Here is a 51,009-nt window from a genome sequence, read left to right on the forward strand (position 1 = left end):
ACCCCATGTCCGGGTGGATCACTTTTCAATCGGCGAAATTAGCCAGAGTGGATCAGTTTTCGGTCGGCGTTGACACATAATGGTAGGTTGACTGGATCACGCTCTGGTTCGGCTAATGGTAATGCCTGCAAAAGTTCTTCTGCTTCGGTTTGTTCGAGAATTATTTCTCGGGCATTGTCGCTCAAGAAGGCTATGTGATTTTCTAGGCAGATGCGTGTCGAGTATCTTCCGACCTCCAAACTGGCATGCGTCTGATGGCCGTGAATCAGTTCAAGCAAGACGGTGTGATCAAGTCTCGGATGGCAGGAAAGCATTTGCTGAATCTTTGGGATTAATTCAAACAAACGAATTTCTCGCACACCGATATATTTGATTTCCTGTGAGAGGCTGGTTCGACTTTTGAGTCCAATGGTTGATAGTCGCAACCGCCAGTGTGCTGCTCCTTGGGCTGACATCAATATGGCTCTGCATCCGACCAGCTCTCCAATGGTCAATACCTGGTTGTTTTCAAGTGGCGTGTTATTACGCAATAGCGTGACGCCATAAGCAGGGAAAGGCAGTGTCAGTTTTTGTTCCCCCCCCGGCCACTGCAAACTGAGTGGCACAGAGGTAACTGGGCGGGCAGAGTTGCTCTTCAAGTCCAAAATCAAGTCTGAACCATCGTGCTTTGTTTTTAGTTCTATCTCCTCGGTTTCAGAGCGGACCGGCAGATTAGGCCAGTTTACAAGTCGAATTATTCCCTCGAGGGGGCTTATGCCCGGTTTGTAAGTAATCCCTGCATCAGGCGGAAGAATCACAGCACGAGTACTGAGCAATCGTTGCTGATCTTTTCTCCAGATCAACCGACATAAACCAGGCGCCTTCGTTTGCTCAAGCCGCTGTTCGCTATTTTGTACGCTGGCAAAAAGTTCATGGGACGGAACATCACTGGCATAACCACTCTCCTGAACAACCCGTAGACGCGGCGTACCACAGAACAGTAATCCAGGCGTGGAGGTTGCCTCGATGGTATTACCCGTCCAATGGCTATCAGGGAGTGCAGGCACACAGGAAGAAATGTGTACCCTGAATGTCTGACGTTGGTAAACGAGCCGAGTGTCGCCAGCAGGCAGTTCCATCAACTTCATGCCATTCGATAGATTATTGCAGAGCTCTTGTGCTTCACCTTCCTCGGAAAAGACAATTGTCTTGGGGGGAATGGCAACCAGTGCAGAGGATCCTTTGAGCCGAGCATCACCCTGTGCAATCAGGCGAGCAAATGGCGGCGTGTTCTCAAAGATCAACGGCTCATCATGACTTAATTCTTCCCCACCAGGCAGGTTGGCAATATGTAGTGTGGCCCCCCAACGACTGACAATCAGCTGAGCTGAGTCATGTAAGGCTTGAATCAATGGTAGGGGTTTGGCTATCAGCTGATATTTGTCTCCTCGGAGTAAGGCTTCACCTGCCATGTACTCTTGCTCCCCAACACGCAAGACCAGTTGAAAATGTGGTGGTAGCTGCTCGCAGGGAAAGCCAAGCGCGTTGGCAACATGCTCACGATTGGCTTGAGCTTGCATAATAAAAGAAAGTTCATACTGGGGCGGGGAACCATCGGTACTAAGGCGCAGCCCTTTCAGGATCTGAAAAGGTGTCTGCCGCGACAGGGGGGGGATGCTGACTACACTTCTCACAAGTCCCTTGATCAGGCTGGCCGCAGCTTGACTATCAAGCGTTATTGGAAATATATCCTCCCAGTCTGGACACTCTTTCTGTAACTTGCCTATGGGGTCGGACACATCATGAAGCTCATACGTGGCTCGGATATGCAGCACTGCTTTGATGAGGTTATCCAAAAGTTCATAGACGGGCGACTGTTGATAACACACTGGCAAGAGCGCGGCTTGTGCTTCAACAGCTTGACGCAGTTGTTCATCGTGTAGGTTGTAGTGCAACGCCTGCTCGGTGACCATTCTAAGGAGTCTGGCCAGTCCGCCTTGGGCCGATTCCACCAAACGCATCGGTAGGCCACCACTCATGGCGACCAGGCCGATAAAACGTTTGCCTTCGGTTTTGATCGAAGTTTGCAGGCACCATTGTTGATGCCCGTCAATGACCAGATTCCGGATTTTATCGTGGGATAGACTCTTTAGTCCTGCTGCTTCGCAAAGCGGTCCCCAGCGCCATGCTCCACCAGCATAATCACGTTTCCACCATTCAGCCGCGAAGAGGAGCCAAGCAGCAGGGTAGTGCCGAGACAAATGGAACTTGTCTGCATAATTTTGTAAGAGGCGTTTTAATGACTCGAATTCATCCGTCGAAGTTTTGTACGCGAAAAGTGGACGCTCATCAGGATGTTTTAACCCACGTCTTGCTAAAAATTCCGAAATCCATTGGTTAATTTGCACTTTGATTTCCCTTTTCCCGATTCATCATGACGCGCCACAAAACGGCAATCCAAGAGTCATTTCATCTAAAAAAATTACGACGATTTACATCCCCACCATTCTTTGGGCGCTTTGCATCCATGAGGCTTTGAAGGCGAGGTCGTTGGCGAACAGCTTATAGAGCTCCAGTTCGTCTTTGCGGCGTGCCAGCATGACCTCTTTCATGATTTTCTCGAAGGCCAGTTCCCGGTTGATCGGGTCCGGGTTGTTCTGATACTTGGCCTCGAAATCGGGGTGCTTTTTCACGCTATCGATGATGTTCACGAACTTCACCTTCTGCTCTTCCGGGGTCGAGCTCCAACCCTGGAACCACTTCTCGTTAAAGCTCTTGATGATCTCGTCCAGCGGGTCGGTCTCTTTTTCTGTGCCGTGAGCGCCGCGTGGATTGGGGTTTTGTGGATCGAGCTCTGAATCGTCGGCGTCCAGGGTGATGGTGTGATTGAGCTTCACACGCTGCAGGCCGTAGGAGGAGAGATCTACCGATTCGAGCAACTCATCGAGCAGGTCGGCATCCGGATCTTCCACCTTGAGCTTGGGGATCAGGAACTTGAGGAACCAGAACAGTTTTTCCCACGTCAGCATGTCATAGGGCATGATGGCGGCCATCTGGCCGTAGATTTTCACGAACTGCTTGGCCTTGATCTTGATGTCGGCCTTCTCTTCGTTACTTAGCTCCAGCTCATGATTGAAGCGCTCAGCGGCCTTATCGATGATGACGCTAAGCTGCTGGGCGTCTTCGTTGTTGAAATAACGCGCCACAAAATCCTCGACCTCGAACCACTCGTAGACAGCGCTATCGTCCAGCGCGTCCTTGAGCTCATGCAGCACATTGATGTCGGTGGCGCCGGAGAGCGAGGTGGCGGTGTAGAAGGGATCGAACGCTGCCTTCATGTCGTCTACCGAGTTGAAGAAATCGAGGACAAACAGATCTTCGGTCTTCTTGCCCCACTTGGGCGCGGCGCGGTTCAGGCGGGAGAGGGCCTGCACGCACAACACGCTAGCCAGCTTCTTGTCGACGTACATGGTGCAGAGCTTGGGTTGATCGAAACCGGTCAGGTATTTGTTGGCCACAATCAGCAGCCGATACTCATCGGTATCGAATTTGTCACGGGTATCGTTCTCGGGGAACCCGTTCAGATCAGCCTCTGTGTATTCAATGCCATCCACCTCCTTGCTGCCGGAGAAGGCAATCAGCGCCTTGAACGGATTACCCAGCGCCTCCAGCTGGCGGGTAATGGCCTTGTAATAGCGGATAGCCGAGATGATGTTCTGCGTCACCACCATGCCCTTGCCTTTGCCCTTGAGCTTCTTGGCATTCACCACATGGGGAATAAAGTGCTCGAGCATGATCTCGGCCTTAACGTCGATCGTCTCCTGGCTGCCTTCCACATAAGCGCGCAGTTTCTTCTGTGCCTTCTTGCTGTCAAACAGCGGGTTATCTTCGATGGATTTGCTGATCTCGTAATAGCTGCGGTAGGTGGTGTAGTTGGCCACCACATCGAGGATGAAGCTCTCCTCAATCGCCTGCTTCATCGAATAGAGGTGAAAGGGCTGGTAGGTGCCATCGGCCTGTTTCTGGCCGAACTTCTCCAGCGTGGTGTTCTTCGGCGTGGCGGTGAAGGCAAAGTAGGAGGCGTTGCCGCGCATCTTGCGCGCGCGCATGGCCTGCAGGATCAGATCCTGGGTGTCCTCCATCTCCTCCTCGGTGTGTATCTTGCCCATCGCCGCGTTCATCTTGCCGTGGGCATCCCCGGATTGAGAGCTGTGTGCCTCATCGATGATCACCGCAAAGCGCTTGTCGCTCAGATCGCTGATGCCATCGACGATAAACGGGAACTTCTGGATGGTGGTGATGATGATCTTCTTGCCGTTCTCCAGGGCTGACTTGAGTTCGGATGACTTGTTGGCGGGCGCTATGATGTTTTTGACCTCGGAGAACTCCTTGATGTTCTCGCGCAGCTGTTTGTCCAGCAGTCGCCGGTCGGTGACGACGATGACCGAATCAAACAACGGCTGATCGACGGCCTTGGCTCCATGCACATTGACGCTTGCCGGGTAAACCTCGATCAGCTGGTAGGCGGCCCAGGTGATGGAGTTGGATTTGCCAGAACCTGCCGAGTGCTGAATAAGATAGGTCTGACCTACGCCGTGGTGGCTGGCATGGTCTATCAGCCTGCGCACCACATCCAGCTGATGGTAGCGGGGGAAGTACAGGGTGCGTTTGCTCAGCAACTCTTTGGCTGACCCATCCAGACGCACAAAGTGCTGGATGATGTTAGCCAGGCTCTCCTTGGTGAAGACCTCTTGCCACAGATAGGCGCTCTTATGGCCGGTTGGGTTCGGCGGGTTCCCCTTGCCATGGTGATGCCCCTTGTTAAAGGGCAGGAAGAAGGTCGCATTCCCGGCCAGCTTGGTGGTCATATAGACTTCGTCGGTATCGACTGCCATATGCACCAAGCAGCGGCCAAAGTTGAGTAGCGGCTGATTGATATCGCGATCTTCCCGGTACTGCTTCTGGCCGTGGTAACGGGCATTCTGGTTGGTCCAGGGGTTTTTCAGCTCCAGGGTGATGAGCGGGATGCCGTTGATAAACAGCACCATGTCGATCTCTTGCTTGGGGTTCTGCGCCGAGTAGGCCACCTGGCGGGTACAGCTAAAGAGGTTGGCGGCAAAGTGTTGGTGCACAGCCGTACTGCTGCTGGCCAGCGGGGCCGGGTACATCAAGGTCAGGTGGGCATCGTCAAGGCTCAACCCTTTTTTCAGCAGATGCAGTACCCCCTGTTTTTGCATGATGCGGTCGAAACGCTCCAGCACCTTGCGTTGCCAGTCATGGGGGTGATGCTGCTTGAGCTTGGCCAGCTCCGAGGCTTGGGTGGTCTCGAGAAATTGCCAGAACAGCCGGGTATCGATGGCGTACTGCTTGTCAAAATCGCTAGCCAGCCCCAGCACAAAGCCATGATGGGGCTTGGCATAGACAGCGGCCGCTTCGCCGATGCCACTGCCGAGCGTTTCCAGACACTGGCCGGTCAGGGCCTGCTCGATGGCCGCTTCAAGGGCCTGTTCTTTGGTATTGCTGACCATGCATACTCCCTGCTCGTTATTTCTTGTTAACCTGCCAGTGGCCGTTTTTCTTGGGCCCGATAAATGTCAGTGCCCCTTGGGCTTTAAGCTTGGCGACGGCGCGTTCCACGGTGGAAAGCGCCTTACCCAGCCGCTGTGCTACCTCGGCTAGCGTGATCTGCGGATGCTGTTGCAGCAGACTCAGGATCTGTTCCGGGGTTTTTAGTGGTGTTTGTACCCGCATTTCTACCTGCGTTTCTACCCGCGTTTTTTCACTATCCGCTTGGGTATGGATGGCTTCTTGCAGGCTGTCTTCAATGGCTTGCAGTAAAAACTCGATAAAGGCGGAACAATGGCTTTTCTGATCCGATTCAGTCAGTAACTGGTAATAGGTTTGCTGGCGATGTTTGATGACGGTTTCCACCGGCAGGAACGCGAGCATGGGTTGCCAGTGGCTTAAAATCAGGGTTTGCCACAAGCGCCCGATACGGCCATTGCCATCACCAAACGGGTGAATAAATTCAAACTCGTAATGAAAGGCGGCCGAGGCGATGAGCGGGTGGGCGTCGGTGTGCGCTAACCAGTCGAACAGATCGGCCATCAGGCGCGGGATCTGGCTGGCCGGTGGGGCCATATGCACCAGCTGTTCACCGCGATAGATGCCAGCTCCTTTACTGCGCCAGTGGCCAGCATCATCAATCAGGCCATGCAGCAATAAGGCATGTGCGGCCAGTAAGTCGTCGATCTGATGCGGGTGCCACTGCTCCATTGCTTCATAAGCGGCAAAGGCATTGCGCACCTCCTGGATCTCTTTGGGTAGACCCAGCACGGTTTTGCCCGCTAACACGGCGGTGACCTGTTCCAGCGTCAGGGTGTTTTGCTCCACGGCCAGCGAGGCCTGAATAGTTTTAATGCGGTTGCCACGGCGCAGCTCAGGCACCAGCCGGTTTTGGTTGGCCGCCTTCCATGTGCCAATCAGCTCGCCGATGCGGGCCACATGGCGCATCATGGTGTGGGTGAGCTGAAACGGTGGTTGATAGCCCATGGCTAGACCACCTTAATCTTACCGGTCACGGCGCTATTAATCAGAGTGGTTTTGTATTCTTTTAAAGCTTCAATCTGCTGTTCTTGCAGAGACAGAGCCTTGTCGATAACGTCCGATTCTTTTTGAACGTGTTCAATTATGTAGTTTTGCTCTTCGAATGAGGGGAAGCCCATCTCCATGTCGAAGAACATATGGCCATAAAATCTCAGTCGAGATGAATGCAGACCAGTAGAAACCTTATTGTAATGCTCAATGTAGTTTGTTGATTTTAAGAGATACTCTAAGAAAATAGGATTAAACGTACTTTCTGCTTTCGCCCTGAAAACCCCATATGACGGACTTACAATGCCTCTTCTATCTGAGACACCCAGAGCTCCCATCCACGCCCACATAATGTTAAATACGAGGTCATTTTTTTCACAGGTTTTAGAGCCGGAATAATCCTCAGCCATAAACATATTGACGTTCTTTTCAGAACGGGGTGTAACGCCTGTGATGTGCGACACGGAAAGTAATTCCTCATCGCCATTCACAGAGCGCTCATCTATTTCATTGAACAAATATTTAGCTCGTTTAACGATCCAATGCTCCGGGATCTTGCCAATCCACTCCACACCGGAATCTTTCATCGGCACAGTCGGGTCGAGACCTTGGGTCACAGCCTGCTGGATCAGGATCTGCTTGCGCTCGTTAAGCAGCGCGATCTGCTGCTCCTTGATGGCAATCGCTTCGTCAATCTGGTTGGTTTTCGTATCCAGAAAATTGGCGATGGCGGTTTGTTCAATATACGAAGGTAAAGCAACAATTGTTCTCCTCAAATGAGGCCAATATAAATTTCTCTGGATAGTTCCAACACCTTTTGAACAGATAAGATATTGCGACACCATGCTTCCATCACGGAAAAGATAATTGGCATATTTAGGGTTTATCTCTTTAGATAGAGATAAGACTAGGTAGGCGGGACTAACTATTCCAATATGGTTGGATACGCCAACAGAACCTCTCCATGCTTGCTGGTTGTTTAATACGAAATCCCCTTTTTCCACAAATTGATATTTTGATAGATCAAGGCTGGTGACGTTTGTGCGCTTTTCGTCCACATCGCTGAATTTAATTACCCCTCTATCTAGATAGACGGAGAGTAATTCCTCATCTTGCTTGTTGATGATGGATTTTATTTTTGCGATTTTGAATAAAGGGTAGATATCCCAGCAAGATGGGATATCTCCAAAGAATGGATTGCCACTCCATTTATAAGTTTTATATTTTTGCATAGCAGTCAGCGTCATCATTATCGTCTCCTGCTTATGCCTGGGGTAGGGATGTGGTGAGACCCAAAATCTGGGCAATCAGGCCATCGGCTTGTTTTTCCAGCGTCAAGATCTCCTGAGCGACGGTCTCGAGTGAGCGCAGCGGTTTATGGCAGTAGAAGTACTTGTTAAAGCTGATTTCATAGCCGATCTTCACCGATTCCATATTCAGCCAGGCTTCCCCGACATGGGGTTTGACCTCATCGAGGAAGTACTGGTAGATGCTCTGGCTCAGTGGCACCGACTCGCTGTCGCGCAAGTCGCTGCTGCTCTCGTAAGTCACGAATTCGCCTTTTTTGCCAGTGGGGTAGTAACCGAAATCCGGCAGATCGGCCTCTTCACAGCTATAGCGCTCCAGCAGTTCGGCCAGCTTATCGGCGTTGAGTTTGACCACCTTTTTCACCACCTTGGCGGCGGTGTCGTCATACCAGCTGACGGCATTGAGGATGGCGTTTTTATCGGTCGCCGAGAGTTTGAGTTGGTTGGCCTTGAGTGCGGCATCGACCTCGTCTTTAAACTGGTTGAAGTCGTTGAACTCCTGGTCACCGATGCTCTGCATCAGGGTCTGGGCCACAAACAGCAACTGCCGGGCGTCGAGCCAGAAGCCGGTATCGAGCAGTTTGCCCTTGGCCTTGGTATTGAGGCTGATCTCGTTCTGTTCGCACCACTCGAGGATGGCGTTGCTGTGTTCCTGCAAGAAGCCGGGGGTATAGACCTTTTCCTGATAGCGGTCGTAGCAGTAGGCCATCACCTCGGCCAGCGACTTGTCAAAGCGCAGGCTTGCGATGCGCTCGGCGCTAAATTGGGCCTTGCGGCGGTCCGGCCGCTCGACGGTGACCTTGTAGTAACCAAAATCCTCGTTTTTGAACACCTTGCTGGCGATGCCGATCGGGTCACCATTAGCGTCCAGCTGGCGTTCTACATTGCTACAGGCGAGATAGGTGTTGGTGATTTCTTCAATATGCTTGGGGACAAATTCGCAGTTCTTGTTTCCCAGGTTCTTGCGCAGTTTGCGATAGAGCAGGCTGGCATCGATCAGCTGTACCTTGCCTTGACGTGAGTGCGGCTTGTTGTTGTTCAGCAGCCAGATATAGGTGGTAATGCCGGTGTTATAGAACAGGTTGTTCGGCAACTGGACGATAGCCTCGAGCATGTCGTTTTCAATCAGATAGCGACGGATATTGCTCTCGCCACCGCCCGCATCACCGGTAAACAGGCTAGAGCCGTTATGCACCGAGGCAATGCGGCTACCCAAGGGGCTGGTGATGGGGGACTTCATCTTGCTGACCATTTCCATCAAAAACAGCAGCTGACCATCGCTGGAGCGTGGCGTGGCATCACAGCCCTTGGGATCCACTTCTCCCCAGTAATCGGCCAGCTGCACTTTGAAGCGGCTATCGATGACCTCAGTCCCTTCCTTGATGTATTTCTGCTCCGAGGCCCAGCTCTTGCCGTAGGGCGGGTTGGAGAGCATAAAGTCAAAGCGCATCTGGGAGAACTCATCGGTCGACAGGGTCGAGCCGACCTTGATGTTGGCCGGGTCATTGCCCTTGATCATCATGTCGGACTTACAAATGGCGTAGGTCTCGTCGTTGATCTCTTTGCCGTAGAGGTGAATATCGCGACTGGCACCCTGGGCCGGGTATTTTTCTTCGATAAAGTTCTGGGACTCGGTCAGCATGCCGCCGCTGCCGCAGGCCGGATCATAGATGGTGAGGGTAAGCGGCAGTTGATCCTGGATCGGGTCAAACACCAGGTGGGTCATCAGCTCGATCACCTCACGCGGGGTGAAGTGTTCCCCGGCCTCTTCGTTATTCTCTTCGTTGAATTTGCGGATCAGCTCTTCGAACACATAGCCCATGCCGAGGTTGGTCAGGGCGGGCAGTTTATTGCCCTCCGGATCTTCACCGTCCTCTGGCGTCAGGTTGATATAGGGGGAGATAAATTTCTCGACCACATCCAGCAATACCTGTTTGTCGGCCATATGGCGGATCTGCGCCTTGAGATTAAAGCGGCTGATGATCTCTTTGACGTTATCGCTGAAGCCATTGAGGTATTCATTGAAGTTTTCCAGCAGGATCTGCTGGTTATTGGTGGCCGCATTGAACAGGGAGTTGAGCGTCCATTTGGAGATGTTGTAGAAGACATAACCGGAGGCGGCTTTGAGCGGCTCTTCGTCCAGCTCGACGGCATTCATCTCCTGTTGCTGGAAATGGACGTCGTCCAGTACCGCTTGCTTGGTGGGTTCAAGCAGGGTGTCCAAGCGACGCAACACCACCATTGGCAGGATCACATCACGATACTTGCCGCGCACATAGACATCGCGCAGGCAGTCATCGGCAATACTCCAGATAAAAGAAACCAGTTTGTTGTGTACACTGTGATCCATCTTGTTGTCCTGTCTTTCCGGGCTCGCCCGGTAAAAAATAAAAAATTAAGTTCGACCCGGTGCCAACGTCGCATTGCTGACGTTATCGAGGCAGTCCGGATTTGCCAGCCAGAGCTGATATTCGGGGCCGTCGAGATGATGGTCGGCGGAACAGTCCACATTCCACAGGCGCAGCAGATAACCCGCCGTGGCGGCCCGCACTGTGACGTGTCTGACACCGTCTGTCATGGCGTAGTCGAGGGCGATGGCCTCGGGGTACTGACGGGCAGGGTGGGGCCTAAGCGCCAGCGTTACCTGCGTTGTCCATTGAGCATCTACGTCTGGGAGCTCTTCTGCTCGGGCCTTCTCTTCGGCCAGCAGTTGCGCGTGAGCGATGCGCGTCAGTACGAAATCCCGGAACTCGCTATGCGTGCGGTCATAGGCGCGGACATGCCAGCGCAAGCCGCTGTCGACCAGCGTGTGCGGCACTATGTCCCGCACCGTTTCCCCGCTACTGAGCGAGACATAGCGGATGCGTAGGGCACAGCGACGGTAAATCGCTGCGGTCAGTTGGGCGACAATCGCCAGTGCCGGTTGATTGAGGTGGTGCGGCGCCTCACAGGCAAAGGGCAGCATGCCTTTGCCAGAGAAGCCGTCGCCAAAGCCCTGACTCAAGGTGGCGAGGGTACGCAGCGGGTCATACTCAAACAGTGACGCAAACGCCGCGCCGCGGATGTGCACTCGTCGCTTGGCATCGTATTCGATGTTTTGCGGTGCCAGCTCGCGATAGAGCATGAAGTCTTTGGTGACCTGAGCGGGCGCCATGTTAAAGCGAGTAATCAGATCGGCCCGCACCGCTTCACCTTTGAACATCAAGGTGAAGTCGATATGGGCGATCCGCTCTCGAGTCGCCTGTGGCAGGGCCTCGAGACGTTTCTGGATGACGCTGGCTAACATCAATACTTGCACCTGATAAAAAAGATTAGGTTCATCGTAAAACAATCCAATGCGCTTGGAAACCATTAGTTGAGTAAAAAAACTAGATGCAGATGGCACTTCTTCACATCTACATCTGTTCACGCCAGCTGTATGGTCAAAAGTCGATTTGCGCGTCAGTGGTAGTGAGACTTGGCGGCAAGACGGGCATAGAACACCAGTTCAGCGAGAATTTTGAGACGCGCCTCCGCGTAGGCGTCTCTTTTGGCGTTTATTAGCCGCATATACGCCGCGAAAATCAGCTGGGGGGCATCAAAATCGATCCGTTCCCCTCGATACAGGACATACATAGGCCGGGTCGACTCACCTTGCGCTTTGCCAGCAAAAAAACAGAAGGCAGCGGTGACGACCTGTTGCGCCGTCTTCTTTCGTCCCAAGTTCAGCTTCTTATCGCCGTGAGTCACGAAATAGAACACAAAGTCATCCATCAAGCGCTTGGATATCTGAATATCCTTATGGCCAGGTGAAAGTCGATAGTCACTCGTTGGCTCTTGTTGTGGCGGCTTAGCCCAAGGTGAAACACCTTGATGGGCTTGGTAGTGAACCGTCACGTTAAGTGATACCTCTGTATTTTTCATATTTACCTCCGGTTGATGGATGATGAATTACCTCTTCTTTATTACTGGATCGGGCGGTCTGCTTATCGTTATTTAAAACTGTTTAATAACCTGGTCAGTTGCTTTTGTGATGCATCAAATCGCTGCTGCTTTTCGGCCAATAAGGCCATCTCTTTGTCGATATCGAGCCCTTCGACCTGCACCTCTTTTTCAAAGTAGCGACTGGGGCTGAGGTTGTACTCCTGAGTGCGCAGTTCGCTTAGATTGATCATTCGGCTATGTTCTGATGTCTCAGAGCCCTGCACCCAATCGGCAATCAGTTTGGCCTCATCTTGATTGAGGGTACGGCCTTGTCGGCTAGGGGAACCCAAGCCACTGGCGTCAACCAACCGAACCGGTGCACCTTGTGGGCGGGATTTCTTGAGAATGGCCAGCACTGAGGGGATACCGGTTCCCGAGATCAAACCGGCTGGAAGGCTAATCAAGGCCTCGAGATATTCACTTTCCAGCAGCGTTTGCCGGACCTGTGCATCGTAGCCTGGCCGGAATGTCCAGCCTTGTGGCATCAGTAGTAGTGCCGTTCCCTGGTCGGTCAGCTTTTGCATCGCCAATTGTAACCAGAGCCCATCGGCCGCCATGGCCGAGACCGCATCACCGGCAGGAACTTGCAGATAATCGACCCTTGCCAATTCGCGGCGTTGATCGGCTGCCAGTTTGATGCCTAATGGCGGCTCAAGGATTACTACATCCGCTGAGCTTTTACCTATGTCGGCCACCAGCAGTGCATCGGCACGATGGAACTCCATGCTCTGCGCTTCAAGGAGTAGCAAGCGGTATGAGATCAGCCAGGTGGTATGATTAATCTCCATCAAGATGGCATGTTGTGGTCGTAATGCCGAAGTCACTGCGGCCATTCCAGCTGCACCATCAAACAACGTCTTTTGTGAACAATCACCCAACAGGGCTTGATAGAGGCTAATCAAACTCGGATTGGAGCTTTCCATGCTTCTTGAGCGAGTAAAGCCGAGGCAATAGAGCTCCCGGATGGCACGAGCGAAGGCCGTAAAATCGGTAACCTGCTCCAGCCAGCTCATCAACTCAGCTAGCACCTTGTCATCGAACCGATGTGCTTCGGGACTACAAAATACGGCTTCAGGAAGCTGAAGCTGCGTTGCCAGCTTCTTTCCCAGCTCACGCATGGCTTCATATTGGTGTTTGCTGCCGGTGTTGACGATAGCGCTAAATCCATCAGGATCCTGCTTGGCCAATAGACCAAGAAACGAGAGCAGTTCGATGGCGTGCAATGGCTCCATTGCGCCACGGGCAGACTCAATAATCTGAGTCATTTTCAGCAGCATGTCTTGCATCAGGCATCTCCTTTCAGCAATTGCTCAATACAGGCATCTGCCGCTTTTTTCTGTTGTTCGGCCAGTGCGAGCGTATCCATATAGGCCAGGTTACGAGCATGGAACAGCTCGGCTAGGCGTTGCTGATCATGCAAAGATGGCAAGGGGATTTCGGTTTTTTTCAGACTCGAGGCACTGATGTTCTGGATGACTGCGCCAGTATTCATCCGTTCCAGCATGGCTATCCCCAATTGGCTGTTCAAAAAGGCAACTAGGGTTTCACCGAGCAGCAGTTCCTTCTTGGGTCGCAACAGCAGGAAGTTGGCAGAGGCCAGCACACCTAGTTGAGCGGTTGTTTCATCCACATAGGCCGCACGAATGGTACTGCCCCTTGCCAGCAGCACGACGTCACCTGTCTGGAGAGAAAAGCGCGCAATGCTTTTTTCATCCTTAACGCAGATGGGGGTCAACTGGTCGGCCTCGATCTGCCCTTGTTGATTGAGGCAACTTCCGGTTAGCAGAAAGTGTTGTGCGTCCGCAGCATCAGCTTTTTCATAGACACTATTGGTTGCACCAGTGACGATGCAATGACACAGATCTTCGATCGTATAGCTGGTCATTTTAATTTCGTTTCCTTTGTACGATTAAGCGATGAAGTTATCATTCCACGGGTGATGATATTCTGTCAATGATTTATTTCGTACGATTAAAACGATTTTAGGGGCGTTGTGTCATGCTTATGTCGCGGGCCATTGCCAGCTCATGGGTCACGTAGTAGTGCTGTTTCAGCCAAGCCAGATCGGCCTCCCAGTCTGCGATCGCTTGGCGCATGTTGGCCGACTGGCGCCTCTTGGCACTACGGATAAAGGCTGCGATTGTTTTGCCATCTTCTCTAACCGTTCGGGCTCTGCTGGGTTTCCCCATTCCGCCATATAGGCCTGATCTTCAACGAGCGGTAACTCTTGCTCAAAGACCCATTGCAATAATTTCAGGCGCTGGTTGCGATACAGGCGCTTTTCTCCGACCCGGTAGCCCACTGATTGAAAGATACCGACCTTGGGCCATTTGCTTTCGGGCAAACCGGCGTGGGAGGCTGAGATCACTGTGCTTGGCCAACTGAATAGTTTTTCTGGGCGTAGTGGTAATTCAGACTGGGGTTTTAAAGACAAGATGCGTCGGGTTGATGTCGGTCGGGGTCTAACGGCTGAGAATGCGCGAAGTGGACGAGTATGGAGCTTGCGATACATCAGATCCCGTTTGATATCGATGCGGTAGAACAGCTCCCAGTCAGGGTGCTTGCCTGAGTAATGGCGAAGTTCTGAACTGAGAGAAAAAAAAGCAGCGTCATCATACTCTTCCTCATCAACGTGGACATGACGTTGCCAAGTATGATGAATTTTTGCCACCACTTTTATTATCTGATTGAGTGAGCGAGCTGCATGTCTTGGACGCCATGTTGTAGTCGTGTACATGACTGGCGACCTATGACGATGTCGTCGTTTTTTCCCCATCGAATCGATCTCTTTGAACCACGTCAAAGGCATGATATCAGTTCTGGTTAATTCCTTAATTAATTGATATTTCGGTATTTTTACCAGCTATTCTGCGGTTTTTGTTGTGTTGTATTGAATCCGTTATAGCCACCCTCGCTCCGCCATGGATACACGGCCTAGTAGCTATGCTTTGATGGATTCAGGGGATCTTGTAAATCGCCAAACAGAAGTACCGCATGGATACCGCTAAAAGCATCCTGCAGGCGTAGGGCCTGCCGACTGACTCTTCTCGTTCGCTTGATGTTATGGGGTAGGGGCCATCAAGCTGCACTGCAACACTTCATTGTGCCTAGTGAATTGGGCACGGGATCAAATTTGTTAGGCACGAGATAAAGAATGGCCACCAATGAGCAACGATTTTGGGGCTGCGCCCGATAGGATAGGGGTCTGGCTTGGGTTTGATGAGATCAGGCGGTGCCTATGACATTGGGCACGGAAGTGCCTTTTCTAGGCACGAGGCAAAAAATAGTGTCGGATGACGCCTGATTTTTGAATCGAAAAAACTAATGCGACAAAAAGCAAAAATCCCGCTCGAAAGCGGGTTTTTTTTGAATTTGGTGCGTCCTAGTGGACTCGAACCACCGACCCCCACCATGTCAAGGTGGTGCTCTAACCAGCTGAGCTAAGGACGCAATTTGTTGTTTTTATTGATGAACTGTTTTCGAATGGTGCGTCCTAGTGGACTCGAACCACCGACCCCCACCATGTCAAGGTGATGCTCTAACCAGCTGAGCTAAGGACGCATCGTATTCGAAAATCTAATCATCAATCATGGTGCGTCCTAGTGGACTCGAACCACCGACCCCCACCATGTCAAGGTAGTGCTCTAACCAACTGAGCTATAAACCCACATCTGTGTTCAACTGGATTCGAACCAACGACATCGCCTACGCCATGTCAAAGTACTGTTCTAACCAACTGAGCTATAAACCCACATCAAATTTGCATCTGCAATTTATTCAAACTGTTATGGTGCGTCCTAGTGGATTCGAACCACCGACCCCCACCATGTCAAGGTGATGCTCTAACCAGCTGAGCTAAGGACGCATAACAGTGTCGTGATGGTGCGTCCTAGTGGATTCGAACCACCGACCCCCACCATGTCAAGGTGGTGCTCTAACCAGCTGAGCTAAGGACGCATCGCGAAAAGTGGTGGGTTTAATTGGATTCGAACCAACGACCCCTACCATGTCAAGGTAGTGCTCTAACCAACTGAGCTATAAACCCGCTTTTCATCACGCAAGCGAACACGACGTCGCTTGCGTGGTCGGCATACTACCCATGCCCCCAAAGGCTGTCAACAAGGGACATGCACAAAGGAGACTGTTTGCCCAGTTCTTGCGCAGCCTGTTGATTTTGCAGGCGAGCCGCGCCATTGAGCGGCGTCGTGGCGCCCTTTATTGGGCCCGGGAAAGCGCGGTGCAGGCCTCGGGGCTCGCGAAGCGGCCATAGATGAGACGCAGCCGTGCCCCCAGCATCAGGGCGGCGCCGGTCAACCCGACGATGAAGCCGACCCAGAAGCCCTGGGGCCCCATGCGCGGCACCACCCAGTCGGTCAGCCCCAGGATCATGCCGGTGGGCAGCCCCATGCCCCAGTAGGCGACTATGGTGATGTAGAAGATCGCCTGGGTGTCCTTGTAGCCACGCAGGGCGGCGGCGGCCACCACCTGCACCGAGTCGGAGATCTGGTAGATGGCGGCGAAGAACAACAAGGTAGCCGCGAGGGTGATCACCTGGAGATCATCGGTGTAGATCCCCGCGATGGGCTCGCGCAGCAACACCGTCAGGGCGGCGGTGGCGGCGGCCACCCCCATGCCCAGCATCAGGCCGGTGCGGGCGGCGATCCGGGCCTGATCCGGCTGACCTTCCCCTATGCTGTGGCCGACTCTGATGGTCACGCCGACGCCAATGGAGAGGGGCAGCATAAACACCAGGCTGGAGAAGTTGAGCGCTATCTGGTGGCTCGCCACCGTCTCGGCGCCGAAGGGGGCCAGCATCAGGGCCACCACGGTGAACAGGGTCACCTCGCAGAAGATGGCCATGGCGATGGGGAAGCCCAGGCGGAACAGCCGCCAGATCCGGCTGCCGTTGGGGCGCGCGAGCTGGGCGAACAGGTTGATCTTCTTGAAGTGGGGGGAGAGCTTCACGTAGGCGATCATCGCCAGCAGCATGGCCCAGAGCACGATGGCGGTGGCCACGCCGCAGCCGACGCCGCCGAGTTTCGGCATGCCGAAGTGGCCGTGGATGAAGATGTAGTTCGCGGGGATGTTGACCGCCAGCCCCACGAAGCCGATCACCATGGTGGGCATGGTGTGGGAGAGTCCCTCGCTGAAGTTGCGCAGCACCTGGAACAGCACGAAGGCGGGCAGGCCCCACAGGATGGCGTGCAGGTAACCGGCGGTCTTCTCCGCCATCACGGGATCCACGTCCATGAACTGCAGCGCCAGCGGGCTGAAGTAGAGTGCCAGCATGGCGATGGGAGTCACCATGAGCGCCAGCCAGAAGCCCTGGTGCACGGCCGGGCGGATCTCGTCCCGTTTGCGGGCCCCGTTGAGCTGGGACACGATGGGGGTGAGCGCCATGATGATGCCCTGCACCAGCAAGATGATCGGCAGCCAGAAGCTGGAGGCCACCGACACGGCGGCGAGATCCACGGCGCTGACCTGACCCGCCATCACGGTATCGACGAAGTTCATGGCGATCTGGGCCACCTGGGCCACCAGTATGGGGCTGGCTAGACGAACGAGCTGCTTCGCCTCGGTCCAATAACGTTGCACTGACACCTCCGAGTGGATCAGATAAAAGAGAAAAGAACGGGTAAATGAGAGGGGCTTTTATCTCCTGCCGGGAGGAGACAAAACGCGGGGGTGTCATTCTAGCCTGAAAATCCGCCAACGGGGAAGGTTGGCGGCGCATTTCTACCCGGGATCAGGCGTCCTCGTGATCGCTGATCAGCAGGTTGGCGGCGGCGTAGGCGGCCTGCTCGCGCAGATCCGCGGGCACCCTGTCGTCGCTCGCCACGGCGTTGAGCGCCCGTATGCTGGCGGCGATGGCCTGGGGCACATAGCCCTGTTCGCCGGAGCCTATCTGGTTGTAGGCGATGCGAATGGCTTCACAGCACTGATATACCTGCATTTTTGTTTCCTCGTTAAGCCTGGATTGAATGGGGTCACTATAACGATCGGGGCCCGCCTTGTCAGCCGGCACCCTTGTCTTGCACTGTGGCCGGGGGTAACCTGCCGACAATTTTATTACAGCGTGGAGACGAGACATGTTCACCGGCATAGTACAGGGAACCGCCGAACTGGTGGCCATCGAAGAGTTGCCCAACTTTCGCACCCATGTGATCCGCATGCCGAGCCCGGCCTGGGGCGAGGGGCTGGCGCTCGGCGCCTCCGTGGCCCACAACGGTTGCTGCCTGACGGTCACCCGCATCGAGGGGGAGCTGGTCAGCTTCGATCTGATGCAGGAGACCCTGCGCCTGACCAACCTCGGTGCCCTTGCGGTCGGGGACAAGGTCAACGTGGAGCGGGCCGCCCGCTTTGGCGACGAGATCGGCGGTCATGCCATGTCCGGCCACATCATGGGCACGGCCGAGGTGATCTCCGTCATCGACACCCCCAACAATCGCCAGGTGTGGTATCGCCTCGCCCCCGAGCTCATGAAATATGTGCTGACCAAGGGCTACATCGGCATCGACGGCATCAGCCTGACCATAGGCGAGGTGCGCGGCAGCGAGTTTTGCGTCAACCTCATTCCCGAAACCCTGGCCCGCACCAACCTGGGCTGGGTCAAGGCGGGCTGGCAGACCAACATCGAGATCGATCCCCAGACCCAGGCCATCGTCGACACCGTGGAGCGGGTGCTGGCGGCGCGCCAGCCGGCCTGATCCATCCAGGCCCGTCATCTCAAGCCAGGCCCGCAGCTGTGGGCCCTGTTTTCTCCCGTGAATACAAGGCGGGGCTTAGGGCAAGAGCCCATGCCGTCATGGGCCAGTGCCCCGCATCTTCCTGCGGCTGAGCCAAAAAGACGCCCGTCGAGATGACGGGCTCAACGGCATGCGAGGATAAACGCCTTCCCCAGTGTGGCAGCCAACTCCTTGGCCTGCCGCGGCTGAAGGAGCCCGAGCGTCAGAGGTTCGCCGAAGGATGAAACCGGGCCTACACTTCCTGTGTCTGGCACATCCATGAGCCGACAACCATCACATAAGCGACAAGGCCCCTTGGCGAACTTCAGGATGATTTGAGGTTCTCCGAGGGGCTTTTCTTTATGGGGGAATGGGGCGCGCAGTTAAGGGACTCAGGCATCTGGGAAGAGGCAAGCAGGGAGGGGCGGCATGGTGTCGCTCCAGTCCCCCTCGCTTGCCTGGTCAGCGAAAGGCAATCAAAACATCTGCTCGTCGTCCGCATCCACAAACAGCTGCAGACAGTCGCGAGCTTCGTCCCTATGCAGCCTCAGGTGAATGGGGTTGCAACAGGCCATGCAGTCCTCGTAGAACTCCTGATCCCCCTGGCTGGCATCCAGCTCGACCCGGGTATGGTGGCCGCAGTGGGGGCAGACGATGCGCTTGCTGGTGTACTCGATCATGGTGACCTCCTCGGGCCCTTGGGCCGCCTCTGTTCCCTGATTCTAGTCGGCAAGAGGCGGCGCAACCGCGAGCGGGCGCACGTTTATGACAGGGATCGGGGGGATGCGCCGAGCCCTGAAGGTCTGACCCTGCGTACCCCCGGCCCCTGTGGAATCATGCCACCCAGCGGGCCAGCATGTCGGCATCCAGCTCGGCGAGCGAGGATAGCTGGTGATCGGCGATGGCCAGACGGGGGTCACCGACCAGGGCCGGGCGCATGGAACGATAAGCGCCCCTTGGTAGACTACTTGACCCAGCGGGCCAGCATGTCGGCATCCAGCTCGGCGAGTGACGATAGCTGGTGATCTGCGATGGCGAGACGAGGGTCGCCGACCAGGGCCGGGTCCGGCACTATCAGTGCCTGCATGGACGCCGCCTTGGCTGCCAGCAGGCCGGTGAAGCTGTCCTCGATGGCCAGACAGTGCACAGGTTCGACGCCTAGCTTCTCGGCGGCGTGGATATAGACATCCGGGTGGGGCTTGCCAAAGCGCTCCACCTCGGCAGAGTGGACCGCCATGAAGCGATCCTGGATGCCGAGCTTGCCGAGCACCGCCTCCACCATGGTGAAGGGGGAAGAGGTAGCGAGCCCGATCTTGAGCCCCTGCGCCTCGATGAGGTCGAGGGCTTCCAGCACGCCGGCCTTGGCCTGACCCTCCTGCAGGATGAGCGCTATCACCTGATCCAGGATGCGCTGCACCACCTCTTCCTGGGTCGGGCCGCTCCAGGGACGCAGGCGATACCAGTGGGCCACCAGCTGATCGATGCGCACTCCTATGGTGGAGTTGCAGTCTTCCTCGGTGTGGAAGTGGCCCAGCTCGGAGAAGACGGCCATCTGGGCCCGTTGCCAAAAGGGTTCCGAGTCGATCAGAACACCATCCATATCGAAGATCACGGCAGTTAACATCTTGTACTCCTGACATAGGTGAAGGGGGGATTATAAGCCCGACGCTTCAATGGAAAAGGGGCAGAAGCCTGCCCCTTGCGCCGGATCACGCAGATAAACGTTTGTTTTGACGTGACAAAGAGAGCGCTCTAGAGGAGCACCTCGACCTGGGCGGCGACTGCCTTGGCCTTCTCTACCGCCTCTTCGCACCCTTGCCCACGGGCCAGCGCCACCCCGAGACGGCGGCGACCGGCGATCTCGGGCTTGCCGAAGAGCCGCAGCTGGGCGCCCGGCACCAGGGCCAGCGCCTCGCCAATCCCCTGATAGCGGATGTTCTGGCTGTGGCCTTCCCGCAGCACCACGGCGGAGGCGCTCGGCCCGTACTGGGTGATGGTGCCGATCGGCAGCCCCAGGATGGCGCGCACGTGCAGGGCGAACTCGGAGAGATCCTGGGAGATCAGGGTCACCATGCCGGTGTCGTGGGGGCGGGGAGAGACCTCGCTGAACCACACCTCGTCACCCCTGATGAAGAGCTCGACCCCGAACAGGCCATGGCCACCCAGGGCCTCGACCACCTTGGCCGCCACCTCTCTGGCGCGGGCCAGGGCCAGCTCGCTCATGGCTTGGGGCTGCCAGGATTCGCGGTAGTCACCCTCTTCCTGACGATGGCCTATGGGATCGCAGAAGTGGATGCCGTCCACGGCGCGCACAGTGAGCAGCGTTATCTCGTACTCGAAGGGGACGAAGCCTTCGACGATCACCTTGCCACGGCCGGCGCGGCCCCCCTCCTGGGCATAGGTCCAGCTCTCGTCCAGCCTGGCAAGATCGCGCAACAGGCTCTGGCCCTTGCCGGAGGAGCTCATCACCGGTTTCACCACGCAGGGCAGGCCGATGGCCTCGACGGCGGCGACGAACTCCTCCTTGCTCTGGGCGAAGCGGTAGGAGGAGGTGGGGAGGCCCAGCTCTTCGGCGGCGAGGCGGCGGATCCCCTCCCGGTTCATGGTGAGCTGGGTGGCGCGGGCGTTGGGCACGACCCTGACCCCTTCCAGCTCAAGCTCTGCCAGGGTATCGGTGGCGATGGCTTCGATCTCGGGGATGATGAGGTCGGGTTTGACCTCGGCCACCAGGGCGCGCAGGGCGGCCCCGTCGAGCATGTCCAGCACGTGGGCTTTGTGGGCGACCTGCATGGCGGGGGCATTGGCGTAGCGGTCGGCGGCGATCACTTCGATGCCAAGGCGTTGCAGCTCGATGGCGACTTCCTTGCCGAGTTCGCCTGAGCCGAGCAGCAGGGCACGGGTGGCAGCGGGGCGGGTGGCGGTTCCAAACATCTGATCTCTCCTGATGTCCATGGTCAGGGTTGCTGACCCGAGTGAGTAAAAAAAGAGGCACGCATGGCGTACCTCAGGAAACGGATTTGTGGGCGCGCTGCTCCAGATGGGTCAGCAGCGTGATGGCGCCTATGATGATGGCGGCGCCGAGCCACAATCGGCCGGGAGGCGCCCAGCCAAACACCAGCCAGCCCGCGAGCACGTTCATGGGCAGCTTGGCAAAATCGAAAGGTTGCACGAAGGAGGCCTCGGCCACGCTGTAGGCGCGGGCGATGGACATCTGGGCCAGGGCCGACAGCACCCCGGAGGCCGCCACCAGCAGCCACTGGGTCTCGCTTGGCCACTGCCATTCCGGCAGGGCCAGCATGGCGTTGAAGGGGGTGCTGAAGATGAGCAGGTAGACCACTATGGTGTGGGGCGATTCGCTCGCCGCCTGATAGCGCACCAGCAGGGAGTAACCGGCCCAGAACAGGGCGGCCGCCACCGGCAGCAGGGAGGCCCAGCTGAAGTCATCGGTCCAGGGGGCCAGGATCAGCATGGCCCCGACAAAGCCCGCCAGGGTGGCCAGGATGCGCGCCCGGCTCACCTGCTCCTTGAGCAGCAAGGCGGAGCCGAGGGTGGCGAACAGGGGGGAGGTCATCAGCAGCGCTATGCCCTGCCAGATGGGCACGGGCACCGCCAGCGCCCAGAGCCAGAACTGGATGCCGATGACCGCCAGGGCGACGCGCAGCAGGTGCAGCCGCAGCTGGTTGGTCATCAGGGATTGGCGCAGGCCGTGGCGAATGAGCCAGGGCAGCAGGCAGATCAGGGCGACCAGATACTGGTGAAAGGCGACCTGGGTCGAGGGGAGGCCGAGCTTGAAGCTGACAAACTGGCTCAGGCTGTTGACGGCGGCAAAGCAGAGGCCTGCCACCATCATCCAGACTGCACCGGCAAAGGGGGAGTGCCTGCGGGAGGGTGCCATGGGATCCGGGTCACTTAAAAAAAGTGCGGCGGATCATAACGGCAATCGTTTGTTCTGCCAAGGCCTGGGTGCTTGGTGAGTACCTCGCTGGCGACTAAGTACGCAAGCATCAAAATATTTGAATAACTTGAGCATCTATTTTCGCTATCCGCCTTGAACCTCAATCTTTATAGTGACCTCCATCGACAGCACAGCTGTTCAACCGACAACCAAATGGAGTTTCACCATGGCCAATATCCTCGTTCTCAAGTCCAGCATCCTGGGCCAGTATTCCCAATCCAACGCCCTGATCGACGGCTACCTGGCCGAGCGCCAGGGTGACAGCGTCACTGTGCGTGATCTGGCAACCCTGAACCTGCCGGTGCTCGACGGCGAGCTGGCCATGGGCCTGCGCGGCGGTGAAAACCTCAACGAGCGTCAGCTGGCCGTGCTGGCCCAGTCCGACGAGCTGGTGGCCGAACTCAAGGGGAGCGATCTGGTGATCATCGCGGCCCCCATGTACAACTTCAACATCCCGACCCAGCTGAAGAACTGGATCGATCTGGTGGCCCGTGCCGGCGTCACCTTCCGCTACACCGAGACCGGCCCGGTCGGTCTGGTGGAGAACACCCGTGCCCTGGTGGTCAGCCCCCGCGGCGGCCTGCACCTGGGCAACCCCACCGATCTGGTGACCCCCTACATGCGCACCGTGCTGGGCTTCATCGGCATCAATGAGGTGGACTTCATCTACGCCGAGGGCATGGGCATGGGGCCCGAGGCGCAGGCCAAGGGCATAGAGCAGGCCAAGGAGCAGCTGGAAACCCTGGCATACTGATGCCGTGACGCCTGCCTGCTCAGGCAGCGCCAGAAACAACAACGCAGCCCGATGGCTGCGTTGTTGTTTTCAGAGGGTGGGCGCCACTCTTCAATTCAATCCCAGATGAAGCGGCGACAGCCGCTGCCGACCAGCAGGCAGACCACCACCAGGGATCCCAGCAGCAGGCTGCTGAGCCACTGCTCGGTACTCTGGGGCAGATGGGGGGAGAAGAGGCTGATCGTGAAGAGGGCGCTGATGATGATCAGGCTGGTCTGTCGGGTCAGGATCATGGTGTCGTCCTTGGCTGATGGTGAGCAAATTAAGGCTAACCGCCCTCTGTGACAGCCTGATGTATCCATACCTCAGGCTCATGGTCCAGCGCGGTTGCCTCTCACCTTAGCAGTTTTTGCCGCCACGGCCAGCGCCACGAGACAGCTTGTGATCCGGATCCCTATCTGAACTGCTTTTGATCAGGTTGGTAGTGGAAATCGCCGCCGGCCAGCCGCGCGATCAGGGCCTCCTTGTCGAGATCCTGCGCCCGGCAGAGATCGTCCAGATCAGCGTAATGATCACGCAGCTGCATGTTGACCAGGCTCAGCAGCATGTTGACGTCCATGGTGGCAAAGCGGGTGAGTGTCATGATTGTTGCTCGCTGTCCAGCAGGTGGAGTTGTTCGATGGCGTCGCTCACGCTTTGCAGGTGCAGCCGTATGCTCTGGCGTGCCTCGGCGGGCAGATAGTCGGTGAGGGTGTGCTGCCAGCTGCCCGCTTCGGTCTTGAGCTGCTGGAACAGGGTGAGCCCCGCCGGGGTGAAGGAGACCAGACTGATGCGCTTGTCCTGGGCGCTGCTCTCGGTGAACAGGATGCCCTTCTCCACCAGACGGTGGATCTCGCGGGAGATCCGCACCTTGTCCATCCCGCTTGCCTCCACCAGCTCTTTCTGGCTGATGGGGTAGTGGGGGCCAAGCACCATCATCAGGCGCCATTGAGGCACCGTCAGCTGGTACCGCTGCTGGTAAAACTGTTCAAAGGTATCGCGCACCATTTCAGCGGCATGGACCAGCTGATAGGGGGGATAGTGCGCGAGCAGCTCTATGATCTTCGACATATGACATCCTGCTGTGGCGGCTGCATCGGGTGCAGTTTCTCTTGATACTTTGACCTTGATGATACGTAACACAAGGGCATTTGTCTGAACGGGCACCAGAAAAATGTGCGTTTGCGCACGTGTTGCGTCACGGATCCGGCAGCCAGGGTCTCAACTGGCCTTGTTGTTTACACTTTTACGCAGCCAGATCAAGGCATTATGAGCAAGCCAGGCCTCGCGACTCTGGAGCGCATAGAGCGCGGCCTCGTCGCGACTTCCCCCCTGCCAGTGACGGGGCTCCTGCTTGGGCAGTCTGCGCTGACCCAGCAGGGTGGCGGGCACATGGGGGTTGGCGTCAAGGGCGGCGGCCAGATGGGGCTGCGCCGCCTGCTCGCCTTGGGTGGCAAACACCATCAGCGCCTTGTTGTAGCGCAGCCAGCAGGAGGCTTCATTGAAGCGCACCAGCAGGCCCTGCAGGGCGGCCCAATCCCCTTGCCAGGCATAGAGGCTGGAGAGGGGATGACGACAACCGGGCTCGTCGGCCTGACAAAGCTCGAGCAGGGCCAGGTATGCGTGGCGCGCCTGCTCCTGCTGCCCCAGTCGCAGCAGGCAATCGGCCCGGCCCGCCTGGGCCGCGATCAGGGGGCGGGCCTCGGGGGCGCGCCAGCCGCGGCCTGCGTGCTGCTGCCAGAAGGCCTCGTCGAACAGGGCGCTGGCATCGGCAATGATGCGGTCAAACCAGGAGAGACGGGCGAGGGGATCGCGGCACTGCGCCGCCTGCTCGAACCACTGCTGCCACTGGCGGGTCTGTTCGTTGTCGAGAAGCGGTTCTTCTTCATGCTGCGCCCCATCCTGATCCAGGGTCAGCAGGAGGTTGAGGGCCGTCTTCATCTGCTGGCGCTGCCGCTTGCAAAAATCGAGGAAGGGCAGCTCGCTGGCCGCGGCCTGGTGCAGCATCTGGGCCATGGGTCTGTCACGGAACAGGCAGAGCTCGGCCACCAGGCTGAAGCGGTAGCGGGTGGCGGGATCGTTCAGATCCGTCGGCGTGGGCCAGCGGGCCACCCCCTGACTGAAGCCGTAGCTCCACTGACCGAGGGGGTGGCTCTGCTCGAAGACCTGCTCCGGGGTCTCGCTAGAGAGGCGGCGCTGGCTCGGCAGGGCCAGCTGGGCGTCGTCGGCCTGGGCCTCCAGCTCGGCGATCAGGTGATGCAGCGCCTCGGCACTCTTCTCGTCCAGGGTTGTGTCATGGGGCAGCAGACCGGCCAGCGGATCTTGCCAGTCAGGAGCGGTCGGCCCCGTCAGGCGGGCGCAGAGGAAGCCGTGCAGGGCCGGGTAACTCATGTCCTGCTGGCTGTGGCTCTGGATCCATTGATTGAGTTGACGGGTACGAGTGGCTGGGTTCATCGACGCTTCCTCTGGATTGGACGGCCGCGAAGTCTACCTAAAAGTGGGGTTATTTGCAGCCAAGGGGCGACCGAGTGCTGCTATTATCGCCAGTACTGGGGCGCCCGGAAGTGAAAATCCTGCGCGGGAGCGGGCAAGGGACTAGGTCCTGTCACGGCTCTGGGGTAACATGCGCGCCTGCATGAAAAACCTGAGCCCTTGTCCTCCCTCAGCCGGCGACAGGGGCGATGCGCACTATTACGGGCCATGAACTGCAGGCCCATCCGGATATTGAAAGAAGAGATCACCATGTTACAGATTGGCAAGATGAACACCCTCACCGTCGTTGAGCTCGAAGACAGAGGCGCCTGGCTGGCCGCGGGGGAATATGGCGAGCTGCTGTTGCCCAGGCGTCAGCTGCCGGAAGGCGTCGCCGAAGATGGCGAGGTGTCCGTCTTTCTCTATCTGGACGCGGATTGCGAGCCGGTGATCACCACCGACAAGCCCTTTGCCATGGTGGGTGACATCGTCGGCCTCAAGGTGGTCAACGCCAACAAGATCGGTGCCTTCCTCGACTGGGGCATGAAAAAGGATCTGTTCGTGCCAAGCCGCGAGCAGAACAAGCCGATGCAGGTGGGCCATGTTTACCTGGTGCACCTGATGCTGGACAACGAGGGGCGCATGGTGGGCACCAGCCGCCTGGAGCGCTTCCTGCGCGTCGATCCCCCCTTCAAGGCCGGTGACGAGGTGACTGCGCTGCCGGGGGAACATACCCCCCTCGGCATCAAGGCCGTGGTCAATGGCCAGTACTCCGGCATGCTGTTCAAGAACGAGGTGTTCGGCCGCCTGATGACGGGCCGACCGCTGACCGCCTGGGTCAAGCAGGTCCGTGAGGATGGCAAGCTGGATCTGACTCTGCAAAAACCGGGGCAGGATCGGATGGATGATGCCGGCGGCCGTATTCTCACCCGCCTGCAGAAGCAGGGCGGCAGCCTGGCGGTGGGGGACAAGAGCGAACCCGAGCTCATCTACAAGATGTTCAACATGAGCAAGGGCACCTTCAAGAAGGCCATCGGCGGGCTCTACAAGCAGGGCAAGATCGTCATCGAAGACAACTGCATCACCCTGGTCGCCGCACAGACCGGCTCGGCGCAGGACGGCGAATAAGGTGCCGAGTCCCTGCATCGGCGACTGCCGGGCCAAGGACGGGCTCTGTCTCGGTTGCGGCCGCACCCTGACCGAGATAGGCCAGTGGTCCGCCATGGACAGCGAGGCCCAGCTGGCCCGCATGGCCGAGCTGGATGGCACGCGCCGCACCCACCAGTGCCCGGGATGCGGCGAGCCGGCGTTTTGCGCCGTCTCCGCCGGTGAACCCATAGCGCGTTGCTGGTGCAGCCAGCTGCCCGCGCTGCCCATGAGCGAGGCGAGCGCCTGCTGGTGCCGCCGCTGTCTGGCCAAGGCCATCGCGGCTCGCCCCTGAAGGGATGCACCGCAGAGACGAAAAAGGCGCCAGGGGCGCCTTTTCTTATGCCTGTTGCTGGCGGTGCCAGCGAACATGGACCTCGTGTTCGCTCTGATCCCGCGGCAGCAGGAAGGTGGCGTAGATCACCTCGAATTCCTCCTGATGATCCAGCAAGCCGACCCACACCTCGGCCCAACGCTCCATGTCGACCGGCACGCCGAGCTCGGTCGACCAGTCGGCGTTGGGCAGGGTCGCCTCGACGGCGCCACGCTGCTCGAATTCGAGGGTGATGTCGACGATTTGTTCGGGGGCCAGCATGTCGGCGGCCTGCTCCAGAAACTGATCATAGGCCCACTCGACCAGCTGATCCGGGCTACGTTGTTCCATGAAATCACTCCAGATACGTCCAGGTTCGCCACTTTACCAATTATTGGGGATGGCGGCCAGCGCGTGAGGCTGGCAATCCCGTGCTGTCAAATGGCCGAAACAGGGGATAAGGTTAACAGAGCCGCCGCCATCGGGCGGCATCAAGAGGCATGTGGGCAGCATGAAGCGACGACAGCACAGGCGGCAGATCAAGCGGCGACGGGAGACCTGGTGGTGGCACTATCTGCCGCTGCACCGGGAGGTCGTTGGCGGCCATCTGGGGCCGGCCTCCGATCCCGTCGACGAACCTAATCGGCCTCGTGTACCCGGTTCAGGGTGATCTGACCGAGTTGTCCCATCTGACGGCGGATCCAGGCCGAGCGCTGCTGCACATAGGGAGAGGGGGGCTTGACCCGGTAGCGCCAGGGATTGGGCAGGGCGGCGGCCAGCAAGGAGGCCTCGTAACGGGTCAGGCGCGCCGCCGGTTTGCCGAAGTAGTGCCTGGCGGCGGCCTCGGCGCCATAGATGCCGGGCCCGAACTCCACTATGTTCAGGTACACCTCGAGGATGCGGGACTTGTCCCAGCCCAGCTCCATCAGCAGGGTGAACCAGGCCTCTATCCCCTTGCGCAGGAAGCTGCGATCGCTCCACATGAAGAGGTTCTTCGCCGTCTGCTGGCTCAGGGTACTGGCGCCGCGCACCCGCCGGCTCTGCTGGTTGTGCTTGAGGGCCGAGCTGATGGCCTCCATGTCGAAGCCGTTGTGATCGGCGAAGCGCTGATCCTCGGCGGCGATCACCGCCAGCTGCAACTCCCGTGAAATGCGCTCGAGCGGCACCCAGTCGTGCTTGACCTCGGCCACCTTGGCGGGCGGAAACAGCGCCCGCTCGAGGCGCCAGGTCCACATGGGAGGATCGATGAAGCGCAGCAGCGCCACCGAGACGATGGAGCTGACCAGCGCCGCCAGCAGCAGTTTGCCGAGCCAGCCCAGCAGGCGGCGCCAGCGCGTCGGTCTCACGGGCTCAGGCTCTGAGTCCCACTCATAGTGACCGGGATCGTCGGGATCCGGAATTATTGGGGCAGCCATTCGATGTGGCAGAACTTCTCGTCGACACGGCGGGAGAGCAACATGCGGGCGAACAGGTGCTCATACTCCTGCTCGGCATTGCCAAGGCCAACCCAGATCTCGGCGTACTCGGCATCGCTCACGGCAAACCCCACGTCCGCTTCCCAGTCATCGGCGGGGTCGGTCTCCGCCAGCAGACCGCGGTCGTTGAACGCCTGGTTGAACAGGGCTATCTCCTGCTCGGGCAGGTTGTCCGAGGCCAGCTCCATGAAGAGTTCGAGGGCGGTATCGAGCAGTTCCTCGACGCTGTGCATTTCGTCATTCAAAGGCATAAGAGCTGTGTTCCAGATGAGAGGGGATAAGTCCCGTCGGCAGGGCCGAGGGGGCGGGCAATATTCTAGCTGGCCCCGCACGCCTTGGCGAGATGCCTCTGCGCCAGGCAATAAAAAACCGGATCCTGACAAAGGATCCGGTCTTCACTGGGGAAAAGGGTCACGCATGGGGCGTCAGCTCATCCCTTCTTCTGGTCGTCGGCGAAGGTGATGTTGAGCTCCAGCACCGACAGCTCGTCACTCTTCTGATCGAGCTGGACGGTGATCTTGTCCGGATCGATCTGCACATATTTACGGATCACGTCGAGGATATCCTGCTTGAGCTGGGGCAGGTAATCCGGCCCCCCTCTGGATGAACGCTCGTGAGCAACGATGATCTGCAACCGCTCTTTGGCCAGTTGTGCGGTGTTCTGTTTCTTGTTGGAACGAAAATAATCCAATAATGACATGTTTAACTCCCGAACAGTCGGCTAAAGAAGCCCTTCTTCTCTTCTTCCAGAAAACGAAAATCCTTGGTATCGCCCAGCAGGCGTGCGACGGCGTCCTCATAGGCCTGACCGGCATCGGACTCCTTGTCCAGAATGACCGGCTCCCCCGAGTTGGAGGCGCGCAGCACCGCCTGGGACTCCGGGATCACCCCGAGCAGTTTGATGGCCAGGATCTCCTGCACATCCTGCACGCTCAGCATGTCGCCACGGCTGACGCGGGTCGGGCAGTAGCGGGTCAGCAACAGGTGCTCCTTGATGGGGTCTTCCCCGCGCTCGGCGCGACGGGACTTGGAGGCCAGGATGCCGAGGATGCGGTCGGAGTCACGCACGGAAGAGACTTCCGGGTTGGTGGTGACGATGGCCTCGTCGGCGAAGTAGAGCGCCATCAGGGCGCCAGACTCGATGCCGGCAGGGGAGTCGCAGACGATGTAGTCAAACTTCATCTCCGCCAGCTGATCCAGGATCTTCTCGACCCCTTCACGGGTCAGGGCGTCCTTGTCCCGGGTCTGGGAGGCGGGCAGAATGAAGAGGTTTTCCGATCGCTTGTCCTTGATGAGGGCCTGGTTGAGGTTGGCCTCACCGTTGATCACGTTGACGAAGTCATACACCACGCGCCGCTCGCAGCCCATGATGAGATCCAGGTTTCGCAGGCCAATGTCAAAATCGATGACCACTGTCTTGTGGCCACGCTGGGCCAAGCCGGTGCTCAGGGCCGCGCTGGTTGTGGTCTTGCCAACGCCACCTTTGCCCGATGTAACGACTATGATTCGCGCCATTCTCGCTTCCTTGTAACTCTATTTGATGCGGTCTATTCGGAGTTGTTCGTTGTCCAGCCGGATATGGACTGGCTCTTGTATCAGGCCTGCCGGCAGTGCGTCGCTGAGCTGGAAGGTGCCCGCGATGGAGAGCAGCTCGGCCTGCAATTGCTGGCAGTAAATGCGGGCAAGGGGATTGCCCTTGGCCCCCGCGATGGCTCGGCCACGCAGGGCGCCATAAATATGGATGCTGTCGTCGGCGATGACTTCGGCGCCAGGACTGACCGAGCCCAGCACCACTAGCGAAGTGCCGGCAGCATAGATCTGCTGGCCGGAGCGCACCGGCCCGACGTGGACCTTGCTCGGTTCCAGGGGAGCCTGAACCGGGGCGACCGGTGCCACCTCAACGGGTTCAGGCGCTGGCGCCACAGGCTCGGGGTCGGCCTTGCGGCTCTTGCCCGACACCATGACGGCCAGCCCGGCCGCCTTGGCCGCCGTCTTCATCACCTCATCCCGCGCCCCCGTGATGCCGACCAGCACGAAATCTTCCGACTCGACCAGCTCCCTGAGCTGCTCGAAATCGGGGATCTCGCTGAGGCGCTCCACATTGAGGACGAGGGGGGCACAATTAAAAAACTGGGGAGCCTGCGCGACCTTGGCCTCCAGCAGTTGTCGGATCCGGTCCGGATTGCCATCGCTGAGATGCAACACAGAAATAGTGAAGGTGGTCCCTTTCAATTCGTTATCGCGTTCAACCATGAATCTTCCCCGAACCGAGACGGTAATACGTTATTGTTATTCAATTCCTGATGTTATAGTTTGCCACCACCAGAGGCAATGAACCCGTCGGATTATATCAATTTCCATGTTGTGTGCAGTCTATAAAAGTCGCAAAAAAGCCGAGACCTATCTCTTTATTGAAAGAAGAGAGGACTTTTCCCGTGTGCCAGAGGCACTGATGAGTACCTTCGGACGCCCCGAGCTGGTCTTGATGACCAAGCTGGACCCGGCCAAGCCCCTGGGGATCGCCTCCACCGAGCGGGTGATGGCGGCCTTGCAGAGCCAGGGCTTCTACCTGCAGGTGCCCCCGCCACCGGAAAATCTGCTGGAGCAGCACAAGGCACAAATAAAGGGCACCCGCTGATGCAGGGTCGGCTGGCACTGTTATTGTTGAGCGCACTATTAAGTGCGCCCCTGCAGGCTGGCGTCGATTTTGACCATTATGTGACGAGTCTCAAACAGCAGGCTTTGGCGGCCGGCATCCAGCCTGCGACGGTAACGGCCGCCTTTGCCGATATTCGCCTCATAGAGGCGGCCATCAAGCACGACAAAAATCAGCCGGAATTCAAACTGACCCTGGATTCCTATATTCCCCGCGCCGTGCCCCAATGGAAAGTCAAGCAAGCCCGGGCCTTATATCGCCAGCATCTGCCGCTGCTCACGAAAATAGGTGATGAATATGGGGTGCAGCCCCGTTTTATTGTCGCCTTGTGGGGCATAGAAACCAATTTCGGCAAACTCACCGGTAATTTCCCGCTGATCTCCTCCCTTGCGACCCTGGCCTGGGAAGGGCGACGGGAAGCCTTCTTCAAGGAGCAGCTGTTCGATGCCCTGCGCATCATAGAGCAGGGGCACGTGAGCCCCGCCGCCTTCAAGGGCTCCTGGGCGGGTGCCATGGGACAGGTGCAGTTCATGCCCTCGTCCTTCCTCAAATACGCGGTCGATCAGGACGGGGATGGCAGGAAGGATCTGTGGGGCAATCTCGCGGATGTGTTTGGATCGGCAGCCAATTATCTGCACCAGAACGGTTGGCGCGAGGATCAGACCTGGGGCCGGCGGGTGAGGGTGCCTGAGGCCCTCAATCCTGCCCTGTTCGGGCTGGAGCAGCGCAAGCCGCTGTCGGCCTGGCAAGCCCTCGGGGTGCGGCAACTGGATGGCTCGCCGCTGCCCAACGCCGACATGCAGGCCTCCCTCATTCGGCCCGATGACGTCCATGGCCGCAGTTATCTTGCCTATGACAATTATCGGGTGCTGCGCCACTGGAACCGCTCCCCCTATTTCGTGGTGGCGGTCGGCACCCTGGCGGATCGGATAGTGGAATAAAAGTGGAATAAAAGTGGAATAAAAGTGGAATAAAAGCGGAAGAAAAACGGAATAAAAACGGAGTCAGAGCGGGAAAGGAGCGAAACAGGATGGCGGGGCAGGTCGCCGAACAAGATAGCAAAATCATCCCTTCAAGCTATGACATCCTGACGGATGAGCCGATCCCATCCGAATGAATTGCCCGCTTCTTTTTTTATTCTTCATGCCAGTGCGTCTGCCCTTGAGAAAATTCACAGACAAAAAAAGGCGGGAATCTCTCCCGCCTTGTTTGCATCTGCTGTCTGCCGCTTATTCGCAGGCAACCTGCATCACCTTGATGGCCAGGCCACCGCGGGAGGTCTCACGGTACTTGGAGTCCATGTCCTTGCCGGTGATGTACATGGTCTCGATCACCTTGTCCAGGGAGACACGGGGCTTGGAGGTGCGACGCAGGGCCATGCGGGAGGCGTTGACCGCCTTCATGGCGGCGATGGCGTTGCGCTCGATGCAGGGCACCTGTACCTGGCCGGCGACCGGATCGCAGGTCAGACCCAGGTTGTGCTCCATGCCGATCTCGGCCGCTTCACACACCTGCTCCGGGCTGCCGCCCATGAGTTCGGTCAGGCCGGCGGCGGCCATGGAGCAGGAGACACCTACCTCACCCTGGCAACCGACTTCGGCACCCGAGATGGAAGCGTTCATCTTGTAGAGCATGCCGACGGCGGCGGCGGCCAGGTAGAAGCGGGTGTATTCGTCGCGGCCGACCGGCTGGATGAACTTGTCGTAGTAGGCCAGCACGGCCGGGATGATGCCCGCGGCGCCGTTGGTCGGAGCGGTGACGACGCGGCCACCGGCGGCGTTCTCTTCACTCACCGCCAGGGCGAACATGTTGACCCAGTCGACGATGCTCATGGGGTCGTTGGAGAGATGCTCGTTGGTGGTCAGCTGACGGTAGAGGGGAGCGGCACGGCGCGGCACCCGCAGCGGGCCGGCCAGGACACCCTCGGTGCGGCAGCCGCGCTCTATCCCTTCACGCATGGTGGTCCAGATCTTGCCGAGCTTCTTGTAGATCTCTTCCGGGGTGTTGAAGCACTTCTCGTTCTCCAGCATCAGGGCGGAGATGGAGAGACCGGTCTGGCCGCAGTGGGCGAGCAGCTCGGCGGCGCTCTTGAAGGGGTAGTTGACGGTCATGTCGCCGCTGTCGGCCTTGCCGAAGTTCTCTTCGTCGACGATGAAGCCGCCGCCGATGGAGTAATAGGTCTTGCTGTAGATGGCCTCGTCTTCGATGAAGGCGGTCAGCTTCATGCCGTTCTCGTGCAGGGGCAGGGCCTCGTCATGGAACACCATGGCGCCTTTCGGGAAGCTGACGGTGTGGCAGTGCAGGCCGATGGGCAGGCGACCGGTCTGCTCGACCCGGGAGATGAATTCAGGAATGCCGTCGATGTCGACATTTTCCGGCAGGTTACCCGCCAGCCCCATGATGATGGCGGTGTCGGTGTGGTGGCCTTTTCCGGTCCAGGAGAGGGAGCCATAGACGTCAACCTGGATCCGGGTGATGTCACGGATCTTGCCGCTAGCACGCAGATCATCCACGAACTGTTTGGCAGCTTTCATCGGGCCGACAGTGTGGGAAGAGGAGGGGCCAACACCGATTTTGAAGATATCAAAAACGCTGATCATGTAACAATTACCTCAGGGTAGAAGGGGGCGCCATGCCCGCTCGCAGAAAGGGTGATCCATGGGACGGGTCTGTCGTCACAAAGGCCGGGAAACCAGATAACCGCAGTGTAACGGCTTCCTGCCTAAAAAAAGTTGAAATAGATCTATTTTTGTTGAATTGACGGCGCGAGTATAAAATTTATTTTGATGGTTATCCATTTTGTTAAGTGCAAGGCAAACGTTTTGCGAAAAAATACCCGGCCAGGCCGGGTATCTGAGGGTCATCTGAGATCGTTTTTACCCAGGCTTAACATTCGGTGATGTTGACGGCGAGGCCACCGCGGGCTGTCTCCTTGTACTTGGTCTTCATGTCGTTGCCGGTTTCCCACATGGTCCTGATCACCTTGTCCAGCGACACCTTGTGCTCGCCTGTGCCACGCAGGGCGAGGCGGGCGGCGTTGATCGCCTTGACCGCTCCCATGGCGTTGCGCTCTATGCAGGGCACCTGCACCAGGCCGCCGATGGGATCGCAGGTCAAACCTAAGTTGTGCTCCATGCCGATCTCTGCGGCGTTCTCGACCACGGCCGGGCTGCCGCCCAGCAGCTCGGCCAGGGCGCCGGCGGCCATGGAGCAGGCGACCCCCACTTCTCCCTGACAACCCACCTCGGCCCCCGACAGGGAGGCGTTCTTCTTGTACAAGATGCCGATAGCGGCGGCGGTGAGGAAGTACTGCATCAGCAGCTCGTCATCCACCTTGCGCACGAAGCGATCGTAATAGTGCAGCACGGCGGGGATGATGCCGGCGGCGCCGTTGGTGGGGGCGGTCACCACCCGGCCACCGGCGGCATTCTCCTCGTTGACGGCCAGGGCAAACAGGTCCACCCACTCCATCACCATCAGGGGATCCTTGTTGAAGTTGGTCTCGCCGCAGAGCTGGCGATAGAGGGCCGGGGCGCGGCGCTTCACCTTGAGCCCCCCCGGCAACACCCCCTCGCTCCTGCAACCGCGCTCGACACAGCCCTGCATCGCCTGCCAGATCTTGCGCAGGCCCGCCTTTATCTCGGCTTCGCTGCGAAACACCTTCTCATTGGCCAGCATCAGCCCCGAGATGGAGAGGCCGCTCTCCTGGCAGTGGGCCAGCAGCTGGGCCCCGCTCTCGAAGGGGTAAGGGACGGGGTGGGCGGTATCGAAGCGGGCGGCCTCTTCCCGGGCGTTGGCGAAGTGGCTCTCCTCTATGATGAAGCCGCCCCCGATGGAGTAGTAGGTCTGCTCGAACAGCAGGGTGTCGCCCTCATAGGCGCGCAGCGTCATGCCGTTGGAGTGGGCAGGCAGGGTCTTGCGCCGATTGAAGAGGATGGCGCCGACGCGGGGGAACTCGCTCGGTTGCTCCCCCCCCAGACGCAGGGTCTGGCTGTGCTCCACCTGAGCGAGGAAGGCGGGGATGGCCTCGATGTCCACGGATTCGGGTTCGAACCCCGCCAGCCCCAGGATGATGGCCTTGCCGGTGCCATGACCCTTGCCGGTCTGGCCGAGGGAGCCGTAGCACTCGACCACGACGCGCCCGGTGCGGGAGAGGAGTGCGCTCTGCTTGAGGGTGTGCACGAAGGCGCAGGCTGCCCGCATCGGCCCCACTGTGTGGGAGGAGGAGGGACCAATCCCGATGGAAAACAGGTCGAAGACACTGATCATGACGTACTCCGATTATGGATTTCGTCTAAACATTGTAAATTTTTTGTAGTCGATGAAAAGGGGGGAAGCGACAGCCTGTGATGGCGGTGTGGAAATGGGATAAAACAGGGGGATCAGGGGCGCCAGGAGGAGCGGAACGGCAGCTCATGGCACCCCTGCGGGGCTATCAGTCGAGGAACTCGCACAGGTAGGCGGTGGCTGTCTTCACTTCCAGCTTGAAGGAGGAGTGACCGGCCACGTCGAAGGACTCGCCCTGATGGTAGCTGTGCCATTCGTCTTCATCGGCCAGCTGGATACGAAGGACACCCTTGACCACCGTCATCCGCTCCGGGGCGGCGGTGTTGAACTGGTACTCGCCCGCTTCCATCACGCCGACCGTGGCTTTCTCGCCTTTTTGCTCGAAACCGATAGATTTAACATTTCCGTCAAAATATTCGTTAACTTTCAGCATCTTTTCTTCCCTGTATGCACGTTTGCAGAGCCAAAGTAGCACATTATTTTGGCCATTGTCATGGTGAAACAGGGAAAAAACGGTGAGTTTCTTGTGGGTCTCAACTTTGTGAAAAACCATAAAAATTCGTTTCGTTCAGGGATCCCGATGTTAAACGGGCAATAAATATGAGATAAAGCGCGCCGCCAGAGCAATGGAGAGGATTTGACGCTCTGGGTGGTCATTTACGCTGCAAAAGTGTGAGTAATTGCTTAATAAAGGAACATTCTGTGTTGACAAAAGGATTAATTAAAAATATCGGCTTCCAGGTCGTGGTCGCCATGATCCTGGGGGCGCTGGTGGGTGCCCTCATGGGTGAGCAGGCGACCGTCTTCGCTCCCCTGGGTACGCTCTTCATCCAGCTGATCAAGATGCTGGTGATCCCGCTGGTGGCGGTCGCCATCCTGTCCGGGGCCGCCAATCTGGGGGCCAGCCCGGCCGCGGGCAAGATAGGAGTGACCACGCTCGCCTTCTTCCTCGGTACCTCCGCCCTGGCGGTGCTGCTGGCGCTGGTGATGGGTCAAGTCTTCAAGCCCGGTGTCGGGGTCGATTTCGGCTCCACGGCCGCCATGTTCTCCGGTGACTACGCCGACAAGGGCGCCCTGCCTGATGCCGTGGCTACCCTGCTTGGGATGATCCCGACCAATGTGTTCAGTGCCCTGAACGAGGCGAACATACTGCAGATCCTGGTGTTCTGCATGTTCCTCGGCATCGCCCTGGCCAAGCAGCCCCGCGAGCGCGCCAAGCCGCTGGTGGATGGCCTCAACACCTTGGTGGACGCCTTCGTCTGGATGATCAACAAGGTGATGCTGATAGCCCCCATCGGGGTCTTCGGCCTGATGGCCGATGCCATCGGCACCTATGGCTTCGACGTGCTGGCCCTGGTGCTCAAGCTGTTCGTGGTCTATGTCGCCGCCATCCTCATCTTCGGCTTCGTGGTCTACCCGATGCTGATCGCCTTCTTCTCCAACACGCCGGTACGCAAGTACTTCTCGGCGATGAAGAAGCCGCAGATCGTGGCCTTCTCCACCGCCTCGTCCATGGCGACCCTGCCGGTCAACATGGAGACCTGCGAGCACGATCTGAAGGTGACCAACGCCACCGCCTCCTTCGTGCTGCCGCTGGGTGCCACCATCAACATGAGCGGCAACGCCATCTATTACGGTCTGGTGGCCATCTTCTTCGCCCAGGTCTACAACATCGATCTCACCATGGGCGCCTGGGCGGCCATCATAGTCACCTCGACCCTGGGTGCCATCGGTCAGGCCGGCGTGCCGGGCCCGAGCTTCCTGGTGGTGGCCGTGCTGCTGGCGGCCGGCATTCCCATCGAGGGGTTGCCGCTGTTGTTCGCGCTGGATCGCCTGTTCGACATGATCCGTACCGCCCTCAACATCACCGGCGATGCGGCTTGCGCCATCATCGTCGATCGCTACAGCCCGGATTACGATCCGAACCGCTGGAGCAAGGAAGCCTGAGACCAGGCCCACTGCCATGAATGACAAGAGGGAGGCGCAAGCCTCCCTCTTTTTATTTGCCTCGGAGCGGAATGGTCGTCCCTTCCTTGCCGACTCAGGGAGTCAGCTGACCCAGCGCCTGCCGGCAGCGCTGCTCGGCCGCCTCCAGCTCCAGCAAGACCATCTGGATGTCTTCCAGCTGCTGCTGCAGCGTCTCCCGCTTGTCGGCCACCAGCCCCAGCATGGTCTGCAACTGGGAGCGGCTGCTCTTGTCCGCGTCATAGAGATCGAACAGCTCCCGGATGTCCGCGAGGCTGAAGCCCAGCCGTTTGCCACGCAGGGTCAGCTTGAGGCGCACCCTGTCCTGGCGGCTGTAGATCCGGGTCTGTCCCTGGCGCGTCGGGTTCAGCAGGCCCTGATCCTCGTAGAAGCGGATACTGCGGGTGGTCACATCGAATTCACGGGCCAGCTCGCTGATGCTGAAGGTCCGGGCGTCATCCTTGGATTTGGTCATAGGGCTGTCTTGGCTGTCATCTGGTTGTCAATGCAGGCTGGCACCTTACCCAAACGTCAACTTCCCCGCAAGTCTTGTTCCGGGGACGGCGGCGGCATATGTTATCCCAATGTAACCAGGAGAGTGCGATTGATGGATATAGTGATTGTGGCGGCCAAACGTACCCCCATGGGGGCCTTTCAGGGGGCCTTGAGCGCCTTGAGTGCACCCGAGCTCGGCGCCTGCGCCATCCGCGCCGCCCTGGCGGCGACCGGAATAGACCCAGCCCGGGTCGATGAGGTCTATCTGGGCAATGTGCTGAGCGCCGGGGTCGGGCAGGCACCGGCCCGCCAGGCGGCACTCAAGGCCGGGCTGCCGGACAGGGTGCCCTGCACCACCATCAACAAGGTGTGCGGCTCCGGCATGAAGGCGGTGATGCTGGCGGCAGACGGGCTGCGGCTGGGGGAGATGGATGTGGTGGTGGCGGGCGGCATGGAGAGCATGAGCCGGGCCCCCTATCTGCTGGACAAGGCGCGCAGCGGTTTTCGCATGGGCCATCAGAGCGTGCTGGATCACATGTTCCTCGACGGCTTGCAGGATGCCTACGAGGGCCACCTGATGGGCCACTACGCCCAGCTGAGCGCGGACAGGGCCGGGCTGACCCGGGCCGACATGGATTCCTTCGCCATCGCCTCCCTGGAGCGGGCCCTGGCGGCGCAGCAGTGCGGCGCCTTCGGGGCCGAGCTGGCGCCCGTGATGGTCGGGGACATCCTGCTGCTGGCCGACGACGAGCAACCGGGCAAGGCCAGGCCCGACAAGATACCGACCCTGAAACCTGCCTTCAGCAAGACGGGCACCATCACGGCGGCCAATGCCAGCTCCATCTCGGACGGGGCGGCGGCACTGGTGCTGATGCGGGCCGAGACCGCCGAGCGCCTGGGCTTGCCCGTGCTGGCCAGGGTGGTGGGCTACCAGAGCCATGCCGCCCTGCCGGCGGAGTTTACCAGCGCCCCCGTGGGGGCCATCGACAAGCTGCTGGCCCGGGTGGGCTGGTCGGTGGAGGAGGTGGATCTGTTCGAGGTGAACGAGGCCTTTGCCATGGTGAGCATGCTGGCCATGGCGGGGTGCCAGATCCCCCATCACAAGCTGAACGTGAACGGAGGCGCCTGCGCCCTGGGCCATCCCCTGGGGGCGAGCGGTGCCCGCATCCTGGTCACCCTGATCCATGCCCTGCAGGCGCGGGGCCTGCGGCGAGGGGTGGCGAGCCTGTGCATCGGCGGCGGGGAGGCGACCGCCATGGCCATCGAACTGGGCTGAAAAGCTTCCCCCGACGGTGCTTGCCGATAAACGCACAACGTCCCTCTTGCGGGGACGTTGTCATTTCCGGAGATGGATAGGTGAGCGCGGGGAGTGGGTTCAGTCCGTCCCTTCCATGGCCTGGAGCTGCTGATTGACCCAGGTGGTGGCAGCCAGATAGAGGTGGCTGACCTTCTCTTCATTGAGCCCCAGGCGGGCTGTGCTGGCGGCGATCCGCTGCCAGTTGGCCTTCTCGTACTCTTCACAGAACGCCAGATAGAACCCCAGATTGCCCTTGCGCTCCAGCAGGGCGGCGCGGATCTCGGCGGTCAGGGGTATGGTGCCGAGCAGCTGATCCAGCGGTTGCCCCATCAGTACGTCCAGCAGGGAGAAGAGCCCGGTGATGAAGGCTTGCTGCGCCTGCTGGGTGGGGGCATGGGTCTGTGCCAGCAGCTCGCAGAAGCGAGCCCGGATGAGGGACATCTGGTAGAGCTCGGCACTCTTGTCGTGACCGGCGCTGGTGGCGGCGATCAGGGCCACGAAGCGCTTGAGCTGGGCGTGCCCCAGGGAGCTGGCGGCCTGGCGAAACGAGGCGATGGGCTGGGGAAAGCGCTTGAGGTGGTTGACGTAGCGCAGCAGCTTGAGGGAGAGGGAGAGATCCTGGTTGAGCAGCTGCTCTATCTTGTCCAGATCCGGTTCGGCCTGATTGACCACCTTCAGCAGCTGCATCACCACCAGCTGGGTCGGGGGCATGGTGGTTTGCTGCACCATCTGGGGCCGACTGAAGAAGAAGCCCTGGAACAGTGACACTCCCAGTGCCTTCATCCGTTCAAACTCGTCCTTGTCCTCCACCTTTTCGGCGAGATAGGTGAGCGGCAGGTGGCTATGGGTCTGCATGAACCGCTCGATGCTGGCGAGCGGCGTGGCCCGCAGATCGAACTTGATGATGTGGATGTAGGGCAGGAACCTGTCCCAGGCCGGGACCAGGGTGAAATCATCCAGCGCCAGCCGATAGCCCAGCCCGTGTAGCTGGATCACCTTGTCCAGCAGGGCATCGTCGGGCTCGGCATCTTCCAGTATCTCGATCACCACCTTGTCCTGGGGCAGGCACTCGGCCAGGCCGTCCAGCAGCAGGGAGTGAGGAAAGTTGATGAAGCAGGGGTGGCCGCCAAGCAGCTGATCGATGTTCTGTTGCAGGAATTGCTCCGTCACCAGTCGGGAGGTGGCCAGCTGGGCGGAGATGGGGGGAAACACATTATCCAGGCTGTCGCGAAACAGCAGCTCATAGGCATGGGTCTTCAATTCCCGATCCAGGATGGGCTGCCTTGCTACATAGGAATACATGCATTTCTCCAGCATGGGTGAAGGCTTGATTCTATGGTGAAGCGGATCACTATGCCAGTGCCGACCGGGTCGAAAGGGTCAGCAACTGGCATAGTGTTGCCAGGGGTGGCGGGATCAGAAGAGGTAGTTGAGCTGCAGACCGGCCAGCCAGGCGTCCCCTTCCGAGGTGCCCTGGAAGGTGGAGGTGGTTTGCGCCATCCCGGGTTTGAGCTGCATGGTTTCGCTCACCTCGACCTTCTTGCCGTCGATCAGGGTCAGCCCCAGATCCAGCGACAGGTTGCTGTCTATCTGGTAACCCACCCCGGCGCTGTACCACACCCGATCCGAGTCCGGGATGGAGATGGTGCGGCGATCGGCGGGAACCGGGCTGCGATCGTAGGCCAGGCCGGATCGCAGCTGCCACTTCGGAGCCAGCTGATAGGTCAGGCCGAGGGCGTAGCGCCAGCTGTCTTCCCAGTGCTCGTCCTTGATGTGCATGGTGCCATGGTGATCGAGCTCGGACTCGAGCTGGACGAACTTGCTCCAGTTGGTCCAGTTGATGCTTGAATGGATCGCCAGGGTCGGGGTCAGCTGATGGAACAGGGCCAGCTCCGCGGTGGCGGGCAGGGGCAGATCCAGGCTGCCGGTGTCGGTGAAGGTACGGCCCAGCAGATCGGTGCCGACGGCATCCCCGGAGAGGGTCAGGTTGACGTCATGGCGATAGGAGAGGCCGAGGCGGGTGGCAGGGGACAGCTCCAGCAGGGTGCCGAGATGCCAGCCAAGGGCCCAGCCATCCCCCTTGAGGTGCTTGGCAATCTTGTTGTTGGAGGGGAAGGTGCCGCCCACTTCCCCTTCGCCCTGAATGGCGGAGAGGCCGGCGCCGACCGACCAGTGCTGGTTGATGCGATAGGCCAGGGAGGCGCCGAGATCCACCGTCTTGATGTCGGAGACGTTGCCGAAGTGACCAGCGTTGTAGTTGTCCGGCATCTGGACGCCGAGGCCATAGTAGGAGGTCGCCGCCAGCCCCAGCCACCATTGCTCATTCAGGGGCAGGATGAGATAGGCGTTGGGCACCCAGGCTCCGTCCGCGATGTCGTTGGCGCTCGCATCCAGGGTCACCGGGCCCCGGGTGGTGGGGACCCGGGTCACCCCCTCGATGTTGACGTCAGGCTGGATATGGATGACGCCGCCGGAGAAGGCGGTGCGCTCGAAACGGGTCATGGCGGCCGCATTGCGGGCGAGCACGCTGGCGTTGTCGGCGATGGCTGCCTCCCCGGCGAAGGCACGGCCCATGCCGGTGGCCGATTGTTCCGCCAGCTGGAAACCGGCCGCCAGGACCTGGCCAGGCAGCAAGATCAGGGCGATGAGGGAGGGCTTGATGGTCGACTGCATTGCTTTTCCTCGGGATGAACTGAGGGTTCATTCTGTGATTCGGTTGGGGGCGGGATTTTATATGGTATGACCAGTAAGGCAACGGGGGCGGGGGCCGAGCGGGCAAAACGGGATTAAATGCTGGAGCGGTTACTTATAACAGCTTGATAAAAAACAAAAAGAGTACAGCTGTTTGCTACAGCTGTGCGCCGAAATGGGAATGTCGCATAAAAAAAGAGCGCCCGGAGGCGCTCTGTTTGATCGCGATGAAATCAGAATTTCATGTTGAACTGGGCGGAAGCCAGGAAGGCGTTGCCGTGGGAGGTGCCCTTCCAGCGTACCGGATCGGTATGGCTGGTCAGACCTTCGTTCACGTCCACTTCCTTGCCGTCCAGATAGGCCATGCCGAAATCGACGCTCATGTCCTGATCGATGTGGTAGGTGGCGCCGGCGCTGTACCAGACACGGTCGGAGTCAGGAATGCTCAGGCTGCGGTATTCCGGCTCGATCGGGCTGTTGTCGTAGGCGAAGCCGATGCGGGCTTCCCAGGACGGGTTGACGTACCAGGTGCCACCGATGGCGTAGCGGGCGGAGTCCTTGAACTTCTCGTCTTTTTGCAGGCAGACCCCACCGGCACAGGCGTTGCTGGTGGCCTTGAGCTCCTGGAAGGCGCTCCAGTCGGTCCAGTTGACGGAGTAGTGCACCGCGAACTGCTGGTTCAGACGGTGGTAACCGGCGAACTCGGCCTGGGCAGGCAGATCCAGCTTCAGGTTGCCATCGACGGTCCGGTAACCGGAGGTCAGCCCCTTGAAGTCGCCGTCAAAGCTCAGATCTACCTGGGAGCGGTAGGTCAGGGCCAGGCGGTTGCTGTCGTTGATCTCGTACAGGGTACCGACGTTCCAGCCAAAGCCCCAGGTATCACCCTTGAGGTGGGCGATGGCGGTGTCGCTGTTGTGAACGATACCGGTTCTGGCGGTCAGGCCCGGAGCCAGGGCACCGGCATAGCGGTTCAGCTCGGCCTGGGCATAGACGGCATTGATGCCCGCACCCACGCTGAAGTTGGAGTTGATGCGGTAGGCGATGTTGGGGTTGATGTTGAAGGTCAACAGCTCGGTATCACCGGCACCGGCACCGGCCGGGAAGGTCTTGGAGTACTCGGTGGAGAGACCGTAGTTGGAGAAGAGGCCAATCCCCCAGGCCCACTGATCGTTCAGGGGCTGGATGAAGTAGGTGGCCGGCACGAAGGCATCGGGGGCGATGTCGCTCTCGCTGGCCGATGCCAGCTTGGCCGGACCGGCATAGATGTCACCCGCGACATCCACGTCGGGCTTGATATAGGTACCGGAAACAGACAGTGCCATCTTGTCGAAGGTGGTCATGGCGGCCGGGTTGCGGGACAGCACGGCCGCGTTGTCGGCGATGGCTGCTTCACCGGCATAGGCGCGGCCCAGACCGGAGGCCGAGTGTTCGTTCAGCTGGAACGCGGCGGCGAAGGTCTGAGTGCTGGCCAGGGTGACGGCCGCGGCGATCAGGCTTTTCTTGAAAAAGGCAGTTGTCATAGTGTTCTCTCTTTGTAAGCAGATTTTCTGTCGATATCAGGGCTCTTTGGCCGCTATAGACGACAAGATCTGTTGTTATGTCAGCTTCTTCCCATTCACTTCTGGCGTGATTCTATGGATCTGGTAGGAGGTAAGAAATCAGACCAGTGACAGCAGAATACATAAAAGTTTCCATTGTGTTAATCATTTGTTTTAACTTGCCGTTTAAATAGTCTGTTTTATCCATTATCGGATAAATAACATACAATAAGTTCCTTTTGAATCGTTCAAATAAAATAGTGAAAATGTGACTTCAGGTGGGTATCAAGCGGGAAGTTGTCGGGATTCTGAGATGAACAGGCAGACAACAGACGGTGTCTGCCTGTGATATGGAGGGGACGGGGGCCCGGTCAGCCCCAGTCAAGATCTGTTAAATGGACCAGTGCAAACGGGACTCCAGCTGCTGGGCAACCGGGGCCAGTGACTCCTGCATGTCTCCAATCAACACCATGTTTGCCCCCTTGAGCGGGAGTATCTCCCCCTTGAGGGTACCGTCTGCAAAATCGGGCTGGATTTTGAGCGGCACATGCTTGGGCACCAGGAACAGGGTGACCGGTCCCATCTTGCCCTGGATCACCATGTGGAGGGCCGGCCCCTGGTAAAAGGCACAGTGATTGACATAGGTGATCTTCATGCCGGACATGTCCATCAGGGTGGCGCCATATTTCTCCATCTTGGCGTTGATGGTCTGCAGGCTCACCTTCTCATCCACCCCCTGGATGAAGGGCTCCTCCCCATAGACGTGGGCCATGGCCACCTGGGCCAGCGACAGCGGCTCTGATGCCGGTGGCCAGCTGATCCAGCGGGTACTCATGCCGAGCAGGAAGGCAACCGAGGCCGCCATGGCGAGGGGGCGCCAGCCTCTGCCTTTGGCCGCAGAGGGCAGTGGCACCACTTCGTCGTCCGCTTCCATCGCCTGGCGGAGCAGGATCCGCTCGGCGAGACCGGCGGGCACCTCGACCTCCATCGCCCGTTGCAGGCTGCGTTCGAGCTGCTTCATCTCGTCCAGGTGCTTGCGATTGGCGGAAGACGCCTCTGCCGCGGCGAGGAAGGCAGGATCCCTGTCCGTGGGATGGGTGATGGCCCGGCGGCGAAATTCAAGCTCATCCATTGGTGTGACCTCTCTGTTGCTGCGCAGCCTCCATGGCCTCTTTGATCTGGTTGCGAGCCCGGAACAGCCGCGTCATGACGGTGTTCTTGTTCAGGCCGAGCTGGGCGGCGATCTCCTCGCCGCTGAACCCCCCCAGCACCTGCAGCAGCAGGGGCTCCTGATACTCGCCGGGCAGGCGGGCTATGTGGCGCCTAAGCCACTCGTGCTCCATCTCCTGTTCGCAGTGCAGCGCATCCTGATCGCTTTGGGGATGCTCGTCGAGATCGACGAGATCGAACTGCTTGCGCTCGAAGCGCCGGGCATTTTCCCGCCGCAATATGGTGATGAGCCAGGCCTTGGCGGCCTTGTCATCGACCAGGGAGTCGAGCGCCTTCCAGGCTCGCAGGAAGGTCTCCTGCACCAGATCCTCGGCGACTTGGGGATCCCGGCACAGCCAGTAGGCGTAGCGGTAGATGTCCCCGTGCAGGGCGTGCACCAGGGCCTCGTATTTCGTTTGTTTGTCTGCCATATCCCCATAGACCGGGGTGGCCGAGGGATCCTTTCCCGTTCCTGCCTTTTTTTTTCTAAAAAAACCTAACGTCATGAATGCGATTCCTTTTTCATGAGTGGTTTGCCGCAGGCGTCAGGGACGTGCCCACGCCAGTTTTCTGAGGACATAGGCTATCGCAAAAGTCTCCCTGGCGCACAGCGCCCGGGCCAGCCCCTGCCAGTCGACCCCCTGGCTTGCAGCGCCAGGGGCGGCGAAACAGGCCCTGTCCAGATCATCGAGTCGCGCGCCCATGGCGGGATCGCCATGCCAAGGCAGGCTGGCCAGATGCTGGCAAGGCTGTCCCCGGCGCAGCGCTGCCCAGGCCAGCAAGGCCCACCTGGCCAGGTCAGGCTCCCGGCTCGCCAGGGCCCGTTGCAGCCGATAGAAGGCGAGCCAGCGCGGCCCGCCTTGGCACAGGGCGCGCAGCAGCAGCGCCCACAGCACCCAGAGGAGGCTCTCTGTGCCGGGCGCCCTGGCGGGATCTGAGGGGGCGGCGTCGCCCTCGATGTGCAGGGTCTGCGCCGGCAGGTGGGCCTGCTCGATGCGCCCGGTACTGGTGTTGAACCAGGAGAGGGTCACGGCGGGCAGGGTATAGCTGCCTGGGGCTTGTGCGGTCAGTGCCTGGCGCCACTGGCGTTCGAAGCGCAGCGCTCCCTTGGCCACGAAACGCTCCTGCTGCTGCTCGCCGTCCGGTTTCATCGAAAGACCCTGTGGCAATGCCGGGGCCGGGATCTGTGGCAGGCGGTTGCCATCTCCTCCCTCCATCACCAGGGTGAGGGTGCGGATCACCGGCTCCCCGACGCTGGCTCCCCTGGCCGGACTGAACTGTTGGCGCAGGCTCAGGCTGCTCGCCACCGGCTCCAAGGGGGCCTTGTCCACCTTGACGAAGAGGGTGGCCGCCCTGGCGGAGAGCAGATCCCCAGCGTCGTTTTGCGCGGCAATGTCCGGGTCCTGGGGCAATCGCCCCTGGAAACGGGGGGACTCCAGGGGATGCAGCCCGGGCTCCCTGGCTTGGAGCAGCCACTTGCGGATCAGGCGCCCCGGCATGCCGGGGCTGGCGGGGGACTCCCAGCGATCGTCGCCGAGGCGGCGTATGGTGAAGCCTTGACCGAGGGGCTCGCCGAGGTTGGGGGCCTCCATGTTGGCGGGCAGCCAGAGGCTCAGCTCATAGATGAAGGGTTGCCCCGGGTAGAGGGGACCCTGATGCAGCACCCTGGCCTGCAGCTCCACGGGGGAGGGACGTGCCTCGGGCGGCGGCATCAGGGTGCCCGTCCGGGGGCGCGCCGGAATGGGCAGCGCGGGCGTCTGTTCGGCGCCGAGGGACAGGGGCGGCACCTGGCGGGGACTGGTCTCCAGCAGGTGAAGCGGGATCTGCCAGCGGATCAGGCTGCTCACCTCGGTGTTGACGCGACTGATGCTGACCCGGCCTACCGCAAACTGGCGCAGCAGGGGGAGCAGGCTGAGCTCGTCGCCCTTGAGCTCCCCGTCGGCTTCGATGACGAGCAGCCAGTCGCGTTCGCTCTCCCCCGCCAGCAGTTCGGCGCGAGGGGGGGCCGCCTGCACTGGAGCTATCTGTACCTGGGCGGCCAGCAGCATGGCGAGCAGCCAGCAGCCGCTTGGCACCCGAATCAACCGGATGAGTGAACGCAGCCAGGGGCTCACCAGGGCTCCTCCACCTTGATAAGGGGGCGGCGCTCGGCCTCCTTGCGCAGCCGCTGTTCCAGCAAGAGCACCGGGGGCGCCGGGGGGCGGGGGTGGTCCGGGGCGGCAGAGGGCTCGGGGGGCTCGCCGCTCTCGGGGGCCTGGGCAGAAGGGGTCGCCTGTGGCGGGTTGGCCCGCAGCAGCGCCAGGTTATGGAGGGCATCCTGGTGCCCGGGCTCCCGCTTGAGGGCGGTCAGGTAGGCCAGCTCGGCCCCCTTGAGATCCCCGAGCCAGACCAGCGCATTGCCCCTGTTGTAGTGGGCGGTGGCCGTGTCGGCTCGGCCATAGGCGGCGACGGCCCTGGCATAGTCAGCGGCCCTGTACCAGGCATTGCCCTGCCAGACGGGGTCCTGGAAGGCGCGGGCCGCCTCCTGATAGCGCCCCTGGGAGAAGGCGTGCCAGCCGGGCGCCTCCTGGGCGGGCCACCAGGGGGCGGGCGCCGCCTGCAGGGGGGACGGGGGGATGAACACCACCATGAGCAGCAGCAACCAGTGGGCCCCTATGCGGGCCAGCAGCGCCAGGGGCAGCAGAGGAAGCAGCAACCAGGGGCCGAGATCGAGGGACCTGGCCCCGGTCTGGGTCTGGCTCATGGGCAGGGGGGCAAAGGAGGGTAGCCCGGCCTGCAGCCATTGCAGCCTTCCCCCTGTGCTGGCCGCGAGATCCGCCATGGCGGCGCCGTCCGGTGCCGGCAGAGTCTGCCCCAGGGCGCTGCCGAGTCGCCACCCCTCGGCGGGGGGCGGGGGCAGCGCAGCGCTCTCGCCGGCATTGGCCAGCAGGATGTCGAGTCGGGGGGACGGCGATTGTGGGCAGAAGAGGGTATCCAGACAGGGCCAGAGATCGGCGATGCGCGTCATCTGGCTCTGTGATAGGCCGTCGGTGATGAGCAGCAGGCGCGCCTGCTGGCCCGGGGGGATCTGCGCCAGGGCCAGTGCCACGGCCCGTTCCGGTGCGCTGCCCTGAAGCGGCATGATGGCCGGGCGCAAGTCCGGCAACAGCAGCGAGATGGCCTGATGATCCCGGGTAGGGGGCATGGCGAGGTAAGCATCCCCGGCAAACAGGATGAGTCCGAGGGGATGGGGCGCCTGCCGGGCCGCCGCCTCGGCCAGCATGTCCTGAAGCAGCAGCCGCACCCGGGTCGCCCGATCCGGGGGCAGATCCTTGGCCTGCATGGAGCTTGAGAGATCCAGCAACCAGAGATCCAGGGCCGGGCTGCTGACGGTCTGGCTCTGCTGGCGCAGGGCGGGGCCCGCGAGTGCCAGGATCACCGGCAGGGTGGCCAGCCAGAGCCAGGGGATGGCCCGGCCCCGGGCCGGCAACAGATAGGCCTGCATGGGGGGGGCCAGCAGGGGGCGCTGCCGACGACGGCGCCACCCCTGCCACAGCCAGGGCAGCAGGGCCAGCAGCCAGAGCGGGCGCAGCAGCATCAGCTCCATATTGACGCTCCTTCAAGCCACTCATTCATGGGGCGGCTCCGGCGCGTCTCTGTCCGTTCGCCGCCCCGGCCAGCGCAGTCGGGACGGCCACACCAGCAGCAGCCAGGCCAGCGCCAGGGGCCAGGGGTAGAGCTCATGGTGGGGACGATAGAGGGTCTGCGGGCGGGCGGCTGGCTCTAGGGTGTCTATGGCCTGATTGATGGCCGAGAGATCGGCCTGGCTGCGGGCGCGAAAATAGCGGCCATGGCCAAGCTCGGCCAGTTGCCGCAACAAGGGTTCATCCAGCTCGGCGCTGGGATCGGCCCCTCCCAGGGGGGAGGCGAAGGTGTCGGGATCGGCCCCCACCCCCAGGGTATAGAGGCGGATGCCTGCTGCGGCGGCCCGTCTGGCCTCGGTCAGGGGCTCTGCGTTGCCCGCGGTGTTGCGCCCGTCCGTCACCAGCAGCAGGGCGGTGGGGCGGGCGGGGTCGGCGTGCTGGCGGGCCAGCAGTATGGCCTCGCCGAGCGCCGTGGTGCGCCCCACCAGATCGAAATCGAGCTCGCGGGTCAGTGCCAGCAGGGCCCGGGTCTCCTGGGTCAGGGGAGAGAGCAGGTAGGCGTGATCCGCAAAGACGATAAGGGCGATGCGATCGCCTGGGCGCTCGCCGATGAGCTGCGCTATCTGCTGGCGCACCGCAGAGAGGCGATCGCGCTGCTCCCCCTCATCCAGCATGTCCTGGGTGCGCATGCTGTCGGAGAGATCCACCGCCAGGATGAGATCCCGGCTGGCCTGGTAGTGAATGAGGGGGGGCTCCTGCCACTGGGGGCGGCACAGGGCCAGCACCAGGGCACACCAGCACAGGGCCATGCGCCACAGGGGTTGCCCGGCCTGGGGCAGCAGCAGGGGGAAGCCGACATGGGCCAGCCTGGCGCGGCCGGTGCGGGAGAGCGGGGGCAGCCCGAAGCGCACCAGCAGCGGCAGCGCCAGGGCGAGGGCAAACCAGGGCCAGGCGAGGATCATCTTGCCCCTCCGCTGCGCCTGCGACGCCACAACACAGGGCGCGCCATCCAGCGCGGAGCGCTGACGCAGCGGCGTCCCCAGCTGAGGTAGGCAAGGCGCAGCCGTGCCCGCTGCCCCCCATCCGGCGCGTCCGAGCCATAGAGCCAGCCCGGCCACTGGCGGGCGAACTCGCCAAAATGGCAGCCTCCCTGGCGGTCGAGCCAGGCGAGCCACTCCTCCCCTTGCAGGGAACGCGCCTCCGGCCAGCGGGCGATGGCCGCCTCTCTCAGCGCGGCGTGCAGGCCAGGCACCAGATCGGCGGCCTGCCAGTCTATCTGGCGTGCCCAGCGGCGCTGACGCCACAGGGTGTTTATGGTGGCCCCGATCAGCAAGGCGGCGAGCACGGCGATCAGCAGCCAGCCCCAGGCCAGCAGACGGGGATCGCTCGCGCTCTCCAGGGGCGGGCCCGGATGGATGTCGCGAAGCTGTCCCTGGATCTCCTGAAGCCGCGTCAGCGAGGCGATCTCCCCAGGCGGGTGCTGGAGGGGGGCAGTTTGGGGGGCGCTCAGAACAGACGGCATCCAGCCTCCTGCCACTGGCGTTGCAGCGGCAAGCCGTTGTCGAGGCGGTAGAGGCGCTGCACCAGGGGCAACAGCTGCTGCTGGCAGGCGTCGGCCTGTTGCCGCGCCGCAGCCTGGTAGCGCCGGCGAAAGAGGGGCTGTCCGGCGTCGAGCCAGCCGCTGCGCTTGCCCGATTGCACCGCCAGTTGCCCCTGCTCGGGCAGGGCCGCCTCCAGGGGATCCCGGATCTGCCAATAGTGGATGTCGTGGCGCTGGCCGAGGCGTTGCAACTGCTGGCTGAGCCCCTGATCAAGGGACTGATGGTGGCTGATCACTGTCAGTCTGGCGCCATGGGGCAGGCTGAGGCGTGCCAGGGTCTGGGCCAGGGAGCTGGCCAGGGGAGCGCGATCCAGCCCCGCCTCATAGTGGTGACAGAGCGCCTCCAGCAGGGGGATCAGGGAGTCACGCTGAGACTCGCTACGGGTCTCCACCCCGTGGCAGACCAGGGTGTTTGCCTGCTTCTCCCCCTGCCACAGCAAGGCGGCGGCAAGCTCGCAGCCGAGGCGGGCCTTGAGTTGGGGGCCAGAGCCGAAATACATGGCGGGGGAGAGGTCCAGCAGCAGCCAGTGGGCCTGCTCCTGCTCCTCTGCATACAGCCGGGTGTGGGGGCGGCCTAGGCGGGCGGTGACCCGCCAGTCGATGTGGCGCACCTCGTCCCCGGCCTGGTAGAGGCGCAGCTCACGAAAATTCAGGCCCGGCTGGCGCCCGAGCCGCCCTTGACGGGCCAGGTGAATGCGCGCCCGCTGACCCTGTCTCGCCCAGAGCCGGATGGCCAGCAACCGGGCCAGGGGAAGGGCGATGTCGGGATGGGCGCGGGGATCAGCGGATCTGGTCATGGGGGCAGATCATCAGGGGCATGGCACAGGGCTGGCGCGCTGTCAGGGACATGGAATGGCATCCAGCAGACGGGCGATCAGGGTGTCGTTGTCGAGGTTGTCCGCCAGTGCCTGATGGCTCGGGATGAAGCGGTGGTGCTGGACGGCAGG

Annotated in this window: 48 protein-coding genes, 6 tRNA genes and 1 pseudogene; 8 read left to right on the plus strand and 47 right to left on the minus strand. The window is 59.9% G+C overall.

Going from position 1 to position 51,009, the window contains the following annotated elements; all coding sequences use genetic code 11:
- Positions 1–38: 38 nt before the first annotated feature.
- The 18 genes from HB860_RS05880 to HB860_RS05965 all read right to left on the minus strand — a co-directional run bounded on the left by HB860_RS05880 (position 39) and on the right by HB860_RS05965 (position 17,796).
- Positions 39–2,387: an STY4851/ECs_5259 family protein gene (locus tag HB860_RS05880; protein WP_247626032.1), complete on the minus strand. Its 2,349-nt coding sequence runs from the start codon at positions 2,385–2,387 to the stop codon at positions 39–41.
- Positions 2,388–2,471: 84 nt separating this feature from the next.
- Complete coding sequence (locus HB860_RS05885) at positions 2,472–5,507, minus strand: type I restriction endonuclease subunit R (RefSeq protein ID WP_113978626.1); 3,036 nt, start codon at positions 5,505–5,507, stop codon at positions 2,472–2,474.
- Between the two features lie 16 nt (positions 5,508–5,523).
- Positions 5,524–6,531: a Fic family protein gene (locus HB860_RS05890; protein ID WP_113978627.1), complete on the minus strand. Its 1,008-nt coding sequence runs from the start codon at positions 6,529–6,531 to the stop codon at positions 5,524–5,526.
- 2 nt (positions 6,532–6,533) lie between these two features.
- Positions 6,534–7,823, minus strand: a complete 1,290-nt coding sequence (locus tag HB860_RS05895) for a restriction endonuclease subunit S (protein ID WP_204509410.1) — start codon at positions 7,821–7,823, stop codon at positions 6,534–6,536.
- Between the two features lie 13 nt (positions 7,824–7,836).
- Complete coding sequence (locus tag HB860_RS05900) at positions 7,837–10,230, minus strand: type I restriction-modification system subunit M (RefSeq protein WP_113978629.1); 2,394 nt, start codon at positions 10,228–10,230, stop codon at positions 7,837–7,839.
- 45 nt (positions 10,231–10,275) lie between these two features.
- A complete protein-coding gene (locus tag HB860_RS05905) occupies positions 10,276–11,211 on the minus strand; it encodes a WYL domain-containing protein (RefSeq protein ID WP_425592094.1) in 936 nt (311 codons plus the stop codon).
- A 110-nt stretch (positions 11,212–11,321) separates the two neighbouring features.
- On the minus strand, positions 11,322–11,783 hold the full coding sequence (locus HB860_RS05910) for a hypothetical protein (protein ID WP_133280082.1): 462 nt from the start codon (positions 11,781–11,783) through the stop codon (positions 11,322–11,324).
- Between the two features lie 68 nt (positions 11,784–11,851).
- A complete protein-coding gene (locus HB860_RS05915; RefSeq protein WP_113978632.1) occupies positions 11,852–13,129 on the minus strand; it encodes an HsdM family class I SAM-dependent methyltransferase in 1,278 nt (425 codons plus the stop codon).
- Positions 13,129–13,728 (minus strand): restriction endonuclease subunit S, encoded by a 600-nt coding sequence (locus HB860_RS05920; protein WP_052814506.1) that lies wholly within the window; start codon positions 13,726–13,728, stop codon positions 13,129–13,131. The genes HB860_RS05915 and HB860_RS05920 overlap by 1 nt, the downstream gene beginning before the upstream one ends.
- 165 nt (positions 13,729–13,893) lie before the next feature.
- Positions 13,894–14,580, minus strand: a complete 687-nt coding sequence (locus HB860_RS05925) for a hypothetical protein (RefSeq protein ID WP_155488264.1) — start codon at positions 14,578–14,580, stop codon at positions 13,894–13,896.
- Positions 14,581–15,216: 636 nt separating this feature from the next.
- Positions 15,217–15,293: transfer RNA gene (locus HB860_RS05930), tRNA-Val, on the minus strand.
- A gap of 34 nt (positions 15,294–15,327) precedes the next feature.
- Positions 15,328–15,404 (minus strand) — tRNA-Val (locus HB860_RS05935).
- Between the two features lie 29 nt (positions 15,405–15,433).
- Positions 15,434–15,510: transfer RNA gene (locus HB860_RS05940), tRNA-Val, on the minus strand.
- A gap of 121 nt (positions 15,511–15,631) precedes the next feature.
- Positions 15,632–15,708: transfer RNA gene (locus HB860_RS05945), tRNA-Val, on the minus strand.
- Positions 15,709–15,723: 15 nt separating this feature from the next.
- Positions 15,724–15,800: transfer RNA gene (locus tag HB860_RS05950), tRNA-Val, on the minus strand.
- An 11-nt stretch (positions 15,801–15,811) separates the two neighbouring features.
- Positions 15,812–15,888, minus strand: a tRNA-Val gene (locus tag HB860_RS05955).
- Positions 15,889–16,058: 170 nt separating this feature from the next.
- On the minus strand, positions 16,059–17,438 hold the full coding sequence (locus HB860_RS05960; RefSeq protein ID WP_139438385.1) for an MATE family efflux transporter: 1,380 nt from the start codon (positions 17,436–17,438) through the stop codon (positions 16,059–16,061).
- Positions 17,439–17,589: 151 nt separating this feature from the next.
- Positions 17,590–17,796, minus strand: coding sequence for a YaeP family protein (locus HB860_RS05965; protein ID WP_005324956.1), 207 nt, complete (start codon positions 17,794–17,796; stop codon positions 17,590–17,592).
- Positions 17,797–17,932: 136 nt separating this feature from the next.
- Here HB860_RS05965 and HB860_RS05970 point away from each other — a divergent pair, with 136 nt between their 5' ends.
- Positions 17,933–18,550 carry a riboflavin synthase subunit alpha gene (locus HB860_RS05970; protein WP_247626033.1) on the plus strand — a complete coding sequence of 206 codons (618 nt, stop codon included), beginning with the start codon at positions 17,933–17,935 and terminating at the stop codon, positions 18,548–18,550.
- 494 nt (positions 18,551–19,044) lie between these two features.
- Here the strand turns inward: HB860_RS05970 and HB860_RS05975 are convergent, their stop codons facing one another.
- From HB860_RS05975 to HB860_RS05995, 4 genes are all read right to left on the minus strand, one after another.
- A complete protein-coding gene (locus HB860_RS05975; protein WP_005301298.1) occupies positions 19,045–19,248 on the minus strand; it encodes a CPXCG motif-containing cysteine-rich protein in 204 nt (67 codons plus the stop codon).
- Between the two features lie 284 nt (positions 19,249–19,532).
- On the minus strand, positions 19,533–20,192 hold the full coding sequence (gene hxpB / locus HB860_RS05985; RefSeq protein ID WP_247626034.1) for a hexitol phosphatase HxpB: 660 nt from the start codon (positions 20,190–20,192) through the stop codon (positions 19,533–19,535).
- A 128-nt stretch (positions 20,193–20,320) separates the two neighbouring features.
- Positions 20,321–21,499 (minus strand): formate-dependent phosphoribosylglycinamide formyltransferase, encoded by a 1,179-nt coding sequence (gene purT, locus HB860_RS05990; protein WP_247626035.1) that lies wholly within the window; start codon positions 21,497–21,499, stop codon positions 20,321–20,323.
- A 73-nt stretch (positions 21,500–21,572) separates the two neighbouring features.
- Positions 21,573–22,463, minus strand: coding sequence for a DMT family transporter (locus HB860_RS05995; protein ID WP_247626036.1), 891 nt, complete (start codon positions 22,461–22,463; stop codon positions 21,573–21,575).
- Between the two features lie 226 nt (positions 22,464–22,689).
- Between HB860_RS05995 and HB860_RS06000 the strand changes: the two genes are divergently transcribed.
- Positions 22,690–23,277, plus strand: coding sequence for an FMN-dependent NADH-azoreductase (locus HB860_RS06000; protein WP_202045513.1), 588 nt, complete (start codon positions 22,690–22,692; stop codon positions 23,275–23,277).
- Positions 23,278–23,372: 95 nt separating this feature from the next.
- Here the strand turns inward: HB860_RS06000 and HB860_RS06005 are convergent, their stop codons facing one another.
- From HB860_RS06005 to HB860_RS06020, 4 genes are all read right to left on the minus strand, one after another.
- On the minus strand, positions 23,373–23,549 hold the full coding sequence (locus HB860_RS06005; protein WP_005331648.1) for a hypothetical protein: 177 nt from the start codon (positions 23,547–23,549) through the stop codon (positions 23,373–23,375).
- Between the two features lie 161 nt (positions 23,550–23,710).
- Positions 23,711–23,899: a DUF4250 domain-containing protein gene (locus tag HB860_RS06010; RefSeq protein ID WP_139438371.1), complete on the minus strand. Its 189-nt coding sequence runs from the start codon at positions 23,897–23,899 to the stop codon at positions 23,711–23,713.
- Positions 23,896–24,366 carry a MarR family winged helix-turn-helix transcriptional regulator gene (locus HB860_RS06015; RefSeq protein ID WP_005331665.1) on the minus strand — a complete coding sequence of 157 codons (471 nt, stop codon included), beginning with the start codon at positions 24,364–24,366 and terminating at the stop codon, positions 23,896–23,898. Before HB860_RS06015 ends, HB860_RS06010 begins: the two co-directional genes overlap by 4 nt.
- A gap of 150 nt (positions 24,367–24,516) precedes the next feature.
- Positions 24,517–25,749 carry a UPF0149 family protein gene (locus tag HB860_RS06020; RefSeq protein ID WP_247626037.1) on the minus strand — a complete coding sequence of 411 codons (1,233 nt, stop codon included), beginning with the start codon at positions 25,747–25,749 and terminating at the stop codon, positions 24,517–24,519.
- A 270-nt stretch (positions 25,750–26,019) separates the two neighbouring features.
- On the opposite strand from HB860_RS06020, the gene HB860_RS06025 reads away from it, so the two are divergent.
- Both HB860_RS06025 and HB860_RS06030 read left to right on the plus strand, forming a co-directional pair.
- On the plus strand, positions 26,020–26,895 hold the full coding sequence (locus tag HB860_RS06025) for a CvfB family protein (RefSeq protein ID WP_218409845.1): 876 nt from the start codon (positions 26,020–26,022) through the stop codon (positions 26,893–26,895).
- Position 26,896: 1 nt separating this feature from the next.
- Positions 26,897–27,208: a DUF1289 domain-containing protein gene (locus HB860_RS06030; RefSeq protein ID WP_139438362.1), complete on the plus strand. Its 312-nt coding sequence runs from the start codon at positions 26,897–26,899 to the stop codon at positions 27,206–27,208.
- A 45-nt stretch (positions 27,209–27,253) separates the two neighbouring features.
- On the opposite strand, the gene HB860_RS06035 is transcribed toward HB860_RS06030, so the two are convergent.
- The 6 genes from HB860_RS06035 to minC all read right to left on the minus strand — a co-directional run bounded on the left by HB860_RS06035 (position 27,254) and on the right by minC (position 30,954).
- Positions 27,254–27,577 carry an HI1450 family dsDNA-mimic protein gene (locus HB860_RS06035; protein ID WP_005331685.1) on the minus strand — a complete coding sequence of 108 codons (324 nt, stop codon included), beginning with the start codon at positions 27,575–27,577 and terminating at the stop codon, positions 27,254–27,256.
- Between the two features lie 287 nt (positions 27,578–27,864).
- Entirely contained in the window at positions 27,865–28,572 is a 708-nt protein-coding gene (mtgA, locus tag HB860_RS06040) for a monofunctional biosynthetic peptidoglycan transglycosylase (protein WP_139438481.1), read from the minus strand.
- Positions 28,573–28,625: 53 nt separating this feature from the next.
- Positions 28,626–28,952, minus strand: a complete 327-nt coding sequence (locus HB860_RS06045) for an HI1450 family dsDNA-mimic protein (RefSeq protein ID WP_202045519.1) — start codon at positions 28,950–28,952, stop codon at positions 28,626–28,628.
- A gap of 179 nt (positions 28,953–29,131) precedes the next feature.
- Positions 29,132–29,401, minus strand: coding sequence for a cell division topological specificity factor MinE (gene minE / locus HB860_RS06050; protein ID WP_010674646.1), 270 nt, complete (start codon positions 29,399–29,401; stop codon positions 29,132–29,134).
- A gap of 2 nt (positions 29,402–29,403) precedes the next feature.
- Positions 29,404–30,216 (minus strand): septum site-determining protein MinD, encoded by an 813-nt coding sequence (gene minD / locus HB860_RS06055; RefSeq protein ID WP_005331693.1) that lies wholly within the window; start codon positions 30,214–30,216, stop codon positions 29,404–29,406.
- An 18-nt stretch (positions 30,217–30,234) separates the two neighbouring features.
- A complete protein-coding gene (minC, locus tag HB860_RS06060; RefSeq protein WP_139438360.1) occupies positions 30,235–30,954 on the minus strand; it encodes a septum site-determining protein MinC in 720 nt (239 codons plus the stop codon).
- A 106-nt stretch (positions 30,955–31,060) separates the two neighbouring features.
- Here minC and HB860_RS06065 point away from each other — a divergent pair, with 106 nt between their 5' ends.
- On the plus strand, positions 31,061–31,339 hold the full coding sequence (locus HB860_RS06065) for a YcgL domain-containing protein (protein ID WP_139438357.1): 279 nt from the start codon (positions 31,061–31,063) through the stop codon (positions 31,337–31,339).
- Positions 31,339–32,298, plus strand: coding sequence for a lytic murein transglycosylase (locus HB860_RS06070; RefSeq protein WP_247626038.1), 960 nt, complete (start codon positions 31,339–31,341; stop codon positions 32,296–32,298). Before HB860_RS06065 ends, HB860_RS06070 begins: the two co-directional genes overlap by 1 nt.
- Positions 32,299–32,586: 288 nt before the next feature.
- Here HB860_RS06070 and HB860_RS06075 read toward each other — a convergent pair whose 3' ends face one another.
- From HB860_RS06075 to HB860_RS06085, 3 genes are all read right to left on the minus strand, one after another.
- A complete protein-coding gene (locus tag HB860_RS06075) occupies positions 32,587–33,957 on the minus strand; it encodes an L-serine ammonia-lyase (RefSeq protein ID WP_139438351.1) in 1,371 nt (456 codons plus the stop codon).
- A gap of 286 nt (positions 33,958–34,243) precedes the next feature.
- Complete coding sequence (locus tag HB860_RS06080; protein WP_247626039.1) at positions 34,244–35,626, minus strand: L-serine ammonia-lyase; 1,383 nt, start codon at positions 35,624–35,626, stop codon at positions 34,244–34,246.
- 166 nt (positions 35,627–35,792) lie between these two features.
- A complete protein-coding gene (locus tag HB860_RS06085; protein ID WP_162519273.1) occupies positions 35,793–36,077 on the minus strand; it encodes a pyrimidine/purine nucleoside phosphorylase in 285 nt (94 codons plus the stop codon).
- A gap of 269 nt (positions 36,078–36,346) precedes the next feature.
- Between HB860_RS06085 and HB860_RS06090 the strand changes: the two genes are divergently transcribed.
- Complete coding sequence (locus HB860_RS06090) at positions 36,347–37,591, plus strand: dicarboxylate/amino acid:cation symporter (protein WP_247626040.1); 1,245 nt, start codon at positions 36,347–36,349, stop codon at positions 37,589–37,591.
- Positions 37,592–37,685: 94 nt separating this feature from the next.
- On the opposite strand, the gene HB860_RS06095 is transcribed toward HB860_RS06090, so the two are convergent.
- Positions 37,686–38,084: a MerR family transcriptional regulator gene (locus tag HB860_RS06095; protein ID WP_005325128.1), complete on the minus strand. Its 399-nt coding sequence runs from the start codon at positions 38,082–38,084 to the stop codon at positions 37,686–37,688.
- A gap of 132 nt (positions 38,085–38,216) precedes the next feature.
- On the opposite strand from HB860_RS06095, the gene HB860_RS06100 reads away from it, so the two are divergent.
- Positions 38,217–39,380: a thiolase family protein gene (locus tag HB860_RS06100; RefSeq protein ID WP_247626041.1), complete on the plus strand. Its 1,164-nt coding sequence runs from the start codon at positions 38,217–38,219 to the stop codon at positions 39,378–39,380.
- A 99-nt stretch (positions 39,381–39,479) separates the two neighbouring features.
- On the opposite strand, the gene HB860_RS06105 is transcribed toward HB860_RS06100, so the two are convergent.
- The 11 genes and pseudogenes from HB860_RS06105 to HB860_RS06155 form a co-directional block, all read right to left on the minus strand.
- Positions 39,480–40,703, minus strand: coding sequence for an EAL and HDOD domain-containing protein (locus HB860_RS06105; protein WP_247626042.1), 1,224 nt, complete (start codon positions 40,701–40,703; stop codon positions 39,480–39,482).
- Positions 40,704–40,817: 114 nt separating this feature from the next.
- Positions 40,818–42,074 (minus strand): OmpP1/FadL family transporter, encoded by a 1,257-nt coding sequence (locus HB860_RS06110; RefSeq protein WP_247626043.1) that lies wholly within the window; start codon positions 42,072–42,074, stop codon positions 40,818–40,820.
- 251 nt (positions 42,075–42,325) lie between these two features.
- Positions 42,326–43,612 carry an outer membrane protein transport protein gene (locus HB860_RS06115; RefSeq protein WP_247626044.1) on the minus strand — a complete coding sequence of 429 codons (1,287 nt, stop codon included), beginning with the start codon at positions 43,610–43,612 and terminating at the stop codon, positions 42,326–42,328.
- A gap of 409 nt (positions 43,613–44,021) precedes the next feature.
- Entirely contained in the window at positions 44,022–44,762 is a 741-nt protein-coding gene (locus tag HB860_RS06120; RefSeq protein ID WP_247626045.1) for a DUF3379 domain-containing protein, read from the minus strand.
- Complete coding sequence (locus tag HB860_RS06125; RefSeq protein ID WP_247626046.1) at positions 44,755–45,345, minus strand: sigma-70 family RNA polymerase sigma factor; 591 nt, start codon at positions 45,343–45,345, stop codon at positions 44,755–44,757. Before HB860_RS06125 ends, HB860_RS06120 begins: the two co-directional genes overlap by 8 nt.
- A gap of 39 nt (positions 45,346–45,384) precedes the next feature.
- Positions 45,385–46,887: a hypothetical protein gene (locus HB860_RS06130; RefSeq protein WP_432612671.1), complete on the minus strand. Its 1,503-nt coding sequence runs from the start codon at positions 46,885–46,887 to the stop codon at positions 45,385–45,387.
- Positions 46,888–46,949: 62 nt separating this feature from the next.
- Positions 46,950–48,425: a VWA domain-containing protein gene (locus HB860_RS06135; protein ID WP_247626047.1), complete on the minus strand. Its 1,476-nt coding sequence runs from the start codon at positions 48,423–48,425 to the stop codon at positions 46,950–46,952.
- Positions 48,426–48,446: 21 nt separating this feature from the next.
- Positions 48,447–49,424, minus strand: a complete 978-nt coding sequence (locus HB860_RS06140; RefSeq protein WP_247626048.1) for a VWA domain-containing protein — start codon at positions 49,422–49,424, stop codon at positions 48,447–48,449.
- A complete protein-coding gene (locus HB860_RS06145) occupies positions 49,421–49,984 on the minus strand; it encodes a DUF4381 family protein (protein ID WP_247626049.1) in 564 nt (187 codons plus the stop codon). Before HB860_RS06145 ends, HB860_RS06140 begins: the two co-directional genes overlap by 4 nt.
- Complete coding sequence (locus tag HB860_RS06150) at positions 49,969–50,859, minus strand: DUF58 domain-containing protein (RefSeq protein WP_247626050.1); 891 nt, start codon at positions 50,857–50,859, stop codon at positions 49,969–49,971. Before HB860_RS06150 ends, HB860_RS06145 begins: the two co-directional genes overlap by 16 nt.
- A 42-nt stretch (positions 50,860–50,901) precedes the next feature.
- Positions 50,902–51,009: pseudogene (locus HB860_RS06155) on the minus strand (AAA family ATPase); the annotation flags it as partial.

Origin of the sequence: Aeromonas genomosp. paramedia, from assembly GCF_023093515.1 — a bacterium.
Taxonomy (GTDB): domain Bacteria; phylum Pseudomonadota; class Gammaproteobacteria; order Enterobacterales; family Aeromonadaceae; genus Aeromonas.

Coding starts and splice junctions, on each gene's coding strand:
- HB860_RS05885 (WP_113978626.1), bottom strand. CDS start 5,507: ATGGTCAGCAATACCAAAGAACAGGCCCTTGAAGCGGCCATCGAGCAG.
- HB860_RS05890 (WP_113978627.1), bottom strand. CDS start 6,531: ATGGGCTATCAACCACCGTTTCAGCTCACCCACACCATGATGCGCCAT.
- HB860_RS05895 (WP_204509410.1), bottom strand. CDS start 7,823: ATGATGACGCTGACTGCTATGCAAAAATATAAAACTTATAAATGGAGT.
- HB860_RS05900 (WP_113978629.1), bottom strand. CDS start 10,230: ATGGATCACAGTGTACACAACAAACTGGTTTCTTTTATCTGGAGTATT.
- HB860_RS05910 (WP_133280082.1), bottom strand. CDS start 11,783: ATGAAAAATACAGAGGTATCACTTAACGTGACGGTTCACTACCAAGCC.
- HB860_RS05915 (WP_113978632.1), bottom strand. CDS start 13,129: ATGCAAGACATGCTGCTGAAAATGACTCAGATTATTGAGTCTGCCCGT.
- HB860_RS05920 (WP_052814506.1), bottom strand. CDS start 13,728: ATGACCAGCTATACGATCGAAGATCTGTGTCATTGCATCGTCACTGGT.
- HB860_RS05925 (WP_155488264.1), bottom strand. CDS start 14,580: ATGTACACGACTACAACATGGCGTCCAAGACATGCAGCTCGCTCACTC.
- HB860_RS05965 (WP_005324956.1), bottom strand. CDS start 17,796: ATGCAGGTATATCAGTGCTGTGAAGCCATTCGCATCGCCTACAACCAG.
- HB860_RS05970 (WP_247626033.1), top strand. CDS start 17,933: ATGTTCACCGGCATAGTACAGGGAACCGCCGAACTGGTGGCCATCGAA.
- HB860_RS05975 (WP_005301298.1), bottom strand. CDS start 19,248: ATGATCGAGTACACCAGCAAGCGCATCGTCTGCCCCCACTGCGGCCAC.
- hxpB (WP_247626034.1), bottom strand. CDS start 20,192: ATGTTAACTGCCGTGATCTTCGATATGGATGGTGTTCTGATCGACTCG.
- purT (WP_247626035.1), bottom strand. CDS start 21,499: ATGTTTGGAACCGCCACCCGCCCCGCTGCCACCCGTGCCCTGCTGCTC.
- HB860_RS05995 (WP_247626036.1), bottom strand. CDS start 22,463: ATGGCACCCTCCCGCAGGCACTCCCCCTTTGCCGGTGCAGTCTGGATG.
- HB860_RS06000 (WP_202045513.1), top strand. CDS start 22,690: ATGGCCAATATCCTCGTTCTCAAGTCCAGCATCCTGGGCCAGTATTCC.
- HB860_RS06005 (WP_005331648.1), bottom strand. CDS start 23,549: ATGATCCTGACCCGACAGACCAGCCTGATCATCATCAGCGCCCTCTTC.
- HB860_RS06010 (WP_139438371.1), bottom strand. CDS start 23,899: ATGACACTCACCCGCTTTGCCACCATGGACGTCAACATGCTGCTGAGC.
- HB860_RS06015 (WP_005331665.1), bottom strand. CDS start 24,366: ATGTCGAAGATCATAGAGCTGCTCGCGCACTATCCCCCCTATCAGCTG.
- HB860_RS06020 (WP_247626037.1), bottom strand. CDS start 25,749: ATGAACCCAGCCACTCGTACCCGTCAACTCAATCAATGGATCCAGAGC.
- HB860_RS06035 (WP_005331685.1), bottom strand. CDS start 27,577: ATGGAACAACGTAGCCCGGATCAGCTGGTCGAGTGGGCCTATGATCAG.
- HB860_RS06045 (WP_202045519.1), bottom strand. CDS start 28,952: ATGCCTTTGAATGACGAAATGCACAGCGTCGAGGAACTGCTCGATACC.
- minE (WP_010674646.1), bottom strand. CDS start 29,401: ATGTCATTATTGGATTATTTTCGTTCCAACAAGAAACAGAACACCGCA.
- minD (WP_005331693.1), bottom strand. CDS start 30,216: ATGGCGCGAATCATAGTCGTTACATCGGGCAAAGGTGGCGTTGGCAAG.
- minC (WP_139438360.1), bottom strand. CDS start 30,954: ATGGTTGAACGCGATAACGAATTGAAAGGGACCACCTTCACTATTTCT.
- HB860_RS06065 (WP_139438357.1), top strand. CDS start 31,061: ATGTTGTGTGCAGTCTATAAAAGTCGCAAAAAAGCCGAGACCTATCTC.
- HB860_RS06070 (WP_247626038.1), top strand. CDS start 31,339: ATGCAGGGTCGGCTGGCACTGTTATTGTTGAGCGCACTATTAAGTGCG.
- HB860_RS06075 (WP_139438351.1), bottom strand. CDS start 33,957: ATGATCAGCGTTTTTGATATCTTCAAAATCGGTGTTGGCCCCTCCTCT.
- HB860_RS06080 (WP_247626039.1), bottom strand. CDS start 35,626: ATGATCAGTGTCTTCGACCTGTTTTCCATCGGGATTGGTCCCTCCTCC.
- HB860_RS06085 (WP_162519273.1), bottom strand. CDS start 36,077: ATGCTGAAAGTTAACGAATATTTTGACGGAAATGTTAAATCTATCGGT.
- HB860_RS06095 (WP_005325128.1), bottom strand. CDS start 38,084: ATGACCAAATCCAAGGATGACGCCCGGACCTTCAGCATCAGCGAGCTG.
- HB860_RS06100 (WP_247626041.1), top strand. CDS start 38,217: ATGGATATAGTGATTGTGGCGGCCAAACGTACCCCCATGGGGGCCTTT.
- HB860_RS06105 (WP_247626042.1), bottom strand. CDS start 40,703: ATGTATTCCTATGTAGCAAGGCAGCCCATCCTGGATCGGGAATTGAAG.
- HB860_RS06110 (WP_247626043.1), bottom strand. CDS start 42,074: ATGCAGTCGACCATCAAGCCCTCCCTCATCGCCCTGATCTTGCTGCCT.
- HB860_RS06115 (WP_247626044.1), bottom strand. CDS start 43,612: ATGACAACTGCCTTTTTCAAGAAAAGCCTGATCGCCGCGGCCGTCACC.
- HB860_RS06120 (WP_247626045.1), bottom strand. CDS start 44,762: ATGGATGAGCTTGAATTTCGCCGCCGGGCCATCACCCATCCCACGGAC.
- HB860_RS06125 (WP_247626046.1), bottom strand. CDS start 45,345: ATGACGTTAGGTTTTTTTAGAAAAAAAAAGGCAGGAACGGGAAAGGAT.
- HB860_RS06130 (WP_432612671.1), bottom strand. CDS start 46,887: ATGCTGCTGGCCGCCCAGGTACAGATAGCTCCAGTGCAGGCGGCCCCC.
- HB860_RS06135 (WP_247626047.1), bottom strand. CDS start 48,425: ATGGAGCTGATGCTGCTGCGCCCGCTCTGGCTGCTGGCCCTGCTGCCC.
- HB860_RS06140 (WP_247626048.1), bottom strand. CDS start 49,424: ATGATCCTCGCCTGGCCCTGGTTTGCCCTCGCCCTGGCGCTGCCGCTG.
- HB860_RS06145 (WP_247626049.1), bottom strand. CDS start 49,984: ATGCCGTCTGTTCTGAGCGCCCCCCAAACTGCCCCCCTCCAGCACCCG.
- HB860_RS06150 (WP_247626050.1), bottom strand. CDS start 50,859: ATGACCAGATCCGCTGATCCCCGCGCCCATCCCGACATCGCCCTTCCC.